The sequence below is a fragment of the Streptomyces sp. ISL-1 genome (assembly GCF_018614585.1).
Classification (GTDB): domain Bacteria; phylum Actinomycetota; class Actinomycetes; order Streptomycetales; family Streptomycetaceae; genus Streptomyces; species Streptomyces maoxianensis.
The window spans coordinates 230461-286159 of record NZ_JAGGOI010000004.1 but is presented as its reverse complement, the minus strand read 5'-3'; the positions used below and the strand labels follow the sequence as shown (position 1 = coordinate 286159).

58 protein-coding genes and 1 pseudogene (2 of these 59 running past the window's edge) are annotated in these 55699 nt (G+C 70.0%); 43 read left to right on the top strand and 16 right to left on the bottom strand.

Annotated features, from left to right (window positions below; genetic code table 11):
* Together J7E87_RS03285 and J7E87_RS03280 are read left to right on the top strand one after the other, a co-directional pair.
* Positions 1-229 carry the final stretch of a GNAT family N-acetyltransferase gene (locus J7E87_RS03285; RefSeq protein WP_215089624.1) on the top strand. 605 nt of this gene lie to the left of the window's left edge, so only the last 229 of its 834 coding nucleotides appear in the window; the start codon falls outside the window, past its left edge; it ends in the stop codon at positions 227-229.
* The gene (locus J7E87_RS03280) at positions 226-1095 is read left to right on the top strand and encodes a 1-acyl-sn-glycerol-3-phosphate acyltransferase (protein ID WP_215089623.1); all 870 of its coding nucleotides are present in this window, start codon (positions 226-228) and stop codon (positions 1093-1095) included. The genes J7E87_RS03285 and J7E87_RS03280 overlap by 4 nt, the downstream gene beginning before the upstream one ends.
* Here J7E87_RS03280 and egtD read toward each other — a convergent pair.
* The 4 genes from egtD to egtA all read right to left on the bottom strand — a co-directional run bounded on the left by egtD (position 990) and on the right by egtA (position 5350).
* Positions 990-1952: an L-histidine N(alpha)-methyltransferase gene (gene egtD / locus J7E87_RS03275; RefSeq protein WP_215089622.1), complete on the bottom strand. Its 963-nt coding sequence runs from the start codon at positions 1950-1952 to the stop codon at positions 990-992. The genes J7E87_RS03280 and egtD overlap by 106 nt on opposite strands.
* Positions 1949-2704, bottom strand: coding sequence for an ergothioneine biosynthesis protein EgtC (gene egtC, locus J7E87_RS03270; protein ID WP_215089620.1), 756 nt, complete (start codon positions 2702-2704; stop codon positions 1949-1951). Before egtC ends, egtD begins: the two co-directional genes overlap by 4 nt.
* A 64-nt stretch (positions 2705-2768) precedes the next feature.
* Positions 2769-4079: an ergothioneine biosynthesis protein EgtB gene (gene egtB / locus J7E87_RS03265; RefSeq protein ID WP_215089618.1), complete on the bottom strand. Its 1311-nt coding sequence runs from the start codon at positions 4077-4079 to the stop codon at positions 2769-2771.
* Entirely contained in the window at positions 4076-5350 is a 1275-nt protein-coding gene (gene egtA / locus J7E87_RS03260; protein ID WP_215089616.1) for an ergothioneine biosynthesis glutamate--cysteine ligase EgtA, read from the bottom strand. Before egtA ends, egtB begins: the two co-directional genes overlap by 4 nt.
* Before the next feature lie 137 nt (positions 5351-5487).
* Between egtA and J7E87_RS03255 the strand changes: the two genes are divergently transcribed.
* Entirely contained in the window at positions 5488-5922 is a 435-nt protein-coding gene (locus J7E87_RS03255; protein ID WP_215089614.1) for a PARG family protein, read from the top strand.
* Here J7E87_RS03255 and J7E87_RS03250 read toward each other — a convergent pair.
* Positions 5907-6380, bottom strand: a complete 474-nt coding sequence (locus tag J7E87_RS03250) for a type II toxin-antitoxin system PemK/MazF family toxin (RefSeq protein WP_215089830.1) — start codon at positions 6378-6380, stop codon at positions 5907-5909. The genes J7E87_RS03255 and J7E87_RS03250 overlap by 16 nt on opposite strands.
* 33 nt (positions 6381-6413) lie before the next feature.
* Entirely contained in the window at positions 6414-6569 is a 156-nt protein-coding gene (locus J7E87_RS03245; RefSeq protein ID WP_215089612.1) for a hypothetical protein, read from the bottom strand.
* Positions 6570-6728: 159 nt separating this feature from the next.
* On the opposite strand from J7E87_RS03245, the gene J7E87_RS03240 reads away from it, so the two are divergent.
* From J7E87_RS03240 to J7E87_RS03230, 3 genes are all read left to right on the top strand, one after another.
* The gene (locus tag J7E87_RS03240) at positions 6729-7751 is read left to right on the top strand and encodes a LacI family DNA-binding transcriptional regulator (RefSeq protein WP_215089610.1); all 1023 of its coding nucleotides are present in this window, start codon (positions 6729-6731) and stop codon (positions 7749-7751) included.
* A gap of 152 nt (positions 7752-7903) precedes the next feature.
* Positions 7904-8173, top strand: a complete 270-nt coding sequence (locus J7E87_RS03235) for a hypothetical protein (RefSeq protein WP_215089608.1) — start codon at positions 7904-7906, stop codon at positions 8171-8173.
* A 182-nt stretch (positions 8174-8355) separates the two neighbouring features.
* On the top strand, positions 8356-9540 hold the full coding sequence (locus J7E87_RS03230) for a thiolase family protein (protein ID WP_215089606.1): 1185 nt from the start codon (positions 8356-8358) through the stop codon (positions 9538-9540).
* A gap of 45 nt (positions 9541-9585) precedes the next feature.
* On the opposite strand, the gene trxA is transcribed toward J7E87_RS03230, so the two are convergent.
* Entirely contained in the window at positions 9586-9981 is a 396-nt protein-coding gene (gene trxA / locus J7E87_RS03225) for a thioredoxin (protein WP_215089604.1), read from the bottom strand.
* Between the two features lie 115 nt (positions 9982-10096).
* Between trxA and J7E87_RS03220 the strand changes: the two genes are divergently transcribed.
* On the top strand, positions 10097-11524 hold the full coding sequence (locus J7E87_RS03220; RefSeq protein ID WP_215089602.1) for an NAD(P)/FAD-dependent oxidoreductase: 1428 nt from the start codon (positions 10097-10099) through the stop codon (positions 11522-11524).
* A 125-nt stretch (positions 11525-11649) separates the two neighbouring features.
* Here the strand turns inward: J7E87_RS03220 and J7E87_RS03215 are convergent, their stop codons facing one another.
* From J7E87_RS03215 to J7E87_RS03200, 4 genes are all read right to left on the bottom strand, one after another.
* Entirely contained in the window at positions 11650-12450 is an 801-nt protein-coding gene (locus tag J7E87_RS03215; RefSeq protein WP_215089600.1) for a VOC family protein, read from the bottom strand.
* A 118-nt stretch (positions 12451-12568) separates the two neighbouring features.
* Positions 12569-13711 (bottom strand): hypothetical protein, encoded by a 1143-nt coding sequence (locus J7E87_RS03210; RefSeq protein WP_215089598.1) that lies wholly within the window; start codon positions 13709-13711, stop codon positions 12569-12571.
* 172 nt (positions 13712-13883) lie between these two features.
* Complete coding sequence (locus J7E87_RS03205; protein ID WP_215089596.1) at positions 13884-15155, bottom strand: Tm-1-like ATP-binding domain-containing protein; 1272 nt, start codon at positions 15153-15155, stop codon at positions 13884-13886.
* 211 nt (positions 15156-15366) lie between these two features.
* Positions 15367-15756: a tetratricopeptide repeat protein gene (locus J7E87_RS03200; protein WP_308312829.1), complete on the bottom strand. Its 390-nt coding sequence runs from the start codon at positions 15754-15756 to the stop codon at positions 15367-15369.
* 149 nt (positions 15757-15905) lie between these two features.
* On the opposite strand from J7E87_RS03200, the gene J7E87_RS03195 reads away from it, so the two are divergent.
* Positions 15906-16871 carry a pirin family protein gene (locus tag J7E87_RS03195; RefSeq protein ID WP_215089594.1) on the top strand — a complete coding sequence of 322 codons (966 nt, stop codon included), beginning with the start codon at positions 15906-15908 and terminating at the stop codon, positions 16869-16871.
* Positions 16872-17035: 164 nt separating this feature from the next.
* Here J7E87_RS03195 and J7E87_RS03190 read toward each other — a convergent pair whose 3' ends face one another.
* Together J7E87_RS03190 and J7E87_RS35820 are read right to left on the bottom strand one after the other, a co-directional pair.
* Positions 17036-17266: a hypothetical protein gene (locus J7E87_RS03190; RefSeq protein WP_215089592.1), complete on the bottom strand. Its 231-nt coding sequence runs from the start codon at positions 17264-17266 to the stop codon at positions 17036-17038.
* Positions 17267-17270: 4 nt separating this feature from the next.
* The gene (locus J7E87_RS35820) at positions 17271-17402 is read right to left on the bottom strand and encodes a hypothetical protein (RefSeq protein ID WP_285427291.1); all 132 of its coding nucleotides are present in this window, start codon (positions 17400-17402) and stop codon (positions 17271-17273) included.
* A 38-nt stretch (positions 17403-17440) separates the two neighbouring features.
* Here J7E87_RS35820 and J7E87_RS36375 point away from each other — a divergent pair.
* The 8 genes and pseudogenes from J7E87_RS36375 to J7E87_RS03150 form a co-directional block, all read left to right on the top strand.
* Positions 17441-17596 (top strand): annotated as a pseudogene (locus J7E87_RS36375) (peptidoglycan-binding protein); the annotation flags it as partial.
* Between the two features lie 208 nt (positions 17597-17804).
* The gene (gene ltnD / locus J7E87_RS03180; protein WP_215089590.1) at positions 17805-18722 is read left to right on the top strand and encodes an L-threonate dehydrogenase; all 918 of its coding nucleotides are present in this window, start codon (positions 17805-17807) and stop codon (positions 18720-18722) included.
* A 1-nt stretch (position 18723) separates the two neighbouring features.
* Positions 18724-20004 (top strand): 3-oxo-tetronate kinase, encoded by a 1281-nt coding sequence (otnK, locus tag J7E87_RS03175; RefSeq protein WP_215089588.1) that lies wholly within the window; start codon positions 18724-18726, stop codon positions 20002-20004.
* Entirely contained in the window at positions 20001-20672 is a 672-nt protein-coding gene (locus tag J7E87_RS03170; protein ID WP_215089586.1) for an aldolase, read from the top strand. The genes otnK and J7E87_RS03170 overlap by 4 nt, the downstream gene beginning before the upstream one ends.
* A gap of 51 nt (positions 20673-20723) precedes the next feature.
* Complete coding sequence (locus J7E87_RS03165) at positions 20724-22031, top strand: MFS transporter (protein ID WP_215089584.1); 1308 nt, start codon at positions 20724-20726, stop codon at positions 22029-22031.
* Positions 22032-22118: 87 nt separating this feature from the next.
* A complete protein-coding gene (otnI, locus tag J7E87_RS03160; protein WP_215089582.1) occupies positions 22119-22922 on the top strand; it encodes a 2-oxo-tetronate isomerase in 804 nt (267 codons plus the stop codon).
* A complete protein-coding gene (gene denD / locus J7E87_RS03155) occupies positions 22919-23971 on the top strand; it encodes a D-erythronate dehydrogenase (RefSeq protein WP_215089580.1) in 1053 nt (350 codons plus the stop codon). The genes otnI and denD overlap by 4 nt, the downstream gene beginning before the upstream one ends.
* A gap of 4 nt (positions 23972-23975) precedes the next feature.
* Positions 23976-24740 (top strand): FadR/GntR family transcriptional regulator, encoded by a 765-nt coding sequence (locus tag J7E87_RS03150; protein ID WP_215089578.1) that lies wholly within the window; start codon positions 23976-23978, stop codon positions 24738-24740.
* Positions 24741-24929: 189 nt separating this feature from the next.
* On the opposite strand, the gene J7E87_RS03145 is transcribed toward J7E87_RS03150, so the two are convergent.
* Positions 24930-26879 (bottom strand): amino acid transporter, encoded by a 1950-nt coding sequence (locus J7E87_RS03145; RefSeq protein ID WP_215089576.1) that lies wholly within the window; start codon positions 26877-26879, stop codon positions 24930-24932.
* 2 nt (positions 26880-26881) lie between these two features.
* Between J7E87_RS03145 and J7E87_RS03140 the strand changes: the two genes are divergently transcribed.
* The 11 genes from J7E87_RS03140 (at position 26882) to J7E87_RS03090 (ending at position 37208) form a co-directional block, all read left to right on the top strand.
* Complete coding sequence (locus J7E87_RS03140; protein ID WP_215089574.1) at positions 26882-27121, top strand: hypothetical protein; 240 nt, start codon at positions 26882-26884, stop codon at positions 27119-27121.
* Between the two features lie 670 nt (positions 27122-27791).
* Positions 27792-27881, top strand: coding sequence for a K(+)-transporting ATPase subunit F (kdpF, locus tag J7E87_RS03135; RefSeq protein WP_063801986.1), 90 nt, complete (start codon positions 27792-27794; stop codon positions 27879-27881).
* A gap of 8 nt (positions 27882-27889) precedes the next feature.
* On the top strand, positions 27890-29554 hold the full coding sequence (gene kdpA / locus J7E87_RS03130; protein WP_215089572.1) for a potassium-transporting ATPase subunit KdpA: 1665 nt from the start codon (positions 27890-27892) through the stop codon (positions 29552-29554).
* The gene (gene kdpB / locus J7E87_RS03125; protein WP_215089570.1) at positions 29551-31689 is read left to right on the top strand and encodes a potassium-transporting ATPase subunit KdpB; all 2139 of its coding nucleotides are present in this window, start codon (positions 29551-29553) and stop codon (positions 31687-31689) included. The genes kdpA and kdpB overlap by 4 nt, the downstream gene beginning before the upstream one ends.
* Before the next feature lie 5 nt (positions 31690-31694).
* Positions 31695-32360 (top strand): potassium-transporting ATPase subunit C, encoded by a 666-nt coding sequence (locus tag J7E87_RS03120; protein ID WP_215089569.1) that lies wholly within the window; start codon positions 31695-31697, stop codon positions 32358-32360.
* Between the two features lie 176 nt (positions 32361-32536).
* Positions 32537-32725 carry a hypothetical protein gene (locus J7E87_RS03115; protein ID WP_374195126.1) on the top strand — a complete coding sequence of 63 codons (189 nt, stop codon included), beginning with the start codon at positions 32537-32539 and terminating at the stop codon, positions 32723-32725.
* Between the two features lie 33 nt (positions 32726-32758).
* Positions 32759-33535: a type 1 glutamine amidotransferase domain-containing protein gene (locus tag J7E87_RS03110; RefSeq protein ID WP_215089567.1), complete on the top strand. Its 777-nt coding sequence runs from the start codon at positions 32759-32761 to the stop codon at positions 33533-33535.
* Between the two features lie 270 nt (positions 33536-33805).
* Positions 33806-34408 carry a TetR/AcrR family transcriptional regulator gene (locus tag J7E87_RS03105; RefSeq protein WP_215089565.1) on the top strand — a complete coding sequence of 201 codons (603 nt, stop codon included), beginning with the start codon at positions 33806-33808 and terminating at the stop codon, positions 34406-34408.
* Between the two features lie 75 nt (positions 34409-34483).
* Positions 34484-35359 (top strand): hypothetical protein, encoded by an 876-nt coding sequence (locus J7E87_RS03100; RefSeq protein WP_215089563.1) that lies wholly within the window; start codon positions 34484-34486, stop codon positions 35357-35359.
* Between the two features lie 467 nt (positions 35360-35826).
* On the top strand, positions 35827-36660 hold the full coding sequence (locus tag J7E87_RS03095; RefSeq protein WP_215089560.1) for a class I SAM-dependent methyltransferase: 834 nt from the start codon (positions 35827-35829) through the stop codon (positions 36658-36660).
* Entirely contained in the window at positions 36657-37208 is a 552-nt protein-coding gene (locus J7E87_RS03090; protein WP_215089558.1) for a nuclear transport factor 2 family protein, read from the top strand. The genes J7E87_RS03095 and J7E87_RS03090 overlap by 4 nt, the downstream gene beginning before the upstream one ends.
* A gap of 142 nt (positions 37209-37350) precedes the next feature.
* On the opposite strand, the gene J7E87_RS03085 is transcribed toward J7E87_RS03090, so the two are convergent.
* Entirely contained in the window at positions 37351-38004 is a 654-nt protein-coding gene (locus J7E87_RS03085) for a hypothetical protein (RefSeq protein ID WP_215089556.1), read from the bottom strand.
* A gap of 379 nt (positions 38005-38383) precedes the next feature.
* On the opposite strand from J7E87_RS03085, the gene J7E87_RS03080 reads away from it, so the two are divergent.
* The 16 genes from J7E87_RS03080 (at position 38384) to hypE (ending at position 54975) form a co-directional block, all read left to right on the top strand.
* Positions 38384-39406, top strand: coding sequence for an alcohol dehydrogenase (locus J7E87_RS03080; protein ID WP_215089554.1), 1023 nt, complete (start codon positions 38384-38386; stop codon positions 39404-39406).
* Between the two features lie 337 nt (positions 39407-39743).
* On the top strand, positions 39744-41462 hold the full coding sequence (locus J7E87_RS03075) for a hydrogenase maturation protein (protein ID WP_215089552.1): 1719 nt from the start codon (positions 39744-39746) through the stop codon (positions 41460-41462).
* A 126-nt stretch (positions 41463-41588) separates the two neighbouring features.
* Entirely contained in the window at positions 41589-42677 is a 1089-nt protein-coding gene (locus tag J7E87_RS03070; protein ID WP_215089550.1) for a hydrogenase expression protein HypE, read from the top strand.
* A gap of 102 nt (positions 42678-42779) precedes the next feature.
* Entirely contained in the window at positions 42780-44561 is a 1782-nt protein-coding gene (locus tag J7E87_RS03065; protein ID WP_215089548.1) for a nickel-dependent hydrogenase large subunit, read from the top strand.
* Entirely contained in the window at positions 44558-45172 is a 615-nt protein-coding gene (locus tag J7E87_RS03060; RefSeq protein WP_215089547.1) for a NifU family protein, read from the top strand. The genes J7E87_RS03065 and J7E87_RS03060 overlap by 4 nt, the downstream gene beginning before the upstream one ends.
* Complete coding sequence (locus tag J7E87_RS03055) at positions 45169-45837, top strand: DUF5947 family protein (RefSeq protein WP_308312828.1); 669 nt, start codon at positions 45169-45171, stop codon at positions 45835-45837. Before J7E87_RS03060 ends, J7E87_RS03055 begins: the two co-directional genes overlap by 4 nt.
* A complete protein-coding gene (locus J7E87_RS03050; protein WP_215089544.1) occupies positions 45834-46535 on the top strand; it encodes a DUF6084 family protein in 702 nt (233 codons plus the stop codon). Before J7E87_RS03055 ends, J7E87_RS03050 begins: the two co-directional genes overlap by 4 nt.
* Positions 46532-47965, top strand: coding sequence for a hypothetical protein (locus tag J7E87_RS03045; protein ID WP_215089542.1), 1434 nt, complete (start codon positions 46532-46534; stop codon positions 47963-47965). The genes J7E87_RS03050 and J7E87_RS03045 overlap by 4 nt, the downstream gene beginning before the upstream one ends.
* The gene (locus J7E87_RS03040; RefSeq protein ID WP_215089540.1) at positions 47962-48510 is read left to right on the top strand and encodes a hydrogenase maturation protease; all 549 of its coding nucleotides are present in this window, start codon (positions 47962-47964) and stop codon (positions 48508-48510) included. Before J7E87_RS03045 ends, J7E87_RS03040 begins: the two co-directional genes overlap by 4 nt.
* A gap of 10 nt (positions 48511-48520) precedes the next feature.
* The gene (locus tag J7E87_RS35815) at positions 48521-48655 is read left to right on the top strand and encodes a hypothetical protein (RefSeq protein ID WP_285427290.1); all 135 of its coding nucleotides are present in this window, start codon (positions 48521-48523) and stop codon (positions 48653-48655) included.
* Positions 48656-48789: 134 nt separating this feature from the next.
* Positions 48790-49185 (top strand): hydrogenase maturation nickel metallochaperone HypA, encoded by a 396-nt coding sequence (locus J7E87_RS03035; RefSeq protein ID WP_215089538.1) that lies wholly within the window; start codon positions 48790-48792, stop codon positions 49183-49185.
* Between the two features lie 3 nt (positions 49186-49188).
* Positions 49189-50028, top strand: a complete 840-nt coding sequence (hypB, locus tag J7E87_RS03030) for a hydrogenase nickel incorporation protein HypB (RefSeq protein ID WP_215089536.1) — start codon at positions 49189-49191, stop codon at positions 50026-50028.
* On the top strand, positions 50025-52409 hold the full coding sequence (gene hypF, locus J7E87_RS03025) for a carbamoyltransferase HypF (protein WP_215089534.1): 2385 nt from the start codon (positions 50025-50027) through the stop codon (positions 52407-52409). The genes hypB and hypF overlap by 4 nt, the downstream gene beginning before the upstream one ends.
* Positions 52410-52461: 52 nt before the next feature.
* Complete coding sequence (locus tag J7E87_RS03020) at positions 52462-52782, top strand: HypC/HybG/HupF family hydrogenase formation chaperone (protein ID WP_215089532.1); 321 nt, start codon at positions 52462-52464, stop codon at positions 52780-52782.
* Positions 52779-53903 carry a hydrogenase formation protein HypD gene (hypD, locus tag J7E87_RS03015; RefSeq protein ID WP_215089530.1) on the top strand — a complete coding sequence of 375 codons (1125 nt, stop codon included), beginning with the start codon at positions 52779-52781 and terminating at the stop codon, positions 53901-53903. The genes J7E87_RS03020 and hypD overlap by 4 nt, the downstream gene beginning before the upstream one ends.
* A complete protein-coding gene (hypE, locus tag J7E87_RS03010; RefSeq protein ID WP_285427289.1) occupies positions 53896-54975 on the top strand; it encodes a hydrogenase expression/formation protein HypE in 1080 nt (359 codons plus the stop codon). The genes hypD and hypE overlap by 8 nt, the downstream gene beginning before the upstream one ends.
* A gap of 128 nt (positions 54976-55103) precedes the next feature.
* Here the strand turns inward: hypE and J7E87_RS03005 are convergent, their stop codons facing one another.
* A protein-coding gene (locus tag J7E87_RS03005) for an acyltransferase (RefSeq protein ID WP_215089528.1) crosses the window boundary here: on the bottom strand, positions 55104-55699 show its 3' portion. Its footprint extends 589 nt past the window's final position; only the last 596 of its 1185 coding nucleotides appear in the window; its start codon lies beyond the right edge, outside the window; it ends in the stop codon at positions 55104-55106.

Here is a 55699-nt window from a genome sequence, read left to right as displayed (position 1 = left end):
CTGGGTCACGCCCCACAAGCTCTGGAACCCCGACTCGGTCACCCGCCCCGAAGGCCGCACCGAGCTGCCCGCCCTGCTCCGCGGCTATCTGCGGCTCGGCGCCTGGGTCTGCGGCGCGCCCGCCCACGACCCCGACTTCGGCGTCGCCGACCTGTACGTGCTGCTCTCGCTGCGCCGCACCAACCCCCGCTACCTGCGGCACTTCCTCTCCCTCGCCCCCGTGCGATGAGCGTCTGGCTGCCCAGCGCGCCCTGCACCCCCGGGGGCTGCGCCACACACCACGGAGCGGCGGCCGACGCCTTCACGGCCGCCGCCCGGCTGCTGGCCGGGACGCTGACCGTGCTCGCCGGTCTGCTCCTCGCGCCGGCGGCCGTACTGCTCGGTGCCCTCTTCGGCACCCGGGTGCGGGACGCCATGACCCGCTGCTGGGCGCGTGCGGTGGTACGCGCCTTCGGCGTACGGATACGGATCATCGGCCGGCCGCAGGGCACCCGGGGGGCCCTCGTCGTCGCCAACCACATCTCCTGGCTGGACATACCGCTGATCGCGGCGGCCCTGCCCGGACGGATGCTGGCCAAGAGCGAGGTCCGGCGCTGGCCGGTGCTCGGGCCGCTCGCCGCCCGGGGAGGCACCCTCTTCGTGGAGCGCGACCGGCTCCGTACGCTGCCCGCCACCGTCCGCGAGATGGCGTCCGCACTGGACAGCGGCGCCCGCGTCATCGCCTTCCCCGAGGGCTCCACCTGGTGCGGCCGCGCCCAGGGCCGCTTCCGGCACGCCGTCTTCCAGGCCGCGCTGGACGCGGACGCCGCCGTTCAGCCCGTACGCATCAGTTATCTGCCCACCGGAGCGGCCGCGTTCGTCGGGGAGGACTCGCTGGTCGCGTCCCTGTGGCGGGTAGTGGCGGCCGGCGGGCTCACCGCGGAGGTCCGGCTGCTGCCGCCCATCCCCGCGAGGAGCCACCCCGACCGCCGCTCACTGGCCCGCGCCGCTCAGCGGGCCGTCGAGAGGGACAGTGCGTACCTGCCCTCCTTGTCCGTCCACCACTTCGTCAACTCGAGTTCAGCAGCCGCCAGTTCCGTGCGCACGCCCTCCTGACGGAACTTCGCCGACACCTCCGTACGCATCTCCTCACCCGCTTCGAAGGTCACCGCCAGATCCAGCTCGGGGATTTTCACGGTCAGCGCGGAGCGCGCCCTCAGCCGCATTTCGATCCACTCCCGCTCCGGGTCCCACACCGCTACATGATCGAAGTCGCCGGGGTCGACGTCCGCGCCCAGCTCCCGGGCGATGACGGACAGCACGTTCTTGTTGAACGCGGCCGTCACCCCCGACGCGTCGTCGTACGCCCTGACGAGGACCGCCTCGTCCTTCACCAGATCCGTCCCCAGCAGCAGCGCGTCGCCGGGGTCCAGCAGCGACCGCACGGAACGCAGGAACGCCGCGCGCTCGGCGGGCAGCAGATTGCCGACGGTGCCGCCGAGGAACGCGACCAGCCGCGGTCCCGGCGTGCCGGGCAGCGCGAGACCGCGGGTGAAGTCGGCGATCAGGGCGTGGACATTCAGCCCGGGACGCTCGGCGAGCAGCGCCTCGGCCGCGCCGGTCAGCGCGCTCTCGCTCACATCGACCGGCACATAGCTGTGCAGCTCGGGCAGTGCGTCCAGCAGATGCCGGGTCTTCTCGGACGATCCCGAGCCCAGCTCCACCAGGGTGCGGGCCTCGGTCGCGGCGGCGATCTCGGGAGCGCGGGCGATGAGGATCTCCCGCTCGGCTCGGGTCGGGTAGTACTCGGGCAGCCGGGTGATCTCCTCGAAGAGCTCGCTGCCCCGGGCGTCGTAGAACCACTTGGGCGGCAGTTCCTTGGGCGTACGGGTCAGCCCGTGCAGCACATCGGCTCGCAGAGCGGCGTCGGTGGCGTCCTCGGGCAGGGTGCGGGTCAGCAGGAACGGGCTCACGTAGTGGGCTCCTTGAGCGGGGTCAGCAGGACATCGGTGCGGGTCGCGGCCAGCAGCGTGTGGTCGGGAACCTCACGCCAGTGGGGATCGTCGTCATACGGCTCGGAGGCCACGACCGTGCGGCGGCCGGGCTCGGCGAGATACCAGAGGGTGTCGCCCCACGCCGTCGCCGCGATCGTCTCGCCGTCGGTGAGGAGCAGATTGAGCCGGGATCCGGGCGCCGCCTCGGCGGCCTCGCGGACCGTGTCGGCCAGCGCCTGGCTCAGCTCGTCGCCCTCGCGCAGCCGGTGCAGCACCAGCGCCCACAGCAGCGCGGAGTCGCAGCGCGCCTCCAGCGACAGCAGTTCGGCGGCGGGCAGCGACAGCGACAGCGGAGCCAGCGTCTCGGGCCAGCCCCTGACGGCGCCGTTGTGGCTGAACAGCCACGGCCCGGCGGCATACGGCGCGGCCGCCGCCTCACCGTCCGCGCCGGCCACGGTGGCGTCGCGGACGGCCGCGAGCACGGCGCCGCTGCGCACCACCCGGGCGAGATCGGCGAAGGAGAGATCGGCCCAGATGGGGCCCTGCCGCCGGTATCTGGCGGGCACCGGATCGCCGTCTGCGTACCAGCCGACGCCGAAGCCGTCGGCGTTGACGGTTCCGTACCGCTGGCGACGCGGTGCCCAGGACTGCCGGAACAGACTGTGCGGGGGCTCGACCAGCAGCTGCCCGAGCGGCAGTTCGGGTCCGAGGAAGGCGATATGGCGGCACATCAGCGTTCGCCCCCTCGGGAGAGGTGCGGCTGGGGCAGCGGCGCGTGGCGCGCCGTCCGCGCGCTCACGACGCCTCCCCGGGTGCCGCGTCCCGCGCCGTACGGAACCCGGCGAAGATCTGCCGGCGCACCGGCAGGTCCCAGTTGCGGAACGTGCCGCGGCAGGCCACCGCGTCGACACCGAATGAGCCGCCGCGCAGCACCTTGTGCGCACTGCCGAAGAACACCTCGGAGTACTCCCGGTAGGGGAAGGCGGCGAAGCCCGGGTAGGGCAGGAAGTCGCTCGACGTCCACTCCCACACATCGCCGATCAACTGCCGTACGCCGAGCGGCGATTCACCCTCCGGATAGCTGCCGGCCGGGGCGGGCCGCAGATGGCGCTGGCCGAGGTTGGCGTGCTTCGGCGCCGGATCCTCGTCGCCCCACGGGAAGCGGCGGGAGCGGCCGGACTCGGGGTCGTGGCGCGCGGCCTTCTCCCACTCGGCCTCGGTGGGCAGCCGCCGCCCCGCCCAGCGGGCGTACGCATCGGCTTCGTACCAGCTCACATGCAGCACCGGCTCGTCGGCGGGCACCGGCTCGGTCACCCCGAAGCGACGGCGCAGCCACTGCCCGCCGTCGCGCCGCCAGAACAGCGGTGCGTCGATGTCGTGTCGGTGGATCTGGTCCCAGCCCTCGGCAGCCCACCAGCGGCTGTCCGTATAGCCGCCGTCCTCGATGAAGGCCTGGTACGCGCCGCAGGTCACCGGCACCGTGTCGATCAGGAACGGCGGCACGACGCGCTGGTGCGCGGGCCGTTCGTTGTCCAGCGCCCACGGCTCGGTCGATGTGCCCATGGTGAACGGACCGCCCGGGACCAGAACTTCGGCGGGCAGGCCGCGCGCGCCGGCGGCCGGCGGCTCGGGCGCGGTGAGAGCGGCCGGGCCCGTGCGCAGCTGGTGGGTGATGAGCATCGTCTCGTCGTGCTGCTGCTCGTGCTGGGCGATCATCCCGAAGGCGAATCCGGCGTCGACCAGCGGCCCGCCCTCCAGCGGGGTCCGGTCGAGGACGTCGAGGACCCGGCCCCGTACGTCGGACGCGTACACGCGTGCCTCGGCAGGGGCGAGCAACGGCAGCGTGGGCCGCAGCGCACGCGGATGCTCGAAGGCGTCGTAGACGGAGTCGATCTCGGGCCGCAGCGCCTCACGCCCGGCGACGGTGCGCCACAGCCACTGCTCCTCCTGGTTTCCGATGTGCGCCAGGTCCCAGACCAGCGGGGACATCAGCGGCGAGTGCTGAGCGGTCAGCTCATGGTCGTCGACGCACGAAGTGAGCGTGGCCGTCCGCGCTCGGGCGGCGGTCAGCGCATCGAGGGCGCGGCGCCGGAGTTCTTCGGTCATGTGCTCAGTTCCTTCCCGAGGGAGGGGAGGCGCAGATCGTCGGCGGGACATCGGCCCCGCAGGACATAGCGCTCATTGAATGCGGCGACGGCCTCCTGCACGGCGTCGGACGCGCCGATGCGGGGGAGTGCTTCGAGGGCGACGGCAAAACAGGTCACGGCCGCCGCGTGCAGCTCGGGATCGGCCAGTCCGTGCCGGGCGGCGTTGGCCCAGAGCGGGTTGAGCGGCGCGGGCAGCGAACCGGCGTACTCCGCCAGCGGTTTGACGGCGCGATAGACCGTCTCCGCCGCCTCGTCGTCGTCGAACAGCGCGGTCGTGACGGCGAGCGGCACCAGCCAGCCGTCCTCACCGGACTGGGCGTCGATCATGCGCAGTTCGAGATGGCCACGCGGCCTTACGGGCGGAAAGAGGGTGGACAGGTGGTAGGCGAGGTCCTCCCGAGTCGGCCGGCGCGAGTTCCCCGAGCGCAGCCACTGGCGGAAGGTGAGGCCGTCGGGCAGTTCCCACGGCCCCTCTGCGGTCCGGACGCACATCACCGGGGCGTCCAGCGCATGGGCGGTCCAGGCGGAGCGCGGCTCCCGGTCGAGCGGAGGCGACACGGGCCGTATGTGGTCGAGCGCGGCCCACACGGCCTGCCGGGACGACCGCCAGCCGGTGTAACGCCCCTCCTGTGCGGGTGAGTTGGCGAACGCCGCCATCAGCACCGCGCCCAGCAGATGCGCGAGCTGCCAGCGTCTGCCGTAGCCGAGGGGTCCTGGCTCCTCGGCGCCCGCGTCCAGACACACCTGGATGGAGGCGGAGCTGCACATCATGGCGCGGCCGGCCGGACCCGTCCGGTCGAAATACGCCTCCATGGCGTCGTAGCGGGGTTCGTGGAGCAGTCGGCGGGGCGGATGCCAGGGGTCGAGGCCGAGTCCGGTGAGGGTGAGGCCTGCCGGGCGGAGCGCGGTGCGTACGGCGTCCAAATCGGCGGCTGTGGAGTCGATGCACTCCATCAGGGAGGCGGCGGGAGGAGAGCTGAGCTCCAGCTGGCCGCCTGGCTCGAAAGTGAGGGCCGATTTCAGTTGTAGCGAACGTACGTGGTCGTGGGCCGCGACGAGGCGGTCGGCGGGGACGGGGCGCTCGGGCCGCTCCAGCTCATGAATGAGCCATTCGACCTCCACGCCGACGGCGCGCGGTGGGCCGTTCTTGAAGCAAATACATCGGAGCAGGTCCTCCGCTTCATCCAGGTCGATCGGCCGGCCGAAATCGCCGGTATCGGGTGGGTGCATGGTCTGCTCCTCCAGTCGCGAAGGCACTCTGCCAACCTAAGGCCACGTCCGCTTGTTCGCACAAGAGTGCTCGTGATGTCAGTGGGACGTAAGAAATTCGATTGCCGTGGCCGCGGCTGGTCAGGACGATATCCGGCGTGAGGACGCGGCTGCGGGGGAGGTACGGCCCCTGGGCCATCCCGGTCACTGTGGGCACGGACCGTACGACGTTCCTGGAGGTCACGGGCGAGAGCGGCCCGGAGGCCGCCCGCAGGCTCCCCTCCGCCGACGCGGGACCGGTCGCCGCTTGCGGATTTCACAGCGGCACGCAACCCCGGCGGCGCCTGGCTGAACGGCGCACAGGCCCGCCAGGAGGCGCGCTGCCGGGGCTCGGGGCGGCTCCGGTGGAGCCGGTGCTTGCGCTGGGGGTCCTGGAGACGGCGGCCGAGCGCGGCATACGCGGCCACTTCGAGCAGGTCGTCTTCGCGGTTCGTGACCGCACGGCGGGCCCGGCCGCGCCAGGGGCTTACGGCGGGCCTTCGGGCCGGTATTCGCGGGGCCGGGTCCGGCTGTGCGGTCAGCTCCAGCCGTAGCGCTCCTGAAGCCGCCGCACGACCACGTCGAAGCGGAGCCGGTCGAGCGCGCAGGCCTCGCGGCGCATGCCGTCCTCGTGGACCCGCAGCACCCGGTCGAGGTCGACCCATGATTCGCGGCCGGCCCGGTCCCACGGCCCCACCCCGATCGGCACCCACTCGCGGTCCCGGTCGTGACGTTTGCTGGAGAGCTGCACGGCGAGCAGAGTGCCCCCCTCCTCACGGGCCACCACCAGGACCGGCCGGTCCTTGCCCCGCCCGTCGTTCTCCTCGAACGGCACCCACGTCCAGACGATCTCACCGGGGTCGGGGTCACCGTCGCGGTCCGGGGCGTACGAGGTGCGGACCGGGCCCACATCGACGGGATCGGCCTCGGTTGTGGCCGCGGGGCCACTGCTGCCGGGCAGGTCGGAGCGGCCGTCGGAGGCGTCTCGTGCACCGGATGCACGGGGGAAGATCGTCACCGCTTCACGGTAGGGCGCGGGAGCCCCTCAGATCCACCCGTCCGGCGGAGTCATCAAGTACTCGAAGTCGTCACGGTCGATGGTGTGGCCCGAGCCCGGCACCGTACGGCCCTCGAGGCCGCGCTCCTCCAACTCGGCGACGCCGACGGGGGAGACGACGAAACCCGGGTCGGCGCGCGGCACAAGCAGCGGCGCCGCGGGCCTTGCCGCGAGGCGAACGCGCCCACGAAGAGGCTGCTCGAAGTGGCACGTGCCGCAGCAGCGCGTGCGCACGGTCCAGCGTTCGTTTCAGGCCATCCTCCAGACCCCGTGCGGAACCGGTCTGGAAGGATGCCGAGGGCGATGAGCCAGACACCCAAGCAGTCAGCAGAACGCCCCGTTCCGACCAGTGCCGACGTCGCCCGGCTCGCCGGAGTCTCGCGGGCCACCGTCTCCTACGTGCTCAACAACACCTCCGCCGTACGGATCAGCGAGCCCACCCGCCGGCGCGTCCGCGAAGCCGCCGAGGAGCTCGGCTATGTGCCCCATGCCGCGGCCCGCAGCCTGCGCGCCGGGCACACCCGGATGGTGCTGCTGCCATCCGCTCATGTCCCGGTCGGCCCGCTCTACAACCGCTTCTTCAACGAGCTCCAGCGGGCACTGCGCCGCCTCGACTACACCGTTGTGCAGCACGGCAGCCTCGGCCTCGACGGCGACGACGCCGCCCGCGCCTGGGCCGAGCTGCGTCCCGTCGCGGTCGTCTCGCTCGGCGAGGTCGCGCTCACTCCGTACGGCGTCGACGTCCTCAAGCGCTCGGGCGCGAAAGCCGTCATAACGCTCGGCCCGCGCCGCGTCCAGGGCGCGCACTTCCTCGTCATGGACCAGAGCGAGATCGGCAGCAGCGCGGTGACCCACCTGGTCGGGCGCGGCCGGCGCGCCATCGGCGTGGTCATGCCGCGGGAGCCGGGCCTGGAGCTCTTCTCCGGCCCTCGCCTGGAGGGCGCCCGGCGGGCCGCGGCGGCCGGCGGCGCCCGGATCGAGCCGCTTCCCCTGTTGTACGACGAGGAGTCCGCGGCCGAACTCGCCGCCCGCTGGCGCGGGCTCGGCCTCGACGCGGTGTACGCGTACAACGACGAGTACGCCATGCTGCTCATGCGCGCTCTCCAGGACGCCGGCATCCAAGTGCCGGGCGAGACCGCAGTGGTGGGCGCCGACAACCTGCTGCTCGGCAGACTGCTGCGCCCCCGGCTGAGCACCGTGCGGATCGACATGGTGAGCGGTCAGCGGCTGGCCGAACTCGTCGACCGCGTCGTACGCGACCCGGGTGCCGAGCCGGAGCGGCACGGCCTGATGGGGGCGCGGGCCCTGCACCGCGAGTCCAGCTGACCCGGCGCGCCCCCGGCGTCCCGGCGCGCCCCGGCGGCCGCGGTGGCCCCGGCGTCCCGGCGGCCGCGCCGCGCGGACGACATGCCGCCCCCGGCCCGGACCGCCGCAGTGACGACATGCGGGCCCGGCGGCGCGTGTCTAGCGTCGCTTCCATGAGTACTGACCCGCAGCGCTTCGAGATCCTGCTGGTGCCCGAACATGTCGAGGGCCGCGATGCCGCTTCCCTGGCCAAGAGCGCCATTCGCTCCGCCGTCGTGGAGGCCACAGGCCGCCGTGGGTCCTCCGGCTATCCGCGCTACGCGGGCGAGGGCCTGGTGGCGGACATCGACCCTGAGACGCGTACGGTCGAGGCGCTGCTCGTCGACGGCTCGGAGCTGGATTACGGACTCTCCGCGCGGGTCGTGGATCCGGCAGAGCGCTGACGGCGAGCTCCCCGCCGGGCGGGCGGCGCCGCGCTGATACCCGCGCCTCGGGGGCCCGGGGCGACTCGGAGTGGCCGTTGACATGGGCGGAGACCCGTCAGACACTCGGGCCGGACCAATGGTGAACGTTGGTTCACCAAGTGAACAACGCTGTACGCAGGGCCAAGCCCGGGAGAGTTTTGATGACCATCCGCGACGTCTACATCGTCGACGCCGTCCGCACCCCGATCGGCAAGTTCGGGGGCGCGCTCTCCCGCGTACGTCCCGACGACCTCGCCGCGCATGTCGTCAAGGCGCTCGTGGACCGTGCCCCGGAGCTCGACCCGGCCCGTATCGACGACGTAGTCCTCGGTGACGCCAACGGCGCGGGCGAGGACAACCGCAACGTCGCCCGCATGGCTGTCCTTCTCGCCGGTCTGCCCGCCACCGTCCCTGGCGTCACCGTCAACCGCTTGTGCGGCTCGGGACTTGAGGCCGTCATCCAGGCGGCCCGCGCCATTGCACTGGGCGACGCGTCGATCGTGATCGCGGGCGGCGTCGAGTCGATGTCCCGCGCACCCTGGGTGCTGCAAAAGCCCGAACGGGCCTTCCCCGCGGGCCCCCAGCAGCTCCACTCGACGACGCTGGGCTGGCGTATGACGAACCCGCGGATGCCCGCGGAGTGGACCGTCCAGCTCGGCGAGGGTGCCGAACTCATCGCGGACAAGCACGACATCACCCGCGAGCAGCAGGACGCCTTCGCCCTCGCCAGCCATCAGAAGGCCGCCGAGGCATGGGGCAAGGGGCTGTACGACGGTGAGGTCGTCGCGTACGAGGGTGTGGAGCTGGCGCGCGACGAATGCGTACGCGACTCCACGTCCATGGAGGCGCTCGCCAAGCTCAAGCCGTCGTTCCGCGAGAACGGCACGGTCACGGCGGGCAGCTCCTCACCGCTCAACGACGGGGCTGCCGCGCTCCTTCTCGTCGACGAGGAAGGGCTGCGGGCGACGGGCCGCGAGCCCCTCGCCCGGATCCGCGCCTCCGCCGTCACCGGCATCGAGCCGCAACTCTTCGGCCTCGGCCCGGTGGAGGCGGTGCGGCGGGCGCTCGCCAAGGCGGGCAGGACCTTCGCGGACCTGACCACCTTTGAGCTGAACGAAGCCTTTGCCGCCCAGTCGCTCGGCTGTCTCGCCGAATGGCCGGACCTGGACCCTTCCCTGGTCAACCCGCGTGGCGGCGCCATCGCGATCGGCCACCCCCTCGGCGCGTCGGGGGCCAGGCTGGCCGGCTCGGTCGCTCACCAGCTGGCGGCGGCCGGTTCGGGAACCGGCGTCGCCGCCCTCTGTATCGGTGTGGGCCAGGGCATAGCCCTGGTCCTGGAGCGCTGAGCCGGACAGCCTCAGGCCTCAGGCATCACGTCTCGGCCGCCTGCGTCAGGCCTCTGTCGAGGTCTCCGCCTGGGCGGTACTGCCCTGCTCGTCGTCGATCGACTTGCGGACCTCGTCCATGTCCAGCGCGCGCGCCTGACCGATCACGTCCTCCAGGGCGGCCTCGGGCAACGCGCCGGGCTGGGCGAAGACCGCGACATTGTCGCGGACGATCATCAGCGTGGGAATGGAGCGGATCTCGAACGCGGCAGCGAGTTCCTGCTGAGCTTCCGTGTCGACCTTCGCGAAGACCAGGTCGGGGTGGCGCTCGGCGGCACCCTCGTAGACCGGGGCGAACTGCCGGCACGGGCCGCACCAGGAAGCCCAGAAGTCGATCAGGATGAAGTCGTTGTCGGTAACGACCTGATCGAAGTTTTCCTTGGTGAGCTCAACAGTGCTCATGACGTGCTACCTCTTCCTGTCCGGCGGATTCGCCCCCGACAACGGCGCCCGGGGCTGTGCTATTCCTGCCCCTGCCCATGTGGCCAGGACGCACACCCGGGACGAGACTGGCTCTATGACAGAACCTGTGGAGTACGACGTCGTGGTGGTGGGCGCGGGCCCTGTCGGCGAGAACCTTGCGGACCGTGCGAGAGCGGCGGGTCTGAGCACAGCGGTCGTGGAGAGTGAGCTGGTCGGGGGCGAATGTTCGTACTGGGCGTGCATGCCCAGCAAGGCCCTGCTGCGCCCGGCGATCGCCCATGCCGACGCCCGCCGCACAATGGGCCTGAGCCAGTCGGTGCAAGGGCTCGACGCCGAGGCCGTCCTCGCCGGTCGAGACGGACACGCCTCCCATTGGAAGGACGACGGCCAGGTCGGCTGGCTGGACTCGATCGGCGCCCGCCTCTACCGCGGACAGGGCAGGCTGCACGGTCCGAAGAAGGTCGTCGTGGATGGCCCCGAGGGCGAGCATCACAGCCTGACCGCCCGGCACGCGGTGGCTGTCTGCACCGGCAGCCGCGCCGTCCTGCCCGACATCCCGGGCCTCGTCGGCGCGAAGGCCTGGACCAGCCGCGAGGCCACCAGCTCCCCCCGCGTGCCGGGGCGGCTCGCGGTCGTCGGCGGCGGTGTGGTCGGCGTGGAGATGGCCACCGCCTATCAGGCCCTCGGCTCGCAGGTCACCCTGGTGGTCCGTGGCGGGGGACTGCTGCCGCGGATGGAACCCTTCGTCGGCGAGCACGTCGCCAAGTCCCTGGCCGAGGGCGGCGGACAGATCCGCCTGAACACCTCGGTGACGTCCGTCGAGCGCTCCGACGGCGCCGGCCCCGTCACTCTCGTACTGGACGACGGCGAGCGTATCGAGGCCGACGAGGTCCTCATTGCCACCGGCCGTGCCCCCCGGACCGACGACATCGGCCTGGAGACGGTGGGGTTGGAACCGGGCTCCTGGCTGTCCGTCGACGACAGCTGCCGCGTCGAGGGCATCGACTGGCTCTACGCGGTCGGCGATGTGAACCACCGCGCGCTGCTCACTCATCAGGGCAAGTACCAGGCCCGCATTGCCGGAGCCGCCATCGGGGCGAGGGCGCAGCGCGTCCCGCTGCTGGAGAGCGACCGCTGGGGAGCCCACGCGGCGACCGCCGACCATGTGGCCGTCCCACAGGTCGTCTTCAGCGACCCCGAGGCAGCGGCCGTGGGCCTCTCTCTCGCCGAGGCCGAGGCGGCAGGCCACCGCGTACGCGCCGTCGACTATGACCTCTCCTCGGTCGCGGGAGCGAGCCTGTACTGCGACGGCTACCGAGGCCGCGCGCGGATGGTCGTCGACCTCGACCAGGAAATCCTGCTGGGCGTCACCTTCGTGGGCCCGGGCGTCGGTGAGCTGCTGCACTCGGCCACGGTGGCGGTGGCGGGCGAGGTGCCGATCGACAGGCTGTGGCACGCGGTGCCCTCGTATCCCACCATCAGCGAGGTGTGGCTGCGCCTGTTGGAGTCGTATCGAGGCTGAGTCACCAACCGTAAATGCCCGGAGTACCCAACACTCCTGACGATGCATCAGCCGGTCTGCACGTGCAACACGTGCAGACCGGCTTCGCTTTGTCGGTCCGGTACGGAGGCGGGGACTGGGACGGCTCAGGACGCGTCGGACATCTTGGGCATGTCTCCCTTGGCCGCGTTGAGGTCGATCACGGAGAACGTCGCACCCTGAGGATCGCTCAGCGCCGCGAACCGGCCGAACGGGCTGTCCATCGGCCCGAACCGCAGTACCCCGCCGCGCTCGGTCGTCCTCGCCACCGCCGCGTCGCAGTTCTCGACGCCGAAGTACACATTGAGGAACGGGGGCACCTCGGGCGGAAAGTCGGCGTCGCTCATCTTCATGCGCCCCAGGACCGCGGAGTCACCGAGGGTGAAGAGCTTGAAGTCGATCGCGTCGTCCTCCACCCGCTGCACCTTGTACGGGAAGACGGCGGGGAAGAAGGCGTCCGACTTCTCGGGCTCCCGGGTGAAGACCTCACCCCAGACATACGCTCCCGGTATGGCCTTCGCCTCGAAGCCCTCGTGCTTGCCCGCCTGCCAGACCCCGAAGACGACACCGCTCGGATCGCGGGCGAGCAGCATCGACCCGAACTCGCCGACCTGCATCGGCTCCATCAGCAGCTCGCCCCCGTTGTCACGGATTTTCGCGGCGGTGGCGGCGACGTCCGGCGAGGCCAGATACAGACACCACGCCGACTGGCCTTCCTGGCCCGGCATCGGGGGCACGACGGCGGCGACCGCCTTGCCGTTCACGTACGCCTGTGTGTAGTTGCCGTACTCCGACGAAGCCTCGCCGAAGGTCCAGCCCAGCACGTCACCGTAGAAGCTCTTCGCGCCCTCCACGTCGGTGAACATCGCGTCGGCCCAGCACGGCATGCCCTCAGGATGTACGGCCATGACTCTGCCTCCCGCTCGGTGGGTGGACCCCTTGCCACGCTAGCCAGCCGTCCGCCGACCCGCCCGCCGAGCGTGCGACGCAGGCTCCTCGGTCCGGGATCCCGTGCGGCCGGTCACCTCAGAGGCTCCAGCGCAGCACCGCCCCCAGCCCGCCCGCCGGGCCCTGCATGCCCTGGGGGACCAGCAGCACCTCGGCGTCCGCGGCCGCGGCGGACCGCAGCAGGGCGTCGTCCGCACGTGCCAGTACGGGCTTGGCGACGCCCATCGCCCGCGCCTGGCCGCGCTGCACCGCGACGTCGTCGACGCCGGGGCCGATCCACACGTCGCGGCCCGCGTCGGACGCGTCCTGAGCGAGCAGCAGCGTGGCCACCTGGTGGCTCCGGGCAGCGTCCACGACGGCGGGTACCCCTTCAGCGGCTTCTCCGTGACCGGTGTCCACAGGGGCCGCGCGGTGCTCGCCCGGCCTGCCGCGTCCGATGCGGAAGCGCTCGAGGGCGCTCTGGAGCCGGTCGCGCGTGTACTCCTCGCAGGCATGGGCGATCTGCCGGTCGAGCACGCTCTTCGAGGCGCCGGGGGACCTGCTGCCGTTCCCGGTCTCGACGGTCACGGCCCGGATGCGCTCTGGCAGCCGGTTGTACACCGCCCTGCGCTCGCGGGAGTCGCCGGTCAGGATCAGCAACTGTGCGCCGCTCCCGGGCCACTGCCTGATGAGCTCGTCCGCGATGGCGTCGGCGGTCTCGTTCCAGTTGTTCTCGACCTTGTTCCGGTAGTGCCACTCGCCGGTGGGGACGCTGCGCCGTCCTCGGCCCTGGCCCTCCTTGCCGTTCGCCTGCCCCACGTTCTCGCGGCGGTGCGTGTCACGCAGCTCCAGATCGGCGCCGGTGCGGTCGATGTACGCCACCAGGCACGACGGCTCGTCGCCCCGCAGGCCGGCCAGCGGCGCGACGTGCGGCAGGACCGACCAAGTCGCCTCGATCCTGGGCGGGGTCACCGCGAGCGGTACATCGAGCGCGATCTCGGCGCCCGCGGCGAAGACCGCCCGGCCCGGTGGTGCCCCGGAGACCGGCTCGTGGCTGAGCCTGTCCATCAGCGCCGTGATGGTGTAGGCGTCGGCACCCGCGTCGACGAGCTGCGACGCGACGGAACGCTCACGGAGCTTCTGCAGCCTCGGGGCGTCCTCGGTCGCACGCGTGGTGTCGATGTACGCAGAGGCCCAGGGGCCGGGACGGTCGAAGAGCGGCTTGAGAAAATCAAGTTCCATGATCTCCCCCAGGCTCGCGGAGGGTGAGTAGTACCAGATTACGACGATGTGCCGATAGAGCACTCTTTGTGGTGGAATCGAGCTGATCGCGGTAGTGGCGGATCCGTCATGCGCGGGCCACCGGCGGCCCGGCCCGCGTCCCGCTACCGGCCCGGCGGGTCCCGCTACCCGATTACGCGACCCGGTCCTCGCTCGCTCCGGCCCGGTGCGCGGTGATCATCCTGTGCAGCTCTTCCGACGCGGCCCGGCCGAATGCCGGATCGTTGATGTGGGTGTCGAATTCGAGAAGTTCGGTCGCGCTGCCCCGCAGCCCGTCACGGAGCGCGGTGAACAACGCGGCGTCGGCGTGCGGATCGTGATACGGGCCTCCCGGGCCGCCGAGCGTGGAGAGCCCGCGCCGGGGCAGGCACACCGCCGTCGGCCCGGTGGCCGCCCGCAGCTTCTCGGCGACGCTCCGGCCCAGCTCGGCGCACTCCGCCGCGGTGGTGCGGATGACGGTGATGGACGGGTTGTGCACGTGGACTCGGCGGCCTCGGAAGCGCTCCGGGAGTGTGTCGAGCGGCCCGAACTTGACCATGTCCAGGGCGCCCAGGCTCACCACCTGCGGTATGCCGCTGCGCCCGGCGGCCCGTAGCCGGTCGGGTCCGGCGGTCAGGATCCCACCCACTAGGTCGTCGGCGAGCTCACTGAGCGTCAGGTCCAGGACGCCGGCGAACAGTCCCTGTTCGGAGAGTGACTCCAGGGTCCGTCCGCCGGAGCCGCTGGTGTGGAAGACCAGGACCTCGTAACCGAGTTGGGTGAGCCGCTCGCGGGCGGCGTCGACGCCGGGTGTGGTCACGCCGGCCATCGTCGCGGCCACCAGTGGCCTGCCGCCCGCCCGGAGATCCGCCGGCCGCACGGCTCGTGACGTCGTGGCGAATGACTTGGCCATCGCGGCGATGGCGTCCACCGCGTTGGCGAGGATCGGTGCCGAGACGGTGTTGATGCCGGCGATGTCGACGACGCTGTACATCATCGTGATGTCGGCGGAGCCGACGTACGGCGAGACGTCGCCCGAGGCCATCGAGGACACCATCAGCTTCGGTACGCCCAGCGGGAGCGCCCGCATCGCACTGGTCGCGATCGAGGTGCCACCGCTGCCGCCGATGGCCAGCACACCGTGCAGCCGGTTCTCGGCGTAGAGACGAAGGACGGTCTCGGCCGCGCCGCGAGCCATGGTGGTCACGGCGGCCCCGCGGTCCCCCTGCTCCCGGAGCGGCCCCAGGTCGGCGCCGGCGGCCTCGGCCACCACCTCGCGCGTGATGTCGGGCCGCTCGCGGGGCTCCCCGATGACGCCGGCGTCGATGAGCACCACATCAACACCCGACCGCAGCAGCCGGTCCCGCAGCCAGCCGTACTCCTCGCCCTTGGTGTCCAGAGTCCCCACCAGCACAACGATCGCCATGCCTCTTTATGTTCGCGCCAATTCCGGGCGTGACAAGGTCTGTTTCGGGATGAGCGCTTTTCGGCCTCGGGCCGCCGGGGCCGTCGCGGCGCGATGATCGCCCGCGGGACAGGCTGACCGCGTGACCGTGCTCCTCGGCTTCCTGTCCATCCGGGCGATCACCGCTGTCGCTGACCGCCCGGCTGCTCGCCCGACGGTCAGCGACTAGCGATCACTGCCTCCCGGGGACGCCTTCCGGACGGCCTGCCGGGATGCCTTCCGGGAGGAGATCCCCGGACATCGCCGCAGCCATCCGCAGATGCGGCGCGGCGTCCTCGGGCCGTCCCTGCCTCTCCAGCGTGCGGCCCAGCATCAGCCGCGCGTAGTGCTCCACCGGGCTGAGCTCCAGCACGGCGCGCAGCTCCGCCTCGGCCTTGCTCAGCCGAGCCGAGTGGTAGTAGGCGCGGGCCAGCAGCAGACGCGGCGCGATCTGCTCCGGCGCCTCTTCGACGAGACCACCCAGAATGCGGGCCGCTGTCATGTACTCCTGGGCGTCGAAGAACATCTGCGCTCGGTCCCACCGGTCGGCCGCGGTGCCGAACTCGTAGTAGGTGTCGTTCACTTGCCCTCCTCCTCAAGGACTCGGCCTGCTGCGTGCACCCCGTCAACACGCAATTATGGTTGAACATTCCACTACTCCGGGTTGTACTGGGGTTCTACTGGGGCGTGGGGGCTGCCGACTCGCACCCGTACGGGAATAGGTTGAGCGCCATGAGCAATCTCGATCGGCAGGCCGCCCTCTCAGTCTGCGGCGGTCGTGGCTTCGTCGTCGCCGAGCCCGTCCGTGAACTTCTCAGCCCCCGCCGGGTCCAGCTCGGCGAGTCCACCGAGGTCCGCCGGCTGCTGCCCAACCTCGGCCGCCGTATGGTCGGCGCCTGGGCCTTCGTCGATCACTACGGGCCCGACGACATCGCTGACGAGCCCGGAATGCAGGTCCCGCCCCACCCGCACATGGGCCTCCAGACCGTCAGCTGGCTGCACGACGGTGAGGTGCTGCACCGCGACAGCACCGGCAGCCTGGCGACCATCCGCCCTCGGGAACTCGGCCTGATGACTTCCGGACGCGCGATCAGCCACTCCGAGGAGAGCCCCAAGCCGCACGCGCGTTTCCTGCACGGGGCCCAGCTATGGGTCGCGCTCCCCGACGCGCACCGGGACGTCGAGCCACAGTTCCAGCACCACACCGAGCTGCCGACCGTCACCGCACCCGGCCTGACCGCCACGGTCATCCTCGGCGCCCTCGACGGCGCCGCCTCGCCCGGGACGACATACACCCCGATCGTCGGCGCCGATCTGGCGCTCGCCGGCGGGACCGAGACGAGCCTGCCGCTCGACCCCGACTTCGAGTACGCGGTGCTCGCCATGTCCGGCGAGAGCCATGTCGACGGCGTGCCCGTACTGCCCGGCTCGATGCTCTACCTCGGCTGCGGCCGTAGCGAACTCCCGCTGCGGGCGGAATCCGACGCAGGACTGCTGCTCCTCGGCGGCGAGCCCTTCGACGAGGAGATCGTCATGTGGTGGAACTTCATCGGCCGCTCCAACGAGGAGATCGCACAAGCCCGTTCGGCGTGGCTGGACGGCTCCCGATTCGGTGAAGTGAAGGGCTACGACGGGGTGCCGCTGCCGGCCCCGGAACTGCCCGCGACGCGGCTGAAGCCTCGGGGTCGGGTGCGTTGACCGGAGCCGATGATTCTGCAGCGAGTCTCCTGAGCGATGCGGGCGCTTCAGGGCTGTTGCTTTCTGTCCGGGACAGGTGTCGAGTTTCCCGACAGCTGTGCGGGAGGCGTCTGTGGGGTATGGCAACGCGGGACGTTGCAGCTGCACGCACCGGTGTGCGGTGTTCACCGGTCCGCGGCGCGGAGGTCCGGCCCGACGAGGGTCGGATCGCCGCCGAACTGACCGGCCTGTGAAACGGTCACGTCTTCGAACGCGACGATTCGCGTGGACGCCCCCGGGTGAGAGAGCCACTGCGGGAGAGCGTCCGGGGCGATCGTGACGCTGCGGACCGCCGGGAGTGGTGCGCCGCCCAGGCCGGTGAGCGAGCCGGACAGCCTCGCGGTGTAGAGCGTCACTAAGTCAGGGCCCCTGATCGTGGACGTTGTCCATGCTGGCCCGCAGACGTACCCCGCCGCCACCGGTCGTCAGGTCGAGGTCGGCGATGACCGTCACCCGTGCGGTGAACTTCAGAACCCGCTCGGGCTCGGTCACGCGGTGGATTCCCGCATCCGGCGGCGTGACCTGCCGGTCTGGAATCTGAGGATCGTCTCCGGCGGCGGTGCAGCGGTCCACGCACTCATTCGGTCCATGTCGACGGGATCTTCCGTGCACGGACGTCGGCCGCGGTCGACACCCTCCAGCAGAACCACCGGCCCGCCGTGAACAGCACGGTCGGCCCGGATACGTGGGCTGCGCTGCTGGGGTTTGACGCCGGCGGACGGGGCTACGGGGCTACCCGGCGGGGCTCGGTCTATCCGCCGATTCGGCCACTACCGCATGTGACGAACAGCACAGTGGTCCTCCACCCATTCCTCAGGTCATCATATGACCCGATCGCCGCACGGATTGTGAGCCGGGCCCGGCCCCGGACGGCACAGCGAGACGAGGATGGGCATGAACGAGCAGGACAGGCCGGCACGGCCGCGCGTGGGCGTGGTGGGACTCGGGGCCATGGGTCTCGGCATGGCCCGCAGCCTGCGGAACGCGGGCTACGACGTGGGCGTCCACGATCTGCGACCGGAGGTGGCCACGGCCTTCGCCTGCGAAGGCGGGACGGCGTTCGCCTCCTCCGGCGAGCTGGCGGCCGCGGTGGACGTCCTGGTCGGCGTGGTGGTCAACGCGGCGCAGGTCGAGGCGGTGCTGTTCGGCGCTGACGGGGCGGCCGACCGGCTCCGCCCGGGCGCCGTCTTCGTGATGTGCTCCACGGTCGACCCCGGCCGGTCCGCCGAGCTCGAGGGGCGCCTGGCTGAGAAGGGCGTGCTCTACCTGGACGCTCCCGTCTCCGGTGGCGCCGCGCGTGCGGCGGCCGGCGAGCTCACGATGATGACGTCGGGCTCCGCCGCGGCCTACTCGGTCGCCGACCCGGTGCTCGAGGACATGAGCAGCACGGTCTACCGCCTGGGAGACCGCGCCGGACTCGGCTCGAAGGTCAAGATCGTGAACCAGCTGCTCGCGGGCGTGCACATCGCAGCGGCGGCCGAGGCGATGGCGCTGGGCATCAAGGCCGGTGTTCCGGCCGAGGCGCTCTACGAAGTCATCACGCACAGCGCCGGTAACTCGTGGATGTTCGAGAACCGCATGGCCCACGTGCTCGCCGGTGACTACACGCCCCTCTCCGCGGTCGACATCTTCGTCAAGGACCTGGGGCTCGTGCTCGACTCCGCCCGGCCGGAGAGGTTCCCGCTCCCTCTCGCCTCCACCGCCCACCAGATGTTCCTCCAGGCATCGGCGTCCGGTCTGGGAGCCGAGGACGACAGCGCGGTCATCAAGATCTTCCCGGGGATCGACCTGCCCGAGCAGGCGGGGATCTGACATGGGAATCCGAATCGGATGCATCGCTGACGACTTCACCGGCGCCACGGATCTGGCCAACAACCTGGTGCGCGCGGGCATGCGCGTGGTCCAGCTGATCGATGTGCCGCCGACCGGCGCCGACCTGGCGATGGACGCGGACGCCGTCGTCATCGCGCTCAAGTCGCGGACCGTCCCGGCGGCCGACGCCGTCGAGGCGTCGCTGCGGGCACTCGCCTGGTTGCGGTCCGCGGGTGCCGAGCAGATCTACTTCAAGTACTGCTCCACCTTCGACTCGACCCCGGCCGGCAACATCGGGCCGGTCACCGAGGCCCTGATGGACGCACTGGGCACCGACTTCACGATCGCGACGCCGGCGTTCCCCGACAACGAACGCACGGTCTTCAAGGGCCATCTCTTCGTCGGCGACGTACTGCTCAGCGAGAGCGGTATGCGCCACCATCCGCTCACGCCGATGACCGACCCCGACCTGGTCTCCGTCCTCGGCGCCCAGACCGTGCGAGCGGTCGGCCTCATCGACCACACGGTCGTCGCCGGCGGCGCCGAGGCGATCCGGGCCCGCATCGACGCCCTGCGCGAGGAAGGCTTCGGGATCGCCATTGCCGACGCCGTCTCCAACGACGACCTTGTGCGCCTTGGCGCTGCGGTCCAGGGGCTGCCCCTGGTGACCGCCGGCTCGGGCCTGGCGATCGGCCTGCCCGCGAACTGGGGGGTTGCGCCGTCCCGCGCCGCCGCACAGCTGCCACCACCCGGTGGCCACATGGCCGTCGTCTCCGGATCGGTCTCCGTCGCCACGAACCGCCAGGTTCAGGAGTTCCTGCGCAGCGGCCGGCCCGCGTTCAGCGTGGACCCGCTGCACATCGCGGCCGGTGAGGACGTGGCCGGCCAGGCCCTGGCCTTCGCCGAGTCGAACCTGGCCGACGGGCCGATCCTCATCTACTCCACCGAAGCACCCGACACGGTCCGGAGCGTCCAGGGCCGGCTCGGTGCCGCCGAGGCCGGTGAACTCGTGGAGCGGACCCTGGCCCGCGTTGCACAGGGGCTTGTGGAGCGCGGTGTCCGCCGGCTCGTCGTCGCAGGCGGCGAGACCTCGGGAGCGGTCGTCCAGGCGCTCGGCATCACCGGGCTCCGGATCGGACCGCAGATCGACCCTGGTGTGCCATGGTGCGCGGCGGCCCTTCCCGACGGGGACACCCTCCACATCACGCTCAAGTCCGGCAACTTCGGCGGCCCCGACTTCTTCACCGCCTCGTTCGCCCTCCTGGACGAGGAGGCCTCATGAGCCGGCTTCAGGGCACCGTCGACGAGGCACGGGCCGAGATCGTCCGGGTGGGCACGAGCCTGTTCGCCCGGGGCTACGTCCACGCCAGCGCCGGCAACATCAGCGCCAGGGTCGGCGACTGCCATCTGATCACGCCCACCGACGCCGCCCTGGGCTTTCTCGACCCCCACCGCCTCGCCCTCGTCGACGCCGCCGGCGAGCAGATCGCGGGCGACCGGGCCAGCAAGACCCTGACGCTCCATCGCCGCATCTATGCCGCCGCACCCACGGCCCGGTTCGTCATCCACACCCACTCCACGCACCTGGTCGCGCTCACCCTGGCCGGTGTCTGGAGCCGGGACGACGTGCTCCCGCCCATCACGCCGTACTACGTGATGAAGGTCGGGCATGTCCCGCTCGTCCCCTACCACCGGCCCGGCGACCCGCGCGTGGCCGACCTGGTGACCGCCCGGATCGTCGAGCGGGCAGCGAGCAGTACGCCGATCAGGGCCGTCCTGCTCGACCGGCTGGGCCCCGTGGTCTGGGGCCCCGACGCGGCCACCGCCCTTGCCGTCCTCGAAGAGCTCGAGGAGACGGCACGTCTCTGGCTCCTGACCGACCGCCGGCCGGAGCCACTCCCCACCCACGCCCTCGACGAACTGAGATCCACATTCGGCGCCGCGTGGTGATCAGTACCTGACCTGTCAGAGAATCCCCCGAGCCGCACGAAGGATTCCTTTATGTCCATGCCCACAACGGCGGGCGAGATCCCCGACCTCGCCCGCGAGAACGCCGTCTTCCGCAAGGTCGTGCGACGCATCGTCCCCTTCCTCGTCCTCTGCTACGTCTTCTCCTACCTGGACCGGGTCAACGTCGGCTTCGCCAAGCTGCAGATGTCCGACGACCTCGGGTTGAGCGAGGCGGCGTACGGCCTCGGCGCCGGCCTGTTCTTCATCGGCTACTTTCTCTTCGAGGTTCCCTCGAACCTGATGCTGCAACGCATCGGCGCCCGCACCTGGATCGCCCGGATCATGATCACCTGGGGCCTGGTCTCGGCGGCGTTCACGTTCGTCACCAACGAGACGACGTTCTACGTGCTCAGGTTCCTGCTCGGTGCCGCGGAGGCGGGGTTCTACCCGGGAGTGATCCTCTACTGCACCTACTGGTTCCCGTCACACCGTCGCGCCCGGGTGATCGCGATGTTCATGTCGGCCATCCCGGTGGCCGGTATCTTCGGCAACCCGCTCTCCGGCTGGATCATGGACCGCTTCCAGGGCGTGAACGGCTGGCAGGGCTGGCAGTGGATGTTCCTCCTCGAGGCGATCCCCGCGCTCGCCATCGGTGTCGCCACGCTGTTCTACCTCGACAACGGCGTGCGCAGCGCGAAGTGGCTCACCGAGGAGGAGAAGGACATCGTCGAGCGGGCGATCGCCGACGACGCCGCGCACCAGACGGTGCACGGCCGGGTCTGGGACGCCTTCCGCGACCCCAAGGTGTGGCTGATGTGCCTCATCTACTTCTGCTTCGTGATGGGCCAGTACGCCCTGACCTTCTGGATGCCCACGTTCGTCGAGTCCACCGGGATCGAGGGCAACCTCGCGATCGGAGTGCTCAGCGCCGTGCCCTTCCTGGCCGCACTCGTCGCGATGAACCTCTTCGGGCGTTCCGCGGACAAGCACCGCGAGCGCCGCTGGCACCTGGTCGTCCCGAGCCTCATGGGCGCCGTCGGGTTCTCGCTGGCGGCCGGCTGGTCCGGGTCGACCGTGCTGTCCCTGATCGCGCTGTCCTTCGCGGCGGCCGGAGTGCTGACCTGCGCGCCGCTGTTCTGGTCGCTGCCCACCGCGTTCCTGGGCGGTGCCGCCGCCGCGGCAGGCCTCGCCGCGATCAACTCGGTGGGCAACCTCGCCGGCTTCGTCAGCCCCTACATGATCGGCGCGCTCAAGGACGCCACCGGCTCAACGTCGCTCCCGATGTACGTCCTGGCGCTCAGCCTCGTCATCGGCGCCGGCGCGGTGCTCACCACCAAGAAGCAGGTCGTCAACCGCTGACTGTCGACCGCTGACCATCAACCGCTGAGCGGCTCCGGCACCGGGCCCGCGACCGGGCCCGGTGCCGGTCCCCACACAGGAGCAACCATGCCGAGGTTCGCCGCGAACCTGTCCATGATGTACACCGAACACGACTTCCTCGACCGCTTCGCCGCCGCGGCGGCGGACGGCTTCCAGGCCGTCGAGTACCTCTTCCCTTACGCGTACGACGCCACCGAACTGCGCCGCCGCCTCGACGACCACGGCCTGAAGCAGGTGCTCTTCAACGCCCCTCCCGGGGACTGGGAGTCCGGAGAGCGGGGGATCGCGGCGCTGCCCGGACGCGAGGCGGAGTTCCGCTCCGGGATCGACCGGGCCCTCGAGTACGCCACGGCACTGAGCTGCCCACGGGTGCACGTGATGGCCGGTCTGGTGCAGCCGGACGCGAAGCCGGCAGAGCCGGCAGAGCACCGCGACACCTACCTGGCCAACCTCGCCCGCGCCGCGGAACAGGCCGCCGCGGCGGGCGTCGACATCCTGGTCGAGCCGATCAACGGCCGCGACATGCCGGGCTACTTCCTGAACCGGCAGGACGATGCCCACGCCGTGGTGCAGGACGTAGGCGCCTCCAATCTCAAGGTGCAGCTCGACCTCTACCACTGCCAGATCGTCGAGGGCGACCTCACAGCGACCCTGCGCCGCGACCTGCCGACCGGCCGGGTCGGTCACCTGCAGATCGCGGGCGTGCCCGACCGCCATGAACCCGACCGGGGCGAACTCGACGTCAGCCATCTGTTCGGCGTCGTCGACGAGCTGGGCTACGACGGGTGGATGGGCTGCGAGTACCGCCCCCGCGCCGGCACGAGCGAGGGTCTCGGCTGGCTGAACGACTATCAAGGAGAAAACGCATGAGGATCGTCATCACGGGTGGCTTCGGCTTCCTGGGACGGCAGGTCGCCGCCAGACTGCTCGAGACGCGGACGTTGTGCGGCGCGCCGATCGACCGGCTGGTACTCGCCGACCGCTTCGTGCAGGCCGATTCGCCGGCGGCCGCCGACCCGCTGGTGGACATCGTGCAGGGCGACCTGATCGACCGCCTCGACGAGTTGTTCGCGGAGCCGGTGGATGTACTGATCCACCTCGCCTCGGCGGTCTCGGCCGAGTGCGAGGCCGACTTCGACCTCGGCATGGGTGCCAACGTGGACACGACCCGCGCGCTGCTCGAAGCCGCCCGGGCGCAGTCGGCCTCCGGCGGGCCGACACCACTGGTGGTGTTCTCCAGCAGCGTCGCGGTCTACGGCAGCGACCCGGCGTTGCCCCTGCCGCCGGTGGTCAGCGAGTCGACCCTGCCCACGCCTCGGTCGAGTTACGGGACGCAGAAGCTCGTCTGCGAGCAACTGGTGGCGGACTACACCCGCCGCGGCTTCGTCGACGGACGCGTCGCCCGCCTGATGACCGTGTCGGTGCGACCGGGCAAGCCGAACGCGGCTGCCTCCGGCTTCCTGTCCGGCATCATCCGCGAGCCGCTCGCGGGCATCCCGGCGACCTGCCCCGTGCGTCCCGACCTACGGGTGGCCCTGGCCTCACCGCGGCGCACGGTCGAGGGAATCCTCCGTATCGCCGAGGCCGAGCGCGGCGACGGGCCGGGGCAGCTCGTCGGCGCTATGCCGGTCAACCTTCCGGCACTCACGGTCACGGTCGCCGAGATGCTGGCCACGCTGCGGCGGGTGGCCGGCGACGCCGTCGCCGACCTGGTGACGATCGCGCCCGATCGTGACGTCGAGGCCATCGTGGGCTCGTGGCCCGCTGTCTTCGACAACGCGCGCGCCGACGCCCTCGGGCTGGAGCCCGACCCGAGCTCGGAATCGGTGGTGCGGGACTACATCGACGACCACTCGGACGCGGTCGCGGCCACCGCACTCCTCGCAGCCAGGGCGACCCGGACCGCGCCGATAGACTGACGACATGTTTTCCAAGGTGAGCGGTCCTGTCCGGCTCGCGGATCGGGTCGCCGTGATCCTCGCGGAGGAGATCGAGTCCGGGCGGCTGGCCGAGGGCGACAAGCTGCCCACCGAGGTGGCGCTGGTCAAGCAGCTGGGCGTCAGCCGCACGGTGGTGCGGGAGGCCGTGTCCAGGCTCCGCAACGCGGGCCTGGTCGAAGCGCGCCAAGGCCTCGGCGTGTTCGTCATGCCTCGGCGCACACGGCCGCTCGACCTTGGGGCCGAGGCCGCGGACACCAGGTCCAAGGTCCTGCAGATCGTGGAGGTACGCCGCGCCATGGAGGGCGAGGCCGCCTCTCTCGCAGCCGCCCGCGCCACATCGGGCGACCTCGCCCGGATGCGTCAGGCCCTGGACGCGATCGACGCCGCGGTCGCGGCGGGCGGTGACGGGGCGGACGAGGATCTCGCCTTCCACTGGTCCATCGCGGAGTCGACCGGGAACGCGGTGATGGTCTCGACGGTGCGGTACCTCGGCGAGGTGCTGCGCAGCGGCATCCGCGTCACACGCGCGAACGAGGCGCGACGGGGCGACTTCTTCGAGGCGGTCCGGCAGGAGCACCACGCCATCCTGGCCGCCATCGAGGCCGGCGACGCCGAGGGGGCGCGCACCGCCGCGCGCCTCCATCTGAAGCACGCAGCCTCTCGGCTCCAGGACGCGGACGACGGTTTCTGGACCGAGACCGAGGACATCGCCGTGGACATCGCCGTGGATCTCGACGCCGCTCCCTGACCTGCGGAGCCGGTGCCGACGCGGACCACGAGCGGGCGCTGCACCGGCTCCGCGCAACCGCGCCGTATCCGGGACCGCGGGCGTCGCGCTCTACCGGGTATTCGCGGTGATGCGCACCGGCGAGCGGACGTTCGTCGCGGTGGACGGAGGCATGAGCGACAACCCGAGGCATCCATGCGGCGGGGATGGTCAGCCGACATGTACTCGCGGGCGGCGGTCGCGATCCGGTTCGGCCTCGCGCAGGACTTCGCGGGTGACGGGGGCGACTTCGCCCTGGCCGAAGAGGAAGAAGCGGAGGAAGTTGGCGAAGGGGTTGCCCTCGGTCCACTCGAAGTAGATGTGCGGTTGCTGTCCGGTGGCGTCGCGGACGTGCAGCAGCAGTGCGGCGATGGCGTTGGGGATGGACGAGCTCTCCAGGGTCAGCACGCGATAGCGGCTGTGCAGCACTTCGCCGCGTACGTTCAGGTCCGCCTCGAACTCCGAGGGGTCGAGCACGGTGACCTCGACGAAGACGAAGTCCTCTTGGGGCGGGAGGTCGTTGTCCTTCCGGATCTGCTCGATCTTCTCGCGGTACTCGGCGAGATCGCGGTTGTCGGGTTCATTGGCGATGAACCGGATCCTGCGGCTGGCGATGTCGCGTACGAAGCGCTCCGCCATGCCGTCCAGCCTCACGCTGGTGACACGCAGCTCGAAGGCGCGGGCGAGCCGCGACAGGAGCGATACGAGCATGATCCCGGCGATGAAGCAGGCGCCGATCTTCACGCCGTCGGGCCGTTCGAAGACGTTGGCGACGGTGGTGTAGAGGAAGACCGCCGAGATGACGGCGAAGGCGATGGTCCAATTGCGCTGCCCGGCGCGGTGGGCAGCGATGGTCACCGCGATCGCCGCGGAGCAGATCAGGACCAGAACGCCGGTGGCGTAGGCGCCGCCCTGGGCGTCGACGTCGGCTTTGAAGATCCAGGTGACCAGGAAGGCCACCAGAATAAAGACGATCACCATGGGGCGTACGGCGCGCGCCCAGTGCGGGGCCATGCCGTAGCGGGGCAGGTAGCGGGGCATCAGGTTGAGCAGTCCGGCCATGGCGGAGGCGCCGGCGAACCAGAGGATGGCGATGGTGGCGACGTCGTAGACGGTGCCGAAGATGTCTCCGAGGTACTGGTGCGCCAGGTAGGCGAGCGCACGCCCGTTGGCCTCGCCGCCCGACTCGAACTCCTTTGCCGGGATGAGCAGGGTGGTGATGAAGCTGGTGGCGATCAGGAACACGCTCATGATCAGCGCGGCTGTGGTCAGCAACTTCTTGGCGCCTCGGATACGTCCTGCGGGGTTCTCCTCGGTGTCGCCGGGGTCGCCCTCGACGTGCGGCATCACCGCCACGCCGGTCTCGAAGCCGGACAGGCCCAGCGCCAGCTTGGGGAAGACCAGCAGCGCCACCCCGACCATGGCCAAAACGTTTCCGTGCTGGGTGGTCAGGGCGCTGGACCAGTCGGTGACCACGTGCGCCTCTGTGGCGATGTGCCACAGGCCCACGACGACGACGACCGCGTTCAGGGCCAGGTAAGCCCCGACCAGGACGACGGCGACGCCGATCGCCTCCAGGAAGCCCTTGAGGAACACCGCCCCCAGCAGCGCGATCAGTACGAGCGTGACGACCATCTGCTGACCGTGCAGCACGCTGGGCACATGCGGATTCTCCACCAGGTGGATGGAGGAGTCCGCCGCGGACAGGGTGATCGTGATCAGGAAGTCGGTCGCCGCGAAGCCGAGCAGGGTCAGGACGAACAGCTTGCTCTTCCAGAACGACAGCAGCCGCTCCAGCATGGCGATCGAGCCCTCGCCGTGCGGGCTCTCCTCGGCCACCCGCCGGTAGACCGGCAGGGCGCCGGCCAGGGTGACGATCACCAGCACGATGGTGGCCACCGGCGACAGCAGCCCCGCCGCGAGCGCGGCGATGCCCGGCTGATAGCCCAGCGTGGAGAAGTAGTCGACGCCGGTCAGGCACATCACCCGCCACCACCGCTGCCCCTTGTGCGCGGAGACCGGCTCGGCGTGCGGCCCCTGCTGGTGCTTGGCCATGTCGGACAGGCCCTCCAGCATCCACGCACGCAGGCGGCTCGTACGGACGTGGTCGGGGGTGGTCATCTGTGCTCCTGAAATACGGCGAACGGTTCCGGCCATCGCGAAGAGGGCCCGATCAGCTTTATGCAATCAATAATCCGCAGGCCCAGGTGTTCCCCACACTCGAGGAGACGGATTCCCCCGAATCCGGTCAGCCCGGACACGACGAGGGTTTACGGCTGCCGGGCAATGCGTGGATGTGCGGGCAGGCCGACGAAGGGGAGCGCTATGAGCGTCCGGTAGTCGACCGGTTCGGGGACCGCTGAGATGTCCCGATCACGATGAGCACGGCGTGAGCGTACGTCGCCCCGCCTGGTCAACGGCACGACTCTGATGCCTTGACGCCGCAATCGCGTGCGCCTCGGAACCAGCCGCGCTCCGAGCGGCATTCTTGACGGGCGTGACGTCAACTCTTCATCCTCAGGGGCCACTTGGTGCCCGATACCAGCACATGGTGATCTGCGGGGACGATGCACTGGCGCACCGGCTCTCCATGGAGCTCGACGCTGTCTGTGGCGAGGCCGTCACCGTCGTCCCGCCGCACGGCAGGATCCTGCGACCGGGCGACCATGTGGTCCCGGTGACGACGCGGCGGCCCGGTCGTCCTGCTGACGGGTGTCCAGCCGCACCGGACAGACACTCCGCGGTGGCTGGAAAACGCTCTCGTCTGCGGTGCACACCCCCGGGAATGGGGTACGAACCGTCGGCCTTTTCACAGGCCGGAAGGGTGGGCGTTAGAACGCCGTCAAAGGTGCGCCGATGGCCGTAAGAGACCCGTCAACGACAGGCGTGACCGCCTGGAAAGGCGCTTCCCTCTAGAGGTCCGAACATTTCCGAATCTCTTCAGGAGTTCACGATGGCCGACGTGGCCTTCGTCATCACCACGATCGCGGGTTTCGCGCTGGTGGCGCTCATCGCCAGGGGGGTGGCAAAGCTGTGACTGCCGAGAACATCGTCGGCCTGATCGTGGCCGTTGCCCTGCTGGGTTACCTCGTCCTCGCCCTTGTGTACCCGGAGAGGTTCTGAGCCCTGAAATGAGCCCCATCCTCGCTGGTGTGCTCCAGCTGCTCGCGCTCATAGCGGCGCTGGCGCTGGCATACCGTCCACTGGGCGACTACATGGCCCGCGTCTACTCTTCGCCCAAGCATCTGCGGGTGGAGAAGTGGATCTACAAGGCCATCGGCGCGAACCCCACCGCCGAGATGCGCTGGCCCGCCTATCTGCGTGGCGTGCTGGCCTTCTCCGCGGTCAGCGTCCTCTTCCTCTACGTGCTGCAGCGCGTCCAGGGCTCGCTGCCCGGCTCGCTGGGCTTCTCCTCGATCGACCCGGACCAGGCGTTCAACACCGCCGCGTCGTTCGTGTCGAACACCAACTGGCAGTCGTACTACGGCGAGCAGGCCATGGGCCACGTCGTGCAGACCGGTGGCCTGGCGGTGCAGAACTTCGTCTCGGCCGCGGTGGGTATCGCGGTGGCCGTGGCCCTCGTACGGGGCTTCGCCCGCTCCCGTACCGGTGAGCTGGGCAACTTCTGGGCCGACCTGGTGCGCGGCACCGTGCGGATCCTGGTGCCGATCTCCGTCATCGGCGCGATCGTGCTGGTCGCCGCCGGCGCGATCCAGAACTTCGCCGGGATCCACGAGGTCGGCCAGTTCATGGGCGGCAGCCAGCAGTGGAACGGCGGCGCGGTGGCCTCGCAGGAGGCCATCAAGGAGCTGGGCACGAACGGTGGCGGTTACTTCAACGCCAACTCGGCCCACCCCTTCGAGAACCCGAACGGTTTCACCAACCTGTTCCAGATTTTCTTGATCCTGTTGATCCCGTTCGCGCTGACCCGCACCTTCGGCCGCATGGTCGGCTCGCTGAAGCAGGGTTACGCGATCCTGGCGACGATGGTGACGATCTGGATCGGGTTCACCGCGCTGATGATGTGGACCGAGTTCCATCACGGCGGCCCGGCGTTCGACGTCGCCGGTGGTGCGATGGAGGGCAAGGAAACCCGGTTCGGAGTCGGCGGTTCGTCGATCTTCGCGGTGGCGACCACGCTCACTTCGACCGGTGCGGTCAACTCCTTCCACTCGTCCTTCACCGGCTTCGGTGGCGGTATCACCATGCTGGGCATGCAGCTGGGTGAGATCGCGCCCGGTGGTACTGGCTCCGGCCTCTACGGCATGCTGATCATGGCGATCATCGCGGTGTTCATCGCGGGCCTGATGGTGGGCCGAACGCCCGAGTACCTGGGCAAGAAGATCGGCACCCGCGAGATCAAGCTGGCGGCCTGCTACATCCTCATCACCCCGGCGCTGGTGCTGTGCTTCGCCGCCGCGGCGATGGCGCTGCCGACGCCGGTGAACTCGATGACCAACAGCGGTGCGCACGGCTTCTCCGAGATCCTGTACGCGTACACCTCGGCCGCCAACAACAACGGCTCGGCCTTCGCCGGCCTGAACGCGGACACGCAGTGGTTCAACACCACCCTCGGTCTGGCGATGCTGCTCGGCCGGTTCCTGCCGATGGTGTTCGTCCTGGCGCTGGCGGGCTCGCTCGCCGAGCAGAAGCCGGTCCCGGCAACCGCGGGCACGCTGCGTACCAACAAACCACTGTTCACCGGGCTGCTGGTCGGCACGATCCTGATCATCACCGGGCTGACCTACTTCCCGGCCCTGGCGCTGGGACCGCTCGCCGAAGGGCTGGCGTCATGACCCCCGAAACGAAGAAGCTCGAGGAGCCCGGCTCCATGTCCACCGCCACTCCGACCCGGGCACCGCACTCCGATGTGCCCACCGGTCACAAGACTGACGCTGCCCGCGTCGGCGGGGGTCTGTTCGACCCCAAGCAGTTGCTCAAGTCCTTCCCGGACGCCGTCAAGAAGCTCGACCCGCGGGTGATGATCAAGTCGCCTGTGATGTTCGTGGTCCTGGTCGGTTCTGTGCTGACCACGATCTTCGCCATCAAGGACCCGACCGACTGGTTCGGCTGGGCGATCGCCGCCTGGCTGTGGCTGACCACGATCTTCGCCAACCTGGCGGAGGCGGTGGCCGAGGGCCGCGGCAAGGCGCAGGCCGACACCCTGCGCAAGGCCAAGACCGACACGGTCGCGCGACGGCTCATGGGGAAGGCCGAGGAGCGGGTGCCGGGCACCGAGCTGCGCATCGGCGACCTGGTGGTCTGCGAGGCCGGTGACATCATCCCCGGCGACGGTGACGTCGTCGAGGGTGTGGCGTCGGTCGACGAGTCGGCCATCACCGGCGAATCGGCCCCGGTCATCCGCGAGTCGGGCGGCGACCGCAGCGCGGTCACCGGCGGTACGAAGGTGCTCTCCGACCGGATCGTCATCAGGATCACGACGAAGCCGGGCGAGACGTTCATCGACCGGATGATCGCCCTCGTGGAGGGTGCGGCCCGGCAGAAGACGCCCAACGAGATCGCGCTGAACATTCTGCTCGCCTCGCTGACCATCGTTTTCCTGCTCGCGGTCGTGACCCTGCAGCCGTTCGCGAAGTACGCGGGCCAGGAGCAGACCATGATCGTGTTGGTCGCTCTGCTGGTCTGCCTGATCCCGACGACCATCGGCGCGCTGCTGTCCGCGATAGGCATCGCCGGTATGGACCGGCTGGTGCAGCGCAACGTACTGGCGATGTCGGGCCGCGCGGTCGAAGCCGCGGGCGATGTGTCGACGCTGCTGCTCGACAAGACCGGCACGATCACCCTCGGCAATCGTCAGGCCGCCGAGTTCGTCCCGGTCACGGGTGTCACCGAGGCCGAGCTGGCGGACGCCGCGCAGCTTTCGTCGCTGGCGGACGAGACCCCGGAGGGCCGCTCCATCGTCGTACTGGCGAAGGAGAAGTACGGGCTGCGCGAGCGCCACCAGGGCGAGCTCTCGCAGGCCGATTGGGTTGCCTTCACCGCCCAGACCCGTATGTCGGGCGTGGACGTGGACGGGCGCAAGGTCCGTAAGGGCGCGGCCGGTTCGGTCATCAGGTGGGTCACCGAGCGCGGCGGCAGCGTCATCGAGGACGCCGACACGACCGCCAACAAGATCTCGCAGGCGGGCGGTACGCCGTTGCTCGTTGCCGTCGAGGACGCCGACGGTGCCCGCGTTCTGGGTGTCATCCACCTCAAGGACGTCGTCAAGGACGGCATGCGGGAGCGGTTCGACGAGCTGCGCCGGATGGGCATCAAGACCGTCATGATCACGGGTGACAACCCGCTGACCGCGCGTGCCATCGCGGAGGAGGCGGGCGTGGACGACTTCCTCGCCGAGGCCACGCCCGAGGACAAGATGGCGCTGATCAAGCGTGAGCAGGCCGGCGGCAAGCTCGTCGCGATGACCGGTGACGGCACCAACGACGCCCCGGCGCTGGCGCAGGCGGACGTCGGCGTGGCGATGAACACCGGTACCTCGGCCGCCAAGGAGGCCGGGAACATGGTGGACCTGGACTCCAACCCCACCAAGCTGATCGAGATCGTCGAGATCGGCAAGCAACTGCTGATCACCCGGGGTGCGTTGACGACCTTCTCGATCGCCAACGATGTCGCGAAGTACTTCGCGATCATCCCGGCGATGTTCGCGGTGGTCTATCCGGGCCTGGACAAGCTCAACATCATGGACCTGTCCTCGCCCGAGTCGGCGATCCTGTCGGCCGTCATCTTCAACGCGCTGATCATCATCGCGCTGGTGCCGCTCGCCCTGAAGGGTGTGCGGTACCGGCCGACCAGCGCCGACAAGATGCTCCGCCGCAACCTCGGGATCTACGGCCTGGGCGGCCTGATCGCCCCGTTCATCGGCATCAAGCTCATCGACCTGCTCATCTCCCTCATCCCCGGAATCGGCTGATCGCCATGAACAACTCTCTCAGCAACACGACACGGCTGATCGGCGCCGGACTCCGCGCCCTCCTCGTTCTCACCGTCATCACGGGGGTCCTCTACCCGCTCGCCGTCACCGGTGTCGCGCAGGCCCTGTTCAACAACAAGGCCAACGGTTCCGAGATCAAGTCCGGCGGCAGGGTCGTCGGTTCCGAACTCATCGGCCAGACCTACAACCTGCCGCTGAAGAAGGGCGAGGAGGCCCCCGCGCCGGACCTGAAGTGGTTCCAGCCGCGCCCCTCCAACGGCCTGGGCACCAACAGCGTCAACACCCAGTACAAGCTGATCCTGTCCGGCGCGACCAACAGGTCCGGCGACAACCCGGAACTGATCAAGTGGGTCACAGACGCCAAGGCCGCCGTGGTCAACGACAACTCCACGCCCACCTACAAGGTCAAGTCCTCCGAGGTGCCGGCCGACGCCGTCACCTCCTCCGGCTCCGGCCTGGACCCGGACATCTCCCCGGCGTACGCGAAGCTCCAGGTGCACCGGGTCGCCGAGAAGAACAACCTCGACGTCAAGCAGGTCGAGAAGCTCGTCGAGCAGAACACCGACGGCCGGACCCTCGGCTTCATCGGCGAGCCCACGGTCAACGTCCTCAACCTCAACATCGCACTCAAGGAACTCACCGAGAAGTGATCGTCTTACGCCGGCGGGCGGGAGTCCGAGGACCGAAGCATCTCTTCGGTCCTCGGACTCCCGCCCCAGTTCATGACGACACGCTTCTCGGGGCACGACAGAAAGCGGCACGCGACTCGACGTACACGTACGCCGACGGCCCTGCCGTCCAAGGCGCAACTGAAGGCTTCGAGTGGATGCACGGCCTCGACGAGGTGATCAACGCCCTCGTCACGGCGGGCCTGCACATCACGAGGCTGCGCGAAAGCGATGAACTCCCCTGGCCCCGGTGGCCGGAGATGACCCGCACCCCGGGCGGCTGGTGGCGCCTGACCGACAGCGCCCCGCGCATCTCGCTGCTCTTCGCACTCCTGGCAAGGAAATGAGCACCCGTGTGAAACGCCTGCGATGATGCATTGATGCGCGTGCTGATGCCGGTTCCCGACCGCGATTTCGACGTCACCGAAGTGGCCGTGCCATGGCGGATCCTCACCGATGCCAGGCACCAGGTCGTGTTCGCCACCGAGCGCGCCAATACGCTGCCCGCCGCGGACCCGCGACTGCTGACCGGGGTGCTCTTCGGGCAACTCGGCGCCGCGAGCGAAGCCAAGGAGTTCTACGCCGATCTCACCCGGTCTGAGGAGTTCGCAGGGACCGTGGCATGGGCGGATGTGGACGTGACGGCCTTCGACGGGCTGATCCTGCCCGGTGGGCACGCGCCAGGGATGCGGCAGTACCTGGGCTCACCGGTCCTGCAGGAGCAGGTCGCGCGCTTCTGGGCCCTCGGTCGGCCGGTCGGGGCGATCTGTCACGGAGTGCTCGTACTGGCCCGTTCCCACGACATCGCCAACGGCCTGAGCGTCCTGGCGAACCGTCGTACGACCTGCCTGCCGAAGTACATGGAACGCTCGGCCTATCTCACCACCGCCTGGCGCCTCGGACGCTACTACCGCACGTACCCGGTCTACGTCGAGGACGAGGTCAGAGCCGCGCTTGCCGATCCTGGCGCGCGGTTCGAGCGGGGGCCCCGAGTCCTGACCGCACGCGGCACCGCAACCGACGACACACACGCATTCGTTGTCCAGGACCGCAATTACCTCTCATCCCGCTGGCCGGGAGACGCCTACCTCTTCGCCCGCCGCTTTCTGAAGCTCCTGCACGAATGGGACTCAACAGGTGCTGAGCTGCCCGGGTGACGTCACCCGGACTCCGTAACGGACATGCGCGCGACGGGCCCGCGAAGGCGCGGCGGCCGCACGCGCCGCGGCCCTCGTGGCCGTCACGGGCTGCGCCCTGCCCGGGATCACCGGGGCAGGGCGCCGCATGCTGACGCGTCGTCGGCCCCCGCTGATCGGCATGAGACATCGCCGTTGCGAAGGTCCCTGCCTCGCTACTCCCTTGGTATTGACGGGAGTTGTCGTCCGGTTCCAGAATGACACGTCATTCCGCGGGGAGAGGGGCTGGTCATGCCGCAGGACGTCGTGGACAAGCGGGACGCGATACTGCGTGCGGCCGGCAAGGTCTTCGCCGAGCGCGGCTACCACGCGACAGGCATCTCCGACATAGCCCGAGAACTCGGCGCCGGCCACGGCACTTTCTACCGGTACTTCAAGAACAAGGAGGACATCGCGCGCAGCGTGGTCGCCCGAGCCCTGGGGCAGGTCATGGACGCCATCGCCGACGAGGACCCCGGCTCCAGTCAGTCGCTCGAGCAGTACCGGGAACAGGTCGGGCGCATCGGCCACAAGCTCTTCGACCTCGTGGTGGCGGAACCGGCGCTGTGCCGCATTCTCTTCTACGACGCCATCGCGATCGACCGCGCCGAGCCGGAGCTTGCCGGCAGGGCCATGGAGGCGGCGGCTCAGTACACCGCCGCCTTCATCCACAACGGCCAGGACCGCGGATTTCTCCGGCGTGACCTCGACGCCCATGTCGTCGGCCTCGCCGTGAACGGAATGATCCTGACCGGAGCGGTGCGGCTGCTGCACGCTCAGGACCCTCAAGCCATGCGTGATCCATGGATCCGCACGGTGGAAACGCTCATGTTCGACGGCCTCGGTTCCTCCTGAGCCGCAGGTTTGCAAGGACCGCTCATTTCTTTGCCTCGAGAACGGAATGACGTGTCATTCCGGAAGGAGAGCACGATGGTCCAGGTCGATGTTTTCTGGTCGTACGGGATAGGCGCGAGCTTCGCGACAGCCGCCGCCCGTCAGCTCACGGCCCGCAACGCCCGTGCGGAGCAGGGCAGTCGGTGGTCCAATCCCTACCTGATGGGTGCCGTCCTCTACTGCGCGGTCCTGTTCGCACCCAGCGGAGCATGGCTGCTGTGGGGCTTTCCGGACTGGGAGACGATGCAGGTCGCTGACGGGCACGGGGCGCTGCCCGCGTGGCTCGTCGCGCTGTTCGCGGCGACGAACGTGAGTCAGGGTGTTCTCGGCTTCTGGGTCGCCGAGCGGCTCATCGCCGCCGGCCGGGTGTACGCGGCCTATCTGCAAGCGGGCATCGGATACGCCGGTATGTTCTTCATCCTCGTCCACGGCTGGGACGGCCGTGGGTACCAGCGGTTCTTCTCCGCGGACCGGGACACGTTCGCGGCCTGGCCGGGGCAACCGGGCACGAGGGAGGCGCTGTCGCGCATGGCGGACTGGCTCACCTCACCCGTCGCGCTCACCCTGTACGGAATGGGGGTCGTGCTCGTCCCTGTGATGCTGGCACTGATGGTGTCCTGGATCCGGTCCGGGCAGCGCGAGGCGGGCGACGCGGCACCGGTCCCGAGCCAGCTGCGTATCCTCGCCGCCGTGCTGGGGGCGGTATTCGTGGTGGCACTCGGCGCAGCCGTGGCCGCCTCGGTCCTGGTGCACCTGCTGGGCTGGTGGCTCGGCGTCCCGGCTGCCGCCCTCCTCGTCGCGCTCCTGGTCGTACGGCGCGGAGGCGCGGCGGACCGGGCGTTCGCCGTGCTCGCGCTACCGGACGGGCGCGGCGGCCGCGGACAGACCGCAGGCCTCATGGGAGCCCGGTGAGGAACTCGTCGAGGCGCTGCAAGTGTTGCGACGACGGCACGCCCCCGCAGCAGCACCGCGTTGACCTTGACGGGGGGCCGGACCGCGGGTCTTGGCCGCGGCCGGCCCGGCCGGCACGTCGTCGATCACAGGCGGCCCGATCCGCCGGGTGGGCGCCAGTGGTCTTGCCGCTGACCGTGATGGAGGCCGGCCGGGAGTGGTCCGACCACTTCTCGGCGGTGCGGGTGCCTTCGGGAGCGGAGGCGCCTGCGGTCTCGCTCGACGGTGATGCCATGGCCGGTGAAGAACAGCAGCCGATCGCTGTGTGCCGGCGTTCGTCGGTCAGGTCACCGGTCCCGGCGCGACAGGAAGCGACCGGTCCCAACGGTCATACTGAAGGAGTACGAGTCGGGCCGCTGCCCTTGTCCCCCCGCCCGGCAGCATCCCGCTCGCGCGACGCCCCGAGATTGGGTGGTGGTGACGCGTACATGCCTCAACCCGACCATGAAGATACTCAGTCTCCGTCCCGAACGGGCTATGGAGAGACGGTATTCAGGCCCGAGCGGAGCGGCGAGGCCGAGCGCATCGACCTCGGCGGGCTCACCTATGACGCCATCACCCTGGCCCGGCTCAGCGAGCTGGGAGTCGGCCCGGGCTGGCACTGCCTGGACGTGGGCGCGGGCACCGGCACAGTCGCGCGGCAGCTGCTGACCCGGGCCGGGGTCGCTTCCGTGCTCGCCGTCGACCGCGACGTACGCTTCCTCGCGGCGTCCCCCACTGCCGGGCTCCGGGTACTTCAGGCCGACATCAGCGCACCGGACTTCGACCCGGGCCGGTTCCGCCTGGTCCACGCGCGGTTCGTCCTCATGCATCTGCCCTCCTACCGTCGCATGATCACCAAGCTCTGCGAGCTGGTGGCCCCGGGCGGTGTGCTGGTTCTCGGCGATGCCGTCGACCTGACGACGGCAGGCGCCCCCAGTACGCCGTACACCGACGTCATGCGAGCGATGTGGCAAGGGCTGCGAAACACCATCGGCACCGACGTCGCCTGGGTGCCGCAGTATCCCCGACTGCTGCGCGACGCCGGTCTCACCTCCGTCGCGGCCGAGATCCATGTACCTCCCCTGCTGCCCGGCAGCCCCATCAGCCGCTTCTGGGCGGAGACTTGGGACCGGGCGATGGCAACCATCGTGGACACCGGACTGGTCGACGAAGCGACGATCGACGCGGCCATCCGTTCCCTCGACTCGCCCGAATGCGCCGAACTCTCGCCCGGACTGATCACCGCTTGGGGATGGAAACCCGAGGAGGCCTTTCCATGACGACCGACACCGGCCGCTCGCAGCTGGAGCGCGTATGGGAGCTCCACACCAGCAGCGAGTTCACCACACTCGACGTCGACGCGACGATGGAGACCATGACGGACGCACCAGCGGTGCTCCATGTGCCCACTGCCATGGGCGCACGCGGCAGGGAGCCCGTACGCGACTTCTACAGCCGCTGGTTCATCGGCCGCAATCCACAGGACTTCACGCTTGAGACCCTGACCCGGACCACCGGTGACGACCGCATCGTCGAGGAGATGCTGGCCTCGTTCACCCATGACATCGAAGTCCCCTGGATCCTGCCCGGCGTGGCCCCGACGGGTAGGGCGATAAGCATCGCGGTCATAGCGGTCGTCTCGTTCGACGGCATCCTGATCGCGAGCGAGCACATCTACTGGGATCAGGCATCGGTCCTGGGGCAGGCGGGTCTCATCGAGCCCTCCACCATGGCGCGGCTGCCGGTGGTGACCGACGAGCGCGCCACGCTGACCGACGGCCCTCTCAATGAACTGGCCGGTGCCGACCGGCGTCCCCTGCCGGGGTGATGTCGGTCGCGCCACGGAGCCTGCGACAGTGCGCCGCGCTCCTCGGTGGCACTGTCACCGCCTCACCGCCGGCCCGACGAAGGCTCGGCATGCCGACAGCACGGAACCCCACGGATCCCAGCGCCCGCCGCCGGGCCCCGGCTCAGTGGGCGAGGAGCATATAGGTGTTCTCCAGGTCGTCCTGCACGACATGGGCATCTCCCGCTACCGTCCGCACGACAAGGTCGTCCTCCGGAGTGTGGACCCGGTACTGCCAGCCTTGCGGGAGTTGCAGCCGTTGGCCGAGCGTGGCCAGGGAGTCCATCGTCTGGCTGTCGTCCACGGTGTGGGAGTACGCCTGCAGGACGTACGTCCGGTCGTCCGGGGCGAGCAGTGCGTGCACCGGTCTGCCGCTGGACAGGACGTACTCGGTGTCCCGTTTCACCGTGGTATCGACGTAGAACTTCTTGGCCGTCGCCCCGGTGAGGTCGATCTCCGCGGGGATGCGGACTTCGGCCACACAGCGGGCCTCCAGGCCGTCGAACATCGCGGTGTCCCCCCACTCGAACGCCGTGACCTCGTCGATCGTCCAGAAGCGGGGTCCGTTCAGGAACACCATCGGCACCCGGAACTGCTCCGCCAGCGCACGGGGGTCGAGCGCGTTCCACCGCTCCGGCGGACAGTCGTTGAGACCGAAGGTGTTGTAGACGGCGGCCTTGAGATGACCGTCCTCGCCCGGCGAGATGAGAAGGATCTCGCCATAGCGAGCGTTCCGCAGGCCGCTCAGGTGCCGGGCCGCTTTCGACGTGTCGGACATGGCTCCTCCTTCTCACAGCCCGATCTCCGCTCCCGCGCGGAGACCGCCTGTGGGGAAAGGCCCGGCAAAGGGCGGGCCCGGGCAGTGCCGTGGGTCGTCCACTCCATCAAGGGCAGCACACGCGTCGTGAAGCCGCACGCCGTCCCCGGTGGTGTCGACGGCCGAGCGGGCAGGCGGCAAGCTTGCCTGTGGTGGGACCGATGAGGCACGGTCGGCCGCGCCGGTACCGGGCCGGTTCCTCGCCCGGCGGCTGGATTCGGCGGGCAGCGGTTGACCACGCGGCCCTTGCTCACTCGATCCGTTTCGGTGTGCGTGATCGGGCCGGAGCTGGTCTGCTGATTCGAGGGGGCCGTCGCACCCGTACCGCGGAGAGACCCATATGAGCACCTATCGAGTCGCGCAGGTAGCGAGCGCCGGCGGTCCGTTGGAGATCGTGGAGCGTGAGGTACAGCGCCCGGGCCCCGGCCATGTACGGATTGCCGTGGAGGCCTGCGGGGTCTGCCACAGCGACGCCGCTTTCGTGAACGCCTTGTTGCCGGGCGTCCGGTTTCCGCTGGTCGCCGGGCATGAGATCGCCGGGCACATCGAGGAGCTCGGCGAGGGAACATACAGCGGCTGGCAGGTGGGCGACCGGGTCGCGGTGGGCTGGTTCGGCGGCAGCTGCGGCCACTGCACGCCCTGCAGACAGGGTGACTTCATCGTGTGCGAGAACCTGAAGGTTCCAGGATGGGTATACGACGGCGGTTTCGCCGAGAGGGTGATCGCACCGCAGGACGCCCTGGCCCGGATCCCCGACGCCCTGGCGGCGAGCGATGCGGCGCCTTTGGGCTGCGCGGGGGTGACGACGTTCAACGGGCTGCGGCGCAGTTCCGCACGACCGGGCGATCTGGTCGCCGTACTCGGCATCGGCGGCCTCGGCCACCTGGGGGTGCAGTATGCGGCCGCCATGGGCTTCGAGACCGTGGCCATCGCCCGCGGAGCCGACAAGGCCGACTTCGCCAGGCAGCTCGGCGCGCACCACTACATCGACAGCACGGCGGGCACCTCCGTCGCTGACGCGCTGCAGTCCCTCGGCGGTGCCAGGGTGGTCCTGGCCACCGCCGCCAACTCCGACGCCATCACGGCGACCGTGGAAGGGCTCCGCCCCCGCGGCGAGCTGGTGGTCATCGGCGTGGACGCCGAGCCGCTGGGAATCAGCCCGAACCAGCTGCTCCTGAGCGGCAAGATCATCCGTGGCCACCCGTCCGGCACCGCGCAGGACGTGCAGGACACCATGGGCTTCAGCGCCCTGCACGGGATCCGCCCGATGACCGAGACCGTGCCGTTGGACCAGGCCGATGAGGCGTACCAAAAGATGATGGCCGGCGCCGCCCGGTTCCGGATGGTGCTCACCAACCGCTGACGGTGCGCCTGCCGACTGATCACCGCCCAGCTCGGACCGCCTGCTGTTACGGGTCGAAACTCGCGGGATCCAGTGGCTGTTGGCGGTTGTCGGCATCCAGAGCCCTCGCGCACAGACCGGCCCTCGGCGCGCCTCCACCGCTGGACCCCATGCCCGTCGATGACCTGCCGTGGGCCATGGGCCCAATGAGTGTTGCGTTCTGCGCCGAGTGGTCGCCCACTTTTTCGCTTTCGAGTGACGCCACGTGCCGGTGTCGGTAATTTCCGCCCCGGCGGGGCGAGGATCGCTGGCGGCCGGACGCCTTCGGCCTTCAGCCGCCGGGCGACGGGAGGTTGCCATGCACGTCCTGCTTGTCGCGAGTGCCTTCAACAGCCTCACCCAGCGCGCCTACGCCGAATTGAGGGATCGCGGCCACAGCGTGGCGGTGGAGGTCGTGCTCAGCGACGCGTCCTTGCGGGAGGCCGTCCGCCGGTACGAGCCGGAACTCATCGTGGCTCCCATGCTGAAGAGCGCCATCCCCCGGGATATCTGGACCGCACACACGTGCCTCATCGTCCACCCGGGGCCCGTGGGTGACCGTGGGCCGTCCTCCCTCGACTGGGCGATCCACGAGAACGTGAGCCGGTGGGGCGTGACCGTTCTGCAGGCCAATGAGGAGATGGACGCGGGTGATGTGTGGGCGTCAGTCGCCTGCACCGTACCGCCGGTCGGCAAGAGCAATTTGTACCGGAACGAGGTGTCCGACGCCGCACTGGCCGCCGTGCTGCTGGCTGTCGAGCGCTTCGCCTCGGGGACGTACACCCCACAGACCCAGACCGGCGCGAGCGACGGCGCAACCGCGATGGCGCGGCCGTACTTCAATCAGCGGCTCCGGCGCATTCGCTGGGAGTCGGACTCCACCGAGACCGTGATGCGGAAGCTGCGCGCCGCCGACTCCTTTCCCGGCGTGCTGGACGAGCTGCTGGACGGCGAGTGGTTTCTGCACGGGGGCCATCCCGAGGACGAACTCAGAGGTCGCCCGGGGGAGTTGCTGGCCACTCGGGCAGGCGCTGTCTGCCGGGCCACGACCGATGGTGCCGTTTGGATCCCCGAGATGCGCCCCCGGCGCGGGCCCGGGGAGCCCGCCACGTTCAAACTGCCCGCCGCTGTGGCGCTTGCCGACCGGTTGCCGGGGCTGCCTGAGCACCCCGCGCCGTCCGACGGGGACGCTGCCCGCCGCACCTGGGCCGACATCCGCTACCGGGAGGACGGCCGTGCCGGCTTCCTCTCGTTCTCCTTCCCCGGCGGCGCGATGAGTACGTCGCACTGCCGGCGTCTGCTGCACGCCTATGAGATGGCCTGTTCCCGGCCCACCTCCGTGCTGGTGCTGGGAGGCAGCCGGGACTTCTTCTCCAACGGGATCCACCTCAACGTGATCGAGGCGGCCGCCGACCCCGGCGCGGAGTCCTGGGCCAACATCAACGCCATGGACGACCTGGTGGAGGCCGTCCTGATGACCACCGACCGGCTGGTCGTCTCCGCCGTGGGCGGGAATGCCGCCGCAGGCGGGGTGATGCTGGCCCTGGCCGCGGACGAGGTGTGGTGCCGAGCGGGGGCGGTACTGAATCCGCACTACCGCCTGATGGGGCTGTACGGCTCCGAGTACTGGACGTACACGCTGCCGCGCCGGGTCGGTCCCGCCGTGGCCGGCCGGCTCACGCGCGACGCCCTGCCGGTGAGCGCGGTGGCCGGGCAGCGGATCGGCCTGGTGGACCGGCTGATCGAGTGCGGCCCGCAGGATTTCGCCGGTGAGGTCGACCGACTGGCCGCACAGCTCGCCTCGTCGCCCACCGCGCAGTCACGGATCGCCGCCAAGAAGTCGGAACGGGACCGACAGGAGGCCGTCAAGCCGCTGGCCGCCTACCGGGAGGAGGAGTTGACCCGCATACTGCGCACCTTCTCGGACCCGGACGACCCCTACCACGCGCTGCGCCGCGCGTTCGTCCGCAAGGAACCTCCGGCTCGCACCCCGCCGCACCTCGGCGCGACGGGGCCCGCAAGGCGAGCGGCGCCCTGACCCGTCCGGCGGGTCGTGTCACTGGATCGGCCCCGGATGGTCGCGGGGTGATCGGTTGGCTGCTATCAAGAAAACTGAAGGCCGATATGCGGCCTTTCGTTATATATCTCCCTAGGAGGCATCCACATGGATGCAGCAACGTCGACCACGGTCGGCACAGCGGACGCCTCCGGCGCGACCGCCGGGGACGAGTCCCCGATCCACATCCTCTGGATCAACGCCGGATTGAGCTGCGACGGCGACTCGGTGGCCCTGACGGCCGCGATGCAGCCGAGCATCGAGGAGATCGTGCTTGGTGCGCTGCCCGGTCTGCCCAAGATCGCGGTCCACTGGCCGCTGATCGACTTCGAATGCGGGCCGGTGGGGGGCGGCGACACCTTCATCGAATGGTTCTTCAAGGGGGAGCGAGGCGAGATCGACCCCTTCGTCCTGGTCATCGAGGGTTCCGTCCCCAATGAGTCGATCAAGCCGGAGGGCTACTGGTGCGGTTTCGGCGACGACCCGGACACCGGCCAGCCGATCACGACCAGCGAGTGGATCGACCGGCTGGCGCCCAATGCGCTGGCTGTCGTCGCCATCGGGACCTGTGCCACGTACGGCGGCATCCACGCGATGGCGGGCAACCCGACGGGCGCCATGGGGGTGCCCGATTACCTGGGGTGGGACTGGAAGTCCAAGGCCGGTATCCCCATCGTGTGCGTACCCGGCTGCCCGATTCAGCCGGACAACTTCTCCGAGACTCTGACCTACCTGCTCTACCAGGCGGCGGGATCCGCTCCGATGATCCCGCTCGACGACAAGCTCCGCCCGACCTGGCTGTTCGGGGCCACCGTGCACGAAGGCTGCGACCGGGCCGGCTACTACGAGCAGGGTCAGTTCGCCACCACGTACGACTCGCCCCAGTGCCTGGTCAAGCTCGGCTGTTGGGGGCCCGTCGTCAAGTGCAACGTGCCCAAGCGGGGCTGGATGAGCGGCATCGGCGGCTGTCCGAACGTCGGTGGCATCTGCATCGCCTGCACCATGCCCGGCTTCCCCGACAAGTTCATGCCCTTCATGGACGAACCGCCCGGCGCCAAGGTGTCCAGCAGGGCCAGCGGCGCCTACGGGGCAGTGATCCGCAAACTCCGGACGATCACGGCGAGGACCGTGGACAAGGAGCCTTCGTGGCGTCACACGGGAGCCAAGCTGACCACCGGCTACCGGCCGCCGTGGTGAGCGACTCCCGGACACGAGCCGCACGTAGTACCACCCCCGCGTGACCACTCCGCTTGATCCGACCCCCCGTACGAGGACTTGAAGAAGGGCGCTGCACACACGATGGCACCGACGACGAAGGCCGGCGACGGCAGTGGCCTGGTGGAGATGTCCTGGGATCCGATCACCCGGATCGTGGGCAGCCTCGGTATCCACACAAAGATCGACTTCAAACAGAAGCGGGTGGCGGAGTGCTACAGCACCTCGTCCGTCTTCCGCGGCTACAGCGTCTTCATGCGCGGCAAGGACCCCCGCGACGCGCACTTCATCACCAGCCGCATCTGCGGAATCTGCGGCGACAACCACGCCACCTGCTCGGTGTACACGCAGAACATGGCTTATGGCGTGAAGCCGCCGCACCTGGCCGAGTGGATCATCAACCTCGGCGAGTCCGCCGAGTACATGTTCGACCACAACATCTTCCAGGAGAATCTGGTAGGGGTCGACTACTGCGAGAAAATGGTCCGCGAGACCAACCCGGGCGTCCTGGAACTGGCCGAGCGCACCGAGGCGCCGCACGCCGGAGACCACGGCTACCGCACCATCGCCGACATCATGCGATCGCTCAACCCCATCGAGGGCGAGTTCTACCGCGAGGCCCTCCAAGTCAGCCGCTACACCCGGGAGATGTTCTGCCTGATGGAGGGCCGCCATGTGCACCCCTCCACGCTCTACCCGGGCGGCGTGGGCACCATCGCCTCCGTCCAGCTCTTCACGGACTACCTCACCCGCCTCATGCGCTACGTGGAGTTCATGAAGCGCGTCGTCCCCCTGCACGACGACCTGTTCGACTTCTTCTACGAAGCCCTGCCCGGGTACGAGGAGGTCGGCCGCCGTCGGGTGCTGCTCGGCTGCTGGGGGGCGCTCAACGACCCCGAGTACTGCGACTTCACCTACGCCAACATGTCCGACTGGGGACGGCGGATGTTCGTCACCCCCGGCATCATCGTCGACGGCAAGCTGGTCACCAACGACCTCACCGAGATCAACCTCGGCATCCGCATCCTGCTGGGCAGCTCGTACTACGAGGACTGGCAGGACCAGGAGCAGTTCGTCACCCACGACCCGCTCGGCAACCCGGTCGATCCGCGCCACCCCTGGAACCAGCACACGATCCCCGCCCCCCAGAAGCGGGACTTCAACGACAAGTACAGCTGGGTGATGTCCCCCCGCTGGTTCGACGGCAAGGACTACCTGGCTCTGGACACCGGAGGTGGCCCCATCGCCCGCCTGTGGTCCACTGCGCTGTCCGGGCTCGTCGATGTCGGCTACGTCAAGTCCACCGGCAGCAGTGTGGTCATCAATCTGCCGCGCACGATGACCAAGCCCGAGACCCGCTTCGAATGGAAGATCCCGCGCTGGAGCAACGCGCTGGAACGCAACCGGGCCCGCACCTACTTCCAGGCCTACACCGCCGCCGTAGCGCTGCACTTCGCGGAGAAGGGGCTCGAGGAGGTCCGCGCCGGACGCACCCAGACCTGGGAGAAGTTCGAGGTGCCGGACGAGAGCATCGGTGTCGGATTCACCGAGGCCGTACGCGGCGTCCTCTCGCACCACATGGTGATCCGGGACGGCAAGATCGCCAACTATCACCCCTACCCGCCGACCCCGTGGAACGCCAGCACCCGGGACTCCTACGGGACACCGGGCCCGTACGAGGACGCCGTGCAGAACACGCCGATCTTCGAGGAGAACTCGCCGGAGAACTTCAAGGGCATCGACATCATGCGCGCCGTGCGCAGCTTCGACCCCTGCCTGCCCTGCGGCGTCCACATGTACGTGGGCGGCGGCAAGACCGTGCAGAAGATGCACGTGCCGACCGGACTGAGCGGCCTGGCCGGATGAGCGGGGCGGCAGCCACCACGGCTGCGCCCCCCCGAGGGGCGGCGACGGTGAACGCGGAGCAGGCCGGGCTGCGTGTCGAAGAAGTACTCGACCGCCTCGCGGCCACCGGCGACCACGAGGTCGCCATGGCGGCCGAGGAACTGGTGCGCGTCCTGATGGACTTCTACGGCGCCGGGCTGGCCCGGATCGTCGGGCTGCTGGACGCCCCCGCGGCCAAGGCACCGGGAGGCGCGCCCCTGGCCGGCCTGCTCGGCGACGAACTCGTCTCGAGCCTGCTGGTCCTGCACGACCTGCACCCCGAGGACACCGCCACGCGGATCGCACGCGCCCTGGACAGCGTCCGCAACCACCCCGTCGAGATCGTGGACTTCGACGAGGCCACCGGCACGCTGCGCCTGCGGTCGTCCGGCGGCGGGGGCTGCGGTTGCCCGAGCACCGGGGCGGCGGTCCAGCCGGCCGTCGAGGACGCCCTGGCCTGCTACGCGCCGGAGGTGACCAAGGTGGAACTGGAATCGGCGGCCCGCTCCCCGGAGCCGGTCCTGCTCCAGATCACCACCGGTCCGCCCACCGGCACCCCCGTCCGCGGACCGGCCTCGGCGAAGGCGCTGTGAGCGTGCGTCAGGCGGGACCGCAGCGACCGGGGGTCGCCCCGGCGACCCGGGGACTGCGCCGGTTCGCGACACCCCGTACGCCACAACAGGAACGGTGCGAACTGTGCGGTGTGCCGGTGGCCGACGGCGGCCACCGGCATCTGGTCGACACCGAAAAGCGTTCGCTGGCTTGCGCCTGCACCCCCTGTGCCCTGCTCTTCGAGCAGCCGGGTGCCGCCATTGGCCGCTTCCGGACGGTTCCCGACCGCTATCTGGCCGACCCCGACCACCGTCTCGACGACGGTGCCTGGGAACTCCTGCAGATCCCGGTCGGCGTCGCCTTCTTCTTCCGCAACGCCGCACTGGACCGGCTGGTCGCGTTCTACCCCAGCCCGGCCGGCGCGACCGAGAGCGAACTGGAACCTTCGGCCTGGCAGGCGGCACTCGGCGGCAGCCGCTTGGCCGACCTGCTCGAACCCGACGTGGAGGCACTGCTGTTGCGTCGCTCGGAGGGCCGAGCCGAGTGCTATCTGGTGCCGATCGACATCTGTTACGAGTTGGTGGGACGGATGCGCCTGCTGTGGCAGGGCTTTGACGGCGGGGCGGAGGCGCGGGCCGATCTGAAGGCGTTCTTCGAGCACGTCGGGCGTCGAGCGAAGGCACCGGGGGAGGTGCGCCGGCCGTGACAGAGCTCTCCTTCACCTGTACCGGCGTACGCGCCGACCGGTACGCCGCCGGACCCACCCTCGTATTCCGGCTGCGTATCACAGCTTCCGAAGGTGCCCGGGTACACGCCCTCGCGTTGCGCTGCCAAATCCGTATCGAGCCGACCCGGCGCGGCTACGACGCCAAGGAAGCCGAGGGACTGGCAGACCTGTTCGGTGAGCGCTCGCGCTGGGGCAGCACGCTCCAGCCCGTGCAGTTCGCACTGGTCTCGCTCATGGTCCCCGGCTTCACCGGGGAGACGGAGATCGACCTCGTCGTGCCCTGCACCTACGACATGGACGTCGCCGCGACCCGGTACTTCGGCGCGCTCTCGGGCGGCGAAGTACCGCTGCTCATGCTCTTCTCCGGTACGGCATTCACCGGAGCCGCCGGGTTCCGCGTCGAGCCGGTGCCCTGGGACCGGGAGACGACCTACCGGATGCCGGTGGAGGTATGGCAGGAGATGCTCGAGCAGCACTTCCCGGGCTGCGGCTGGATCAGGCTGCCCCGCGACACCGTGGACGCGCTGCTCGCGTTCCGCTCGCGGCGGGCGCTGCCGTCCTGGGAGGCGACCGTGCGGGCACTCCTTCAGGCGGCCGACCCGCCAACTCCGCAGCCGCCGGCCCACGCCCTGTCCGCGGCCGGACTGCCGCGTGTCACCGAGAGGACGGCGCCGTGACGACAGCCGTGTTCAGCCCCGAAACGGAATCCCGGTTCACCGCCGCCCGGCAGATTGCCGACGCCGTACTATTCGAGGGCTACGTGCTCTATCCGTACCGGGCCTCGGCGGCCAAGAACCGGATGCGCTGGCAGTTCGGGGTGCTCGTACCACCCGCCTGGGGAGCCGACTGCGAAGAGCACGATTCCCAGCACACCGAATGCCTTATGGAGCCCAGGGCGGGCGCGACGCTCTCGGTCGAGGTGCGGTTCCTGCACGCCCAGCGGCGGACCGTGCAACAGGCCCGCCCGGACGGAACCCTCGAGACCGTGCCCGAACTACACCTCCACGACCGCGTCCTGGTCCCCTGGGACGAAGGCGCCGAAGAACGCGTCGAGGTGGCCACCACGGTGGACGAACTGACGGGGGACGGCGTCACCGTCCCCTTCACCCGTCCCGCCCGCGAAGAGACCGAGCCCGTCCTCGACGCGGACGGCCGGCTCGTGGGCCGTCTGGTCCGCCGTTGCGAGGAGGCCAACGGTGTCGTACGGCTGTCCGCCCGTGAACTCGACGGCCCCTACCGGGTGATGCGGCTGTCCGCGGTGGTGGAGAACACCAGCACATGGAAGCCGGACCCCGACGCCGACCGCGACGCCGCGCTGCCGCACTCGCTGGTCGCCGCCCACCTCCTGCTGTGCCTCAGCGACGGCAAGTTTCTCTCGATGACGGATCCGCCCGAGTGGGCAAAGGGCGCGGTCGCGGCCTGCCGCAATCTGCACACCTGGCCGGTGCTCGCAGGCGAACCGAACCGCGCGGACCTGGTGCTGTCCTCCCCGATCATTCTGGAGGACCACCCGGCCATCGCCCCGGAGAGCCCGGGCGCGCTCTACGACGCCACCGAGATCGACGAAATCCTCGCACTGCGCACCGCGGCCCTCACCGACGAGGAGAAGCGCGAAGCCCGCGGGACCGACGCGAAGGCGGCCGCCGTGATCGACCTGGCCGACTCGATGCCGCCCGAGGTACTGGAACGGCTGCACGGAGCGGTGCGGGCCCTGCGGGAGGTCACCGGACCCGCCTCGTGCGAGCCCGACTTCCCGGGCGATCCGGACCTGTCCGACGGCCACGGCGTCGTCCGGCCGGACACCCCCTGGTGGGATCCGGCGAGCGACGCCGGGCTGGACCCGGCCCGTGACCAGGTCCTGGTCGACGGCCGGCCGGTGAGTGCGGGCAGCCGTGTGCTGCTGCGGCCGGGCCTGCGCCGCAGCGACGCCCAGGACCTGTTCCTGCACGGCCGCAGCGCGCAGGTCGAGGCCGTACTGCACGACGTGGACGGGGGAGTGCACCTGGCCGTGACCGTGGAAGGCGACCCCGGTGCCGATATCCGCCGCGAACAGGGCCGGTTCCTGTACTTCCAGCCCGACGAGGTCGAACCGCTGGAGGACGTGTGAACCTGTCCCCCCGCGGGGGCGCGCGGACTCTGGTGGCCGGTGTCGGAAACATCTTCCTCGGCGATGACGGCTTCGGCGTCGAAACAGTGCGCAGGCTCGCCGCGCACCAGTTGCCCGAGCATGTCGAGGTCGTGGACTTCGGTGTACGGGGCGTACACCTGGCGTACCAACTGCTCGACGGGTACGACACGTTCATCCTGGTCGACGCCACCGCGCGCGGCGGCGACCCGGGAGACCTCTATCTGATCGAGGCCGGCACCACCGGCGGCGTTGAACCGCAAGGCGCTGTGGTCGACGGCCACCACATGTCCCCTGACGCCGTCCTGGCTCTGCTGGCCACACTGTGCGACGGCACAGGCGGGACCCCGCCGCGGCGCACATTGGTGGTGGGCTGCGAACCCGCCTGCGTCGAGGAGGGGATCGGACTAAGCCCGCCAGTGGCCGCCGCGGTGCCGGAGGCCGTGCGATGGGTGCTGGGCATGGTGCGGGACGGCACATACGAAGCGCCGGCATCCAGGACCACGGCCGAACCGGCCGGGAATTGAGGAGAAGACCATGAAGAAGTCCGAGAAGACCATGAAGAAGCCCCTCATCGGCGCTGCCTCTGCCGCAGCCGCCACCGCCCTCGCCGCCGTGGTGAAAGAGTTCCTGCCCGACGTCAGGCGCTACCTGCGCATGCGGAGGATGTGACCCGGCGGCTGCACCGAATGGCTTACGCGGGCCGCGGAGTCGGCGAGCCACGGCACCTTGCGTCCGAACGCCGCCTGTAATGGAGCCGAGCGGACCGGCCGCCCCTGGATCGGCCTCCGCCAGGACGGAGACCGATGCACGAGATGTCCATCGCGCTGGCTGTTGTGGGCCAGGTGGAGGAAGCCGCTGCCCGCGCCGGCGGCGTCACCGCGGTCACCTCCGTACGACTCAAAGTCGGCGAGCTGGCAGGAGTCGTCCCCGACGCCCTGTCCTTCTGCTTCGAACTGGCCTGCGCGGGGACCGTCCTGGAAGGCGCCGAACTGGTCACCGAATCCGTGCCGGGCCGAGCCCACTGTGCTTCCTGCGCGGACGACTGGGCGGTCGGCATGCCACCGCAACTGTGCTGCCCGGTGTGTGGCGAGGCGACCGCCGGGCTGCTCTCGGGCCGCGAGCTGCGAATCGCCGACGTGCACTGGGAGGACGGCCCTGCGCGCGAACGCACCCGCGAACCGATCTCCGAGGAGCGCTGAACCATGTGCCGAGTCGTGGACCTGCAACAGGCGGTACTCGCCAAGAACGACGCGACGGCGGACGCGCTGCGCGCCGAACTGGCTGGCCGCGGCACCACGGTAGTCAACCTGCTGTCCAGCCCCGGAAGCGGGAAGACGGCCCTGCTGGAACGCGAACTGCTCCTGGCGCGTGAGGGGGGAGTGCCGGTGGCCGCCCTGACCGCGGACCTCGCCACCGAGAACGACGCCAAGCGCCTGGCCCGCTCCGGTGTGCCGGTCAAGCAGGTTCTCACCGACGGGTTGTGCCACCTCGAGGCCGGGATGCTCGCAAGACACCTGGAGGGATGGCTGCCCGACGGCACCCGGCTGCTCTTCGTGGAGAACGTCGGCAACCTGGTCTGCCCGGCCTCCTACGACCTCGGTGAGGCACTGCGGGTCGTGTTCGCGTCGGTGACCGAGGGGGAGGACAAACCGCTGAAGTACCCCACCGCATTCGGACTGGCGCATCTGGTGGTGGTCACCAAGACCGACATCGCGGCCGCCGTCGAGTTCGACGAGGCGGCGTTCCGTGCTCATGTCGAGCAGGTCAACCCTGGTGTGGAAGTGGTCATGACCTCCGCTCGCCGAGGCGAGGGCGCCGGTGCGCTGCTCGACCGGGCGATGGCGGTGGCGGACGGCGGCGCGGTGCACGCGCCGGTCATGGGCCGGCCGCAGAATGATCACCACCATCACGAGGCCGCTTCGGAGTCTCACCCGCAGCCCCACTCTCAGCCCCATGCGCATACACAGGCAGCTGTCCGCCCGGTCGAGTCCTCCCGCCTGTTCGGGGCCGTCCCCGGTGTAGTGGCGCACTCCCGCCCGTGATCACTTCCCAGTCGGCCCTCGCCCTTGCCGAGGCGGTTCAGCGCCGGCGGGTCACCGTCCGCGGTGTCGTACAAGGCGTCGGATTCCGGCCGTTCCTCTACAACCTCGCCACGGGGCTGGAGTTGGCCGGCCATGTGACCAACACCGCGGACGGCGTCGTCGCCGAGGTCGAAGGCGCACCGTCCGCCGTCGCCCTGTTCTGCGACCGGATCGCGCTTGAGGCTCCCCCGCTGGCCGTGGTGGAGTCCGTCGACCACCAGGACGTACCCACGGCGGGCGACCGCGGATTCGCCATCCTCGCTTCCCGTTCGCAGGGGCCGGCCCGCACGCTGGTCTCCCCGGACGTGGCCACCTGCGACGCGTGCCGCACGGAGCTGGCCGATCCGGGCGACCGGCGTCATCGCCACCCGTTCATCACCTGCACACACTGCGGCCCGCGCTTCACCATCGTCACCGGCCTCCCGTACGACCGGGCCCACACGACCATGGCCGGCTTCCCCATGTGCCCCGACTGCGCCCGTGAGTACGCTGATCCGGCCGACCGCCGCTTTCACGCGCAGCCGGTCGCCTGCCCCGCCTGCGGACCCCGCCTGCGCCTGCTGCACGCGTCCCCGGGCGGGCCGCCCCGACCCGAATCCGCGACGGACCCGGTCGCCGAGGCCCGCAGGCTCCTGTCCGCCGGTGCGATCCTCGCCGTCAAGGGCCTCGGCGGCTACCACCTCGCCTGTGACGCCTCCAACTCCCGTGCGGTGGCACTGTTGCGCCACCGCAAAGCCCGCGGCGACAAGCCGTTCGCGCTGATGGCCAGGGACATCGACGATGTCGAGCACCTGGTACGCGTCAGCCCCGAGGAGCGAGTCCTGCTGACCGGCGGCGTCCGGCCCATCGTCCTCCTGCGTCGCCGGGCCGACGCCCTGCCGGGGGCCCGCGGTCCCCACTTGTCGGACGCGGTCGCGCCGGGCAGCCCCGACCTCGGCGTCATGCTCCCGTACACCCCCTTGCACCACTTGCTCCTCGGACTGTCCGGGGACCCCGCGGGGCCGCGTCTGCTCGTCATGACCAGCGGAAACACGGCAGGTGAGCCGATCGTCACCGACGATGCGGAAGCGCTGGACCGGCTGGCTCACCTGGCCGACGCCTGGCTGACGCACGACCGCCCGATTCACGTGCCGTGCGACGACTCCGTGGTGCGCGTCTGCGACGGGGAGCGGCTGACGATTCGCCGCGCACGGGGTTACGCCCCGCTGCCCGTCGCTCTTCCGGTGTCCGTGCGGCCCGCCCTGGCCGTGGGGGGCGACCTGAAGAACACGTTCTGCCTCGCCGAGGGGCGCAGAGCCTGGCTGTCGGCGCACATCGGGGACATGGACGACCTCGCCACGCAGCACGCCTTCGAGCACGCCGAACGGCAGCTGGAGTCGATCACCGGGGTGAAGCCCCAAATCCTGGCGGCCGACCGACACCCCGTCTACCGCTCCGGGCGGTGGGCCGAGCGTCACGCGGCGGGCAGGCGGATCGTACGGGTGCAGCACCATCACGCACACATCGCGGCCGCGATGGCCGAGCACGGCCTGGACGGCGGCCGACCGGTGATCGGCATCGCATTCGACGGCACCGGCTACGGCGATGACGGGGCGGTGTGGGGCGGGGAGATGCTGCTCGCGGACTACGACGGGTTCGCCCGCTTCGCGCACCTCGCCTACGTCCCGCTGCCGGGCGGGGACGCCGCAGTGCACCGGCCGTACCGGATGGCTCTGGCCCATCTGCGCGCGGCAGGGATCGCCTGGACGGACGACCTTCCCTGTGCGAGCGCCTGCCCGTCCGATGAACGCCGAGTTCTCAAGAGCCAGTTGGAGCGGAACCTGAACTGTGTCCCCACCTCGAGCATGGGGCGGCTGTTCGACGCCGTCTCCTCGCTCGCGGGCGTGTGTCACCGGGCCGGATACGAGGCGCAGGCCGCCATCGAGCTGGAAGCCGCCGCATTGGCTGTCGCGGCGGGGGCGGACGGCACCGGCTACGAGTTCGGGCTGCGTCCTGCCGAGCAGGCCGCCGGGGGCGCGCTGACCGCGGAGCCCGCGCCCGTACTGGCGGCGGTCGTCGACGACGTACGCGCGGGAACGGCGCGGGAACTCATCGCCGCACGCTTTCACACGGCGGTGACGGGCCTTGTCCGCAGGACCTGCCTCATGGCACGCGAGCGGCACGGACTGGACACCGTCGCCCTGACCGGAGGCGTGTTCGCCAACGCCCTGCTCTCCTCCGCGTGCGCCGAAGCGCTGCGGCGGGACGGCTTCACGGTCCTGCGCCACCACCAAGTCCCCCCGAACGACGGGGGACTGGCGCTCGGTCAGCTGGTTGTCGCCGGGCGCGTAACCGCCGACTGACGCAGACCCGGCAAGGCCGGGAAGACGGATCACAACAGCGAGGAGAACCCCCATGTGCCTGGCGGTACCCGGCAGAGTGATGGATATCGAGGAACGGGACGGCACCCGCATGGCCACCGTCGACTTCGGCGGTGTGGTCAAGGAGGTGTGCCTGGAATACCTGCCGGACCTCCAGGTCGGCGAATACGCCATCGTCCACGTCGGGTTCGCCCTGCAGCGCCTGGACGAGGAGTCGGCCAAGCAGACTCTCGAGCTGTTCGCCAATCTCGGCATGCTCCAGGAGGAGTTCGGCGACCCGTGGGAACTGGCCGCGGAGGCGAGCGGATCCCCGCGGCCCGACAGCAGCGAGACAACGCAGGAGGCCCGGCAGTGAAGTACATCGACGAATTCCAGGACCCGGACCTGGCCCGGCGCCTGCTCGACGACATCCACTCCATCGTGACCCGGCCATGGGCCCTGATGGAGGTCTGCGGAGGACAGACCCACACCATTATCCGGCACGGCATCGATCAACTGCTCCCGGAACAGGTCGAGTTGATCCACGGGCCGGGCTGCCCGGTGTGCGTCACCCCGCTCGAAGTCATCGACAAGGCGCTGGAGATCGCCTCCCGCCCCGAGGTGATCTTCTGTTCGTTCGGGGACATGCTCCGGGTCCCCGGCACCGGCCGCGACCTGTTCCAGGTCCGCAGCGCGGGCGGCGATGTGCGGGTTGTCTACTCCCCGCTCGATGCCCTGCGGATCGCTCAGGAGAATCCGGGGCGCGAGGTGGTGTTCTTCGGTATCGGCTTCGAAACCACCGCGCCACCCAACGCGATGACGGTCTACCAGGCGCGCAAGCTCAATATTCCGAACTTCAGCCTGCTGGTGTCCCATGTACGGGTGCCCCCGGCGATCGAGGCGATCATGGAGTCGCCGAGCTGCCGGGTCCAGGCGTTCCTCGCAGCCGGACACGTGTGCAGCGTGATGGGCCTCGGGGAATATCCCGAACTGGCCGAACGGTACCGCGTCCCGATCGTGGTCACCGGATTCGAGCCGCTGGACATCCTGGAAGGCGTACGCCGGACCGTCAGGCAGCTGGAACGCGGCGAGCACACCGTGGACAACGCCTATCAGCGCGCTGTGCGGCCCGAGGGAAACCCCGCCGCCCAGGCAATGCTCGAGGACGTCTTCGAGGTCACCGACCGGGCCTGGCGCGGCATCGGCGTCATCCCCCGCAGTGGCTGGCGGCTGTCCCCCCGCTACCGGCAGTACGACGCCGAGTACCGCTTCTCGGTGACCGGCATCGACACCCGGGAGCCGGCCGAGTGCCGCAGCGGTGAGGTCCTGCAGGGCCTGCTGAAGCCGCATGAGTGCGAGGCCTTCGGCACCACCTGCACCCCCCGCAATCCGCTCGGAGCCACGATGGTCTCCAGCGAGGGCGCGTGCGCCGCCTACTACCTCTACCGGCGGCTGGACCTCACGACCCCATCCCTGGAGGCGAGCACCGTTGTCTGAGACCACCGCGCTCCGTGTACCGCTGCCGGACCTCACGGCGTGGACCTGCCCGGCACCGCTTCGCGACCAGCCCCGGGTGGTGATGGGCCACGGTGGTGGCGGCGCGATGTCCGCCGAGCTCGTCCAGCACATCTTCGCGCCCGCCTTCGGCGGACAGACGCTGTCACAGCTGGGAGATTCCGCCGCGGTCTCCCTCGGGGGTGTCCGACTGGCCTTCTCCACCGACTCGTTCGTGGTGCGGCCACTGTTCTTCCCCGGCGGCAGCATCGGCGACCTCGCGGTCAACGGCACCGTCAACGACCTGGCCATGAGCGGTGCCCGGGCCGCCTACCTGTCCTGCGGATTCATTCTGGAGGAGGGCGTCGAGGTTTCGGTCGTCGGACGCGTGGCCGAGGCACTGGGCGCGGCCGCGCGCGTCGCGGGCGTCGAGGTGGCGACCGGCGACACCAAGGTCGTGGAGGCCGGACACGGAGACGGCATCTTCATCAACACGTCCGGGATCGGGCTCATCCCGGCGGGTGTCGATCTGCGGCCGGAGCGCGTGGTCCCCGGAGACGTACTGATCGTCAGTGGCGACATCGGCGTCCACGGCGTGGCGATCATGAGCGTCCGTGAGGGCCTGGAGTTCGGCGTGGAGATCGAGAGTGACTGCGCCGCCCTGGGAGGCCTTGTCGAGGCCATGCTCGCGGTGACCTCGGACCTGCATGTGCTGCGCGACCCCACCCGCGGCGGGCTGGCCGCCGCCCTCAACGAGATCGCGGCGGCCTCCGGCACCGGCGTCGTCATCCAGGAGCGCAGCGTCCCCGTCCCGCCGGCCGTGGCCAACGCCTGCGCCATCCTGGGCCTCGACCCGATGTACGTGGCCAACGAGGGCAAGCTCGTCGCGTTCGTCCCCCGCGAGCACGCCGACGCGGTGCTGAGCGCCATGCGGGCGCATCCCCTGGGCGCGGCGGCGACGGTGATCGGTGAGGCGGTTGAGGCGCACCCGGGCATGGTGGTGGCCCGCACGGGTCTCGGGGGCACGCGCGTGGTCGATCTGCCGATCGGGGAGCAACTGCCCAGGATCTGCTGACCAGTCGGACGAAGCCGGGGCGGCGTCCTACGGGGCGCCGGCAGGCGTGGCGGGGGCTCGACGCATGAGGGAGCCCCCGTCGAGGCCGGGCAGCAGCGTCGTTCTCAGCGGCCGCCGCGCAGCTCCGGTTACGAGCCGACCCCCACGTCCGCCCGTGGCGGCGAAGACCTTGCTACTGCGGCGGGCCGGCTCCAGCGGCGCACCGCGGGGCGCTCGACCAGCCGATAGAGCAACCACGCCAGCAGCAGGGTGATCACCACGGTCAGGCCCCCGTCGACCAGGGCACGGGAGACCGTCGACTGCGCCGTCCAGCCGTTCGCCCCGGCCATCTGCATCGGGCCGTACAGAATGACCAGCCAGTGCACCATGTACAGGGCGAAGGAGATCTCGCCGAGGAAGATCATGGTCCGGCTGCGGAAGAGCGTACGGTGGCCCCGCACATCGGCGGTGGCGCCGGCGGCGATGAGCAGGGCGATGAAGAACGCGATCGCGGATGTCTGGCTGTACATTTCCGGCAGCAATCCGGCGGTGACGACGAAGCTCGCCCCTGCCAGCAGTATGGCCGGGACGAGCGGTAGTCCGATCCAGCGCCCGCTGAGCACGATCCGCGCTGTCAGCATTCCGAGCATGAATTCCAGCATCCTGCTGATGGGGAAGTAGTAGGTGAACCACAACGGCCACCACGGCACGTCGGTGTTCGTCATCACCGGCTGTTCGGGCAGCA

What these genes read in the sequence shown, in the direction of transcription:
- egtA (WP_215089616.1), bottom strand. Translation starts at nt 5,350, where the DNA reads ATGCACCCACCCGATACCGGCGATTTCGGCCGGCCGATCGACCTGGAT.
- J7E87_RS35815 (WP_285427290.1), top strand. Translation starts at nt 48,521, where the DNA reads ATGAAGAAGTCCGAGAAGACCATGAAGAAGCCCCTCATCGGCGCTGCC.
- J7E87_RS03195 (WP_215089594.1), top strand. Translation starts at nt 15,906, where the DNA reads ATGAGCAATCTCGATCGGCAGGCCGCCCTCTCAGTCTGCGGCGGTCGT.
- J7E87_RS03170 (WP_215089586.1), top strand. Translation starts at nt 20,001, where the DNA reads ATGAGCCGGCTTCAGGGCACCGTCGACGAGGCACGGGCCGAGATCGTC.
- J7E87_RS03280 (WP_215089623.1), top strand. Translation starts at nt 226, where the DNA reads ATGAGCGTCTGGCTGCCCAGCGCGCCCTGCACCCCCGGGGGCTGCGCC.
- trxA (WP_215089604.1), bottom strand. Translation starts at nt 9,981, where the DNA reads ATGAGCACTGTTGAGCTCACCAAGGAAAACTTCGATCAGGTCGTTACC.
- J7E87_RS03145 (WP_215089576.1), bottom strand. Translation starts at nt 26,879, where the DNA reads ATGACCACCCCCGACCACGTCCGTACGAGCCGCCTGCGTGCGTGGATG.
- J7E87_RS03110 (WP_215089567.1), top strand. Translation starts at nt 32,759, where the DNA reads ATGCGCGTGCTGATGCCGGTTCCCGACCGCGATTTCGACGTCACCGAA.
- J7E87_RS03100 (WP_215089563.1), top strand. Translation starts at nt 34,484, where the DNA reads ATGGTCCAGGTCGATGTTTTCTGGTCGTACGGGATAGGCGCGAGCTTC.
- J7E87_RS03215 (WP_215089600.1), bottom strand. Translation starts at nt 12,450, where the DNA reads ATGGCCGTACATCCTGAGGGCATGCCGTGCTGGGCCGACGCGATGTTC.
- egtB (WP_215089618.1), bottom strand. Translation starts at nt 4,079, where the DNA reads ATGACCGAAGAACTCCGGCGCCGCGCCCTCGATGCGCTGACCGCCGCC.
- J7E87_RS03035 (WP_215089538.1), top strand. Translation starts at nt 48,790, where the DNA reads ATGCACGAGATGTCCATCGCGCTGGCTGTTGTGGGCCAGGTGGAGGAA.
- J7E87_RS03240 (WP_215089610.1), top strand. Translation starts at nt 6,729, where the DNA reads ATGAGCCAGACACCCAAGCAGTCAGCAGAACGCCCCGTTCCGACCAGT.
- J7E87_RS03020 (WP_215089532.1), top strand. Translation starts at nt 52,462, where the DNA reads ATGTGCCTGGCGGTACCCGGCAGAGTGATGGATATCGAGGAACGGGAC.
- denD (WP_215089580.1), top strand. Translation starts at nt 22,919, where the DNA reads ATGAGGATCGTCATCACGGGTGGCTTCGGCTTCCTGGGACGGCAGGTC.
- J7E87_RS03220 (WP_215089602.1), top strand. Translation starts at nt 10,097, where the DNA reads ATGACAGAACCTGTGGAGTACGACGTCGTGGTGGTGGGCGCGGGCCCT.
- J7E87_RS03120 (WP_215089569.1), top strand. Translation starts at nt 31,695, where the DNA reads ATGAACAACTCTCTCAGCAACACGACACGGCTGATCGGCGCCGGACTC.
- J7E87_RS03065 (WP_215089548.1), top strand. Translation starts at nt 42,780, where the DNA reads ATGGCACCGACGACGAAGGCCGGCGACGGCAGTGGCCTGGTGGAGATG.
- J7E87_RS03070 (WP_215089550.1), top strand. Translation starts at nt 41,589, where the DNA reads ATGGATGCAGCAACGTCGACCACGGTCGGCACAGCGGACGCCTCCGGC.
- J7E87_RS03075 (WP_215089552.1), top strand. Translation starts at nt 39,744, where the DNA reads ATGCACGTCCTGCTTGTCGCGAGTGCCTTCAACAGCCTCACCCAGCGC.
- kdpB (WP_215089570.1), top strand. Translation starts at nt 29,551, where the DNA reads ATGACCCCCGAAACGAAGAAGCTCGAGGAGCCCGGCTCCATGTCCACC.
- J7E87_RS03210 (WP_215089598.1), bottom strand. Translation starts at nt 13,711, where the DNA reads ATGGAACTTGATTTTCTCAAGCCGCTCTTCGACCGTCCCGGCCCCTGG.
- ltnD (WP_215089590.1), top strand. Translation starts at nt 17,805, where the DNA reads ATGAACGAGCAGGACAGGCCGGCACGGCCGCGCGTGGGCGTGGTGGGA.
- J7E87_RS03060 (WP_215089547.1), top strand. Translation starts at nt 44,558, where the DNA reads ATGAGCGGGGCGGCAGCCACCACGGCTGCGCCCCCCCGAGGGGCGGCG.
- J7E87_RS03150 (WP_215089578.1), top strand. Translation starts at nt 23,976, where the DNA reads ATGTTTTCCAAGGTGAGCGGTCCTGTCCGGCTCGCGGATCGGGTCGCC.
- hypB (WP_215089536.1), top strand. Translation starts at nt 49,189, where the DNA reads ATGTGCCGAGTCGTGGACCTGCAACAGGCGGTACTCGCCAAGAACGAC.
- otnI (WP_215089582.1), top strand. Translation starts at nt 22,119, where the DNA reads ATGCCGAGGTTCGCCGCGAACCTGTCCATGATGTACACCGAACACGAC.
- kdpA (WP_215089572.1), top strand. Translation starts at nt 27,890, where the DNA reads ATGAGCCCCATCCTCGCTGGTGTGCTCCAGCTGCTCGCGCTCATAGCG.
- otnK (WP_215089588.1), top strand. Translation starts at nt 18,724, where the DNA reads ATGGGAATCCGAATCGGATGCATCGCTGACGACTTCACCGGCGCCACG.
- J7E87_RS03115 (WP_374195126.1), top strand. Translation starts at nt 32,537, where the DNA reads ATGCACGGCCTCGACGAGGTGATCAACGCCCTCGTCACGGCGGGCCTG.
- J7E87_RS03085 (WP_215089556.1), bottom strand. Translation starts at nt 38,004, where the DNA reads ATGTCCGACACGTCGAAAGCGGCCCGGCACCTGAGCGGCCTGCGGAAC.
- J7E87_RS03080 (WP_215089554.1), top strand. Translation starts at nt 38,384, where the DNA reads ATGAGCACCTATCGAGTCGCGCAGGTAGCGAGCGCCGGCGGTCCGTTG.
- J7E87_RS03205 (WP_215089596.1), bottom strand. Translation starts at nt 15,155, where the DNA reads ATGGCGATCGTTGTGCTGGTGGGGACTCTGGACACCAAGGGCGAGGAG.
- J7E87_RS03235 (WP_215089608.1), top strand. Translation starts at nt 7,904, where the DNA reads ATGAGTACTGACCCGCAGCGCTTCGAGATCCTGCTGGTGCCCGAACAT.
- egtC (WP_215089620.1), bottom strand. Translation starts at nt 2,704, where the DNA reads ATGTGCCGCCATATCGCCTTCCTCGGACCCGAACTGCCGCTCGGGCAG.
- J7E87_RS03105 (WP_215089565.1), top strand. Translation starts at nt 33,806, where the DNA reads ATGCCGCAGGACGTCGTGGACAAGCGGGACGCGATACTGCGTGCGGCC.
- J7E87_RS03090 (WP_215089558.1), top strand. Translation starts at nt 36,657, where the DNA reads ATGACGACCGACACCGGCCGCTCGCAGCTGGAGCGCGTATGGGAGCTC.
- J7E87_RS03165 (WP_215089584.1), top strand. Translation starts at nt 20,724, where the DNA reads ATGTCCATGCCCACAACGGCGGGCGAGATCCCCGACCTCGCCCGCGAG.
- J7E87_RS03230 (WP_215089606.1), top strand. Translation starts at nt 8,356, where the DNA reads ATGACCATCCGCGACGTCTACATCGTCGACGCCGTCCGCACCCCGATC.
- J7E87_RS03095 (WP_215089560.1), top strand. Translation starts at nt 35,827, where the DNA reads ATGCCTCAACCCGACCATGAAGATACTCAGTCTCCGTCCCGAACGGGC.